Below are 57671 nucleotides of genomic sequence, written 5' to 3' on the forward strand. Positions count from 1 at the left end.
CCATGTTTTTGTTGCTTGTGACTGCAACCAGCATCTATTTCATCACAGGAGATTTTGGAAATGGAATTTTCATGGCTGTAGCTATACTAATCGTTTCTACTATTTCACTGTATCAGGAATCAAAAAGTAGAAACGCAATTGAAGCACTAAAAAAGTTATCACAACCCAAAAGCAAAGTCATTCGCAATAGCGAAATTATGGAAATTCCAAGTGAAGAAATTGTCTTGGGAGATTTGATTCAAACGGAAGAAGGCACCTTTATCCCTGCCGATGGAATCATTATACAATCCAATGATTTTTCTGTAAACGAATCCATCCTTACAGGTGAATCGCTTGCCGTTTTTAAAAATGAAACCTCAGAAAACAAACAAGTATTTCTGGGAACAATTGCCACTAGCGGTTTAGCAATTTGTAAAGTAACAGCTATTGGTAACCAAACTAAACTGGGTAAAATAGGCAAAAGCCTGGAAACAATTATAGAAGAAAAAACGCCTTTGCAATTGCAAATCGGGAACTTTGTAAAAAAAATGTCATTTATAGGATTAGTCATTTTTGGTATTGTTTGGGCGATTAATTATTATAACTCCAACGCTATTTTAGACAGCCTATTGAAAGCATTAACCTTAGCAATGAGCATTATTCCTGAAGAAATTCCAGTTGCTTTCACCACCTTTATGGCTCTGGGCGCCTGGCGGTTGATGAACATGGGTATTATAGCAAAACAGACAAAAACTGTGGAAACCTTGGGCAGTGCCACCGTAATTTGTACCGATAAAACAGGAACCATAACCGAAAACAAAATGAGTCTGGCGCAATGGTATACATTTTCATCGAATGAAATTTCAAATTCAAAAAAAGTTCTAAATAGTGAAGAGCAAGAATTATTAACGCTCTCGATGTGGGCCAGTGAGCCAATTCCGTTTGACGCAATGGAAATTGCATTGCATGAAGCGTATTCAAAATTAGAAATTCCCGATGACCGACCTAATTTCAAATTAATCCATGAATATCCATTGAGTGGAAAGCCTCCCATGATGACTCATGTTTTTGAAAATAAAAAAGGAACAAGAATTATTGCCTCCAAAGGTGCTCCGGAAGCATTGATTGCATGTGCTAATTTATCCGAAAAAGAAACACAACAAATTCTTACTGCCATGACAACTATGGCTAAAGAAGGATTCCGTGTTCTAGGAGTTGGCGTTGCTGAATTTACAGGAACAGACTATCCAAAAAAACAGCAGGATTTTTCATTTCATTTTAAAGGCTTAGTTGCTTTTTACGATCCTCCAAAAGAAAATATAAAAACGGTTTTTGAAACATTTTATAAAGCAGGCATTCAGGTAAAAATAGTTACGGGTGATAATGCAGAGACAACTGCCACAATTGCTAAACAAATTGGTTTTCAAAACGCAGAAAAAACATTGAATGGAGATGAATTAATGGCAATGGATGAAGCAATGCTAAAAGAAAAAGTAATGGAAACCACCGTTTTCACAAGAATGTTTCCTGAAGCTAAACTCAAAATTATAAAAGCACTGAAAGATAATAATCAAATTGTAGCCATGACAGGTGATGGAGTAAACGATGGCCCTGCTCTAAAATCAGCTCACATAGGAATTGCCATGGGTAAAAAAGGAACCGAAATTGCCAAACAAGCTGCCAATCTTATCCTCATTGATGATGACTTATCTAAAATGATTGACGCCATTGCAATGGGTAGAAAAATATATAGTAATCTAAAAAAAGCAATACAATACATTATTTCAATACACATTCCAATCATCATGATTGTCTTTATTCCTTTGGCATTGGGATGGATTTACCCAAATATTTTTTCGCCGGTTCATGTTATTTTTCTGGAGATAATTATGGGTCCAACCTGTTCTATCATTTATGAAAATGAACCAATGGAGCGCAATTTGATGTTACTCAAACCAAGACCTTTTACCACTACCTTTTTCAACCTTAAAGAGATTGCCATTAGTATTATTCAAGGTATAACAATCACTATTGGGCTTTTATTCGTCTATCAGTATTGTGCAACTGATAATTGCTCAGAAAGCGTGACAAGAACTACCGTTTTCTTAACTTTAATAGCTTCTAATATTTTCTTGACACTTACTAATCGTTCCTTTTATTATTCCATATTTACAACTTTAGGCTATAAAAACAATTTAGTTCTACTGATTATTGGTTTGACAATTCTAATCACTGCTTTATTGCTGTTTGTTCCCTTATTTGCCCATTTTTTCCAGTTCGAAAGTGTTTCTGGTTTACAAATGGGACTGAGTATTTTAGTGGGATTTGTTTCGGTACTTTGGATAGAAATTTACAAATGGTTTAAAAGAAGAAGCCATCAGTAATTATATATCAATAAGGCTCATTACTGTCTTTAAAAATAATGTTTAATCCAAATTGAAAAGAAATACTATTGGCTTTTGCCAAATCATGATATTCTAACAGGTTATCTGCAAGAACATATAAATTGAGCTTTCCAAACTGGCCAGACAATCCCAAACCTATATTTTTATAAGAATATGAATCTAATGTATACGTTGCTTTCATTTGCAAAGAATTTAAAATACGTCTTCTATAATAGGTGGTGAAAGCCATAAAAGGTGTCCTTGGAGTAGACATAATAAATAATTGAGCACCCACAGCATTTTTATATTCAGACTCAGTGCCGTCACAATTACAATCTTTACTTCTCGCATCATCAAATGAATATTGGACAGAAGAATTAAACTTCGCGGGACGCCAAGTAGTATATTTAGCATATAAAGTATCCAATGGAATTGCATCTTTAAATTCCTGGTATATATTTCCTGAAGAACTCCCATTAGCAAACTTAGGAGTTATTCCTTCGTATTTATAATATCCTTTATACGTGAAAGTTTCCACATCTTTAGAATGCTTTATAAATCCAACATCAACAATACTTGCCGTAAACTGAATATTTTTTTTAGGATAATACGTAAGTCCGGCATCGAAACCAAGCCCTAAATCACCTCCAAAAAAAGCTTTTTTAGTGATGTCTTTTACTATATCACCTGAATAATCTTTCTCAGTATATTTTGAAATTCCAGAGGTATTGAGTTCTAAATTAGAAGAAATAACTTGTTCATAAATCCCATTATTCGAAGGAATCGTATAAATATATCCTGAATTTTTAGTTGAAGTAGCATTAAAAGCACTGGAATAAATCTTTCCTCTTACCCCAACAATTAAATTCTCATTTATATTTTTATGAAATCCGACATGAAGAACCGAAAGCATTTCAGCCTTAACATTCAAATCGCCCAAATTAAAGGCTTTTCCTAAATAATTACTATTTCCGTCCAAAGCTAATATCGCTAAATCTTTAGGCATATAACTCAGAAAATCAAATTCCTGATACATTCCAAAGGAAATATAAGAGTTACTTTGCCAATCGCCTACTTTGAAACCTCCATTAAATAATTCTATCTGCTCATTGATTGTTGCTTTATCTTTTCTGGTGGTGGAAAATACAACATTCCGCAATTTGACATTAAAATCAACTCCATCATTGGCAAACAAATCATAGGCTGAGAATCCGCTGGAGCCTACATTAGCCGAAATTCCAGATAATAACGGAACTCCAAAATATCCTTTATATTTCACATCAGAACCCGGATTAGTCATCAAAGACTGAGGAATTGAAGTAAAATTATATAAAATTTGTTTGTTTTGGGAAATAGATTTAAATGATATAAATAGAACAAAAAGGAAGATTATTTTTCTCATTGTATAACTAAATAAGCAGTTACACTTGAACGTAATATTATGCTTCCTGTACTATTCTCAGTCAATAAAGGTCCTGGAGACATCCTGAGGATGAAAGCAATTTTAGTGGTTCTTTTCAATAAATCAAGTTTAGCATTTGCAAACACATCGGTTTTAGTTACCAAATTTTTAACTCCCGTGTAAGCAGGTATAACAAAATTAGTAAAATAAAGAGGCTGATCATTTTTGTCCAAATACACTAAGTCTAAAGTGTAAGCTCTATTTATAGTATTATTGATTTCAAAAAAGAAATCAACTCTTGCTAAATTATTTTTAAAAAAAGCATCATTAAAAACATCAACGGTAGGGGTATCAATAGTTACAGTTTGTTCCACTCCATTAGTTACAAATTTATTTGCAGGAACATCAAAATAAGCCAAATTAGCAACAACAACAGGTTCTAATTTCAAATCATTTGCCTGATTAAAATCAAGATTACTCGAACATGAAAAAGAAAATAACACCAAAATTAGTGTTCCTAAAATTCTATTGAAAGCCAGTAGTTTCATTCTATTTATTTATTAAAATCAACCTCATAATTACTAAACTATCAACGCACCAAAGTGCTACTTATTATTATTGTTATTCCTATTCTAAAAGCTATCTTTTTCTAATGAAATTCCCCAAACAACTTAGAAGCTTCATTATAAGCACTTTCAAAACTCATAGGACTTGTATTGGTATTTTCTTTTTGTGACGTAAAATAAGACAATAATTTCTCTGTGGGCATATTTCCTGTTAAGTCATCCGTTGCCATTGGACATCCACCAAAACCTTGGACTGCTCCATCAAAACGTCTACAACCTGCTTTATAAGCTGCATCAATTTTCTCAAACCATTTATCAGGCGTGGTATGAAGATGGGCCCCAAACTCTATTTTGGGATATTTAGGAATTAAATTCGAAAATAAATAGGAGATTACATCTGGCGTCGAACTTCCCACCGTATCCGAAAGTGAAAGGATTTTAACTCCCATATCAGATAATTTTTGGGTCCACTCCCCTACTATTTCAGTGTTCCAAGGATCTCCATACGGATTTCCAAAACCCATAGAAAGATAAGCCACCACTTCTTTATTGCTTTTGTCAGCAATATCAAGAATTTCTTGTAACGTGATTAAAGATTCTGCTATTGTTTTGTGCGTATTTCGCATTTGGAAATTCTCTGAAATCGAAAAAGGAAAACCTAAATAGTGGATTTCTGGATGAACAGAAGCTAGAGCTGCCCCTTGTGTATTGGCAATAATCGCAAGAAGTTTACTTCTGGTTTGAGACAAATCAAGTTGTGCCAAAACTGCTGCGGTATCCTGCATTTGCGGAATCGCTTTTGGTGAAACAAAACTCCCAAAATCTATGGAATCAAATCCTACACGCAATAACGATTGTATATAAGATACTTTTCGCTCAGTAGGAATAAATTGCTTAATGCCTTGCATGGCATCGCGTGGACATTCTATAATTTTTATTGGCTCCATAGAAATCCAAAGATAGAAAAACAATTATGAATTTTAAATTATGAATTTTAAATTTCACTAAATTGATAGTATTACGTCTTTTGGTAATAATTAAAAAAAGCACACAATTTGGCACTATTAAAAACCTATAATCGCTCTAAAATCTTTTTGTTTATTGCTTTTACTAATGCTGGACCTTCATAAATAAAACCAGTATATAATTGTACTAAACACGCTCCTGCTTCCAGTTTTTCTATGGCATCGTCAGCAGAATGGATTCCTCCAACTCCAATAATCGGGAAGGCTTTATTGCTTTTTTGAGATAAAAATCGGATTACTTCAGTAGAACGATTTGTCAATGGTTTCCCTGATAATCCACCCATTTCTGCTTTGTTTTCGGATTGTAATCCTTCTCTTGAAATCGTTGTATTAGTCGCAATAACTCCTGCGATTTTAGTTTCCTTGATAATATCTATAATATCCAACAATTGCTCATCGGTTAAATCAGGAGCAATTTTTAGGAGAATTGGCTTTTGCTTTGGCTTAGCCAAATTTTTATTTTGCAAAGTTTGTAATAATTGTGTCAACGGTTCCTTGTCTTGCAGAGCGCGAAGATTTGGTGTATTTGGAGAACTAACATTCACCACAAAATAGTCCACATAATCATACAACGCATCAAAACAAATTTCGTAATCTGAAGTTGCTTCTTCGTTTGGCGTTAGTTTATTTTTTCCAATATTTCCGCCTATTAAAACATCTTTATTGCTTTTTAATCGTTCTACCGCTTCCTGAACACCGCCATTATTAAATCCCATTCTGTTGATAATCGCGCTATCAGCTTTTAGACGAAACAAACGCTTTTTAGGGTTCCCTTCTTGTCCTTTTGGAGTAAGAGTTCCTATTTCGATAAAACCAAAACCAAAGTTGGACAATTCTTTATACAACTTGGCATCTTTATCAAAACCAGCAGCTAACCCTACCGGATTTTTAAATTTTAATCCAAAAACTTCAGTTTCTAATCTTGGGTCATTTACTTCGTAAAGCGATTTAAAAACAAATGAAAATCCTGGAACTTTAGACAAGAAACGAATCAATGAAAAAGTAAAATAATGAACCTTTTCTGGATCAAAACAAAAAAGTATCGGGCGAATAAGTAATTTATACATGGTTATTGTGTTGGTGGTGCAAAAATAGGACTATCTATTCGATAATTAAAAATTTGGAAAATAATTTTACAAATCATTTCAATTAACTTGAAACAAGGATTTATGTAGACTGATATGTTTTCAACTTTTACAAAAAAAAGTAATTTATATTTTTCTTGATTTAAATCCAATAGAATAACAATAATCATCAAATTTCATAGCATCTTAATTCCAAATTAAAACATTACTAACGATAAAATTTAAACAAAAAAAGAAACCGAAATTATAAAGATCTATTTTCGGTTTCTAAACTCAAAAAAAATAAATGCTTTTCTAAATACTTAGAACAACATTTATTTTTTTTCCATTTTCATTTTTTCCTTTTCCATTTTTTCTTTTTCCATTTTCATTTTATCCTTCATCATCATTCCATTCATATCCATCATGTCTCCATTTTTCAGCATCATCTTTTTACCATTTTTCATTTTAACTTTACCATTAGGATAAACAATAGAGCCATCAGACAAAGTCATTTCTTTAGACAAAAGCATTTTTTTATCATTTTTCATTACCATCATCTTACCATCTTTCATCATTAAATAGTCTTTTTCTTGTACTATTTTCAGATCATGCATCTTTAAATTATGCATTTTTGAATTCATAGCCATACTCCCCAAAGAGAATATAAGGACTGCTAACAAAACGAACGAATTTTTCATAATTATCTGATTTTTAAATGTTTATAACACTAAAATTACAAAAAAATTATTTACTTAAATAAACAATATCATAATTTATATTAAAAAAAAATCTATTAAATAGCTAATCTAATTGAAAAACATCCTAAAAAAGAGATAGCACCTCATCGTTTCATTCATTTAAAAAATTTATAAATCCCTTTTTTAATTGCTCAAAGTAAAAAAGATAATATTGTAAAATTTAAAGAATATGAAATTATACACTTTCTCCTATATATTGAACTATTTTTTGTAAGATGAATCACAATTTTAAAATATCTGATGATAATTGGGAAAGTGTGCTTACAAAAATTATCACTATAATTAATTCGTCCTTAAAATTCATAAATAAACGATAAGTTCCTAATATAAAAATATTAAAGTCTGTAAAATCATATATATTTACTCAGAATTAATTTCAATCAAATACTTTATAATGATAAGTAATTAATCTATAAAATATCAAAAATATATACTAAACTAAATTCATGAGTATGCTTAATCATAAAAACTGGCACGAAAAACACATTGAAACATTAGGCTTTGGAAGCCGTTTAGCAGATTCAGTTGCAAAAGGAATGGGGTCCTGGAAATTCATTATTATTCAAACCATTTTAGTTGTGCTTTGGATGGTATTAAATCTGATTGGATTCATGTATCACTGGGATGTATATCCATTTATTTTACTAAACCTTCTTTTTTCTACACAAGCAGCCTATGCAGCTCCTATTATTATGATGTCACAAAACAGACAAAATGATAGAGACAGAGTTCAAGCGCAAGCAGATTACCAAACTAATATAGATGCAAAACTGGAAATTGAAGCTTTGACTATAAAATTGAATAAACTAGAGGTCGAGAAATTAGATGTAATCATTACGATGTTGGAAGAAATGAAGAAAAATTCTATCCAATAAAATCTAAAATATAATAAAGTAATTTAAGCAAAAATATAGATTTTATAATCCTTAATAAACCATGTGATTTCTTCATTTATTATGTTAAGTATTCCATTAAATCTTCTGTTTTTAGCATATTAATTTCAGGTTTTTTTAATAGAAATAAAGAAAACACAAACTCTTATCAATAAAATGATTCTCTAAATAAGCAGTATATTTGTATCTCATTAAAAAACACTTTATGCAACATATTATTGACCGTTTCATTGGTTATGTAACTATAGATACTGAATCTGATCCCAACTCAGAAACTACGCCAAGCACTGAAAAACAATGGAATTTAGCCAATAAACTGGTTGAGGAATTGAAAGCTATTGGAATGCAAGACGTGGCAATTGATGACAAAGCCTATATCATGGCTACTTTGCCAAGTAATGTCGCACATGAAGTGCCTGTCATTGGGTTTATTTCTCACTTTGATACTTCTCCTGATTTTAGCGGTGCCAATGTAAAACCACAAATTGTTTCTAATTATGATGGTAAAGACGTTGTATTAAATGCCGATAAAAATATTGTATTATCGCCTAGTTATTTTAAAGATTTGTTGCTTTATAAAGGACAAACTTTAATTACTACTGACGGAACAACATTGCTGGGAGCTGATGACAAAGCCGGAATTACCGAGATCGTTACCGCAATGGAATTCCTTATCCAAAATCCAGATATCAAACACGGAAAAATTAGAATTGGTTTTACACCAGATGAAGAAATTGGCCGTGGTGCGCACCACTTTGACGTGGATAAATTTGGAGCAGATTGGGCATACACTATGGATGGCAGCCAAGTTGGCGAATTAGAATATGAAAATTTTAATGCGGCTGGTGCCAAAATCATTTTCAAAGGGAAAAGTGTTCATCCCGGTTACGCCAAAGGGAAAATGATAAACTCCATGTTGATCGCCAACGATTTTATAAATGAATTACCAAAAGATGAAACACCTCAAAAAACAAGAGGTTATGAAGGTTTTTTCCATGTGCATCATTTAACAGGAAGCATTGAAGAAACGGTTTTGGAACTTATCATTCGGGATCATAACAAGAAAAAATTTGAGAAACGCAAAGAATTAATTGAGAAAATTACTCGAAAAATCAACAAGAAATTTGCGAAACAATTTGGTGAAGACATAGTTATTGCTGAGATAAAAGACCAATATTACAATATGAAAGAAAAGGTTTTACCGGTAAAACATATTGTCGATATTGCAGAAAAAGCGATGAGAGAACTGGATATAAAACCACTTATAAAAGCGATTCGTGGCGGAACAGATGGTTCACAATTATCGTACAAAGGATTACCTTGTCCTAATATTTTTGCTGGCGGACATAATTTTCACGGAAAATACGAATATGTTCCTGTAGAAAGTATGCAAAAAGCAGTTAACGTAATTGTAAAAATTGCCGAATTGACTGCAGCAGGTGATTTTACTAAAACAGAAGAAATAGCTAAAAACAAAAAATAATTGGAACCACTAAAAACCAATACACACATTTGGGATAAAAACGATAATTGGTCAGAAGAATTGGAATTTCTGAAATCAATTATTGCTCAAACAGAACTAATCGAAACCACGAAATGGGGCGGTTGCGTTTATGTGCTGCATGGTAAGAATGTACTAGGAATTGGGGGATTCAAAAACTATTTTGCGATTTGGTTTTTTAATGGTGTTTTCCTGAAGGATGAAAAACAAGTTTTGGTTAATGCACAAGAAGGTGTTACCAAATCTTTGCGACAATGGCGGTTTTCATCCCAAGATGAAGTCGATAAAAAAGCAGTTTTACATTATATTCATGAAGCCATAGAAAATGAAAAACAAGGGAAGCAACTTAAACCTGAAAAAGGAAAAAGTATCGTTTCAGAACTTTTACAAAAGGAATTAGATGCTGATGTGAATTTAGCGGAAGCATTTTTAAAATTCTCTCCTTACAAACAAAAGGAATTTGTAGAATATATTGAAACCGCAAAACGAGAAGAAACTAAACGTTCCAGAATCGAAAAAATAAAACCAATGCTATTAGCAAACATTGGTTTAAATGATAAATACCGATAAAATTAAATCCCAATTCTGAAGTATCAGGTTGGGATTTTTTTATTCAACCTCATCAGAATCACTTCGTAATACCTCTATACGAGATTTGTTTCAGAACTGCTCTTTAAAGCTTTTGAAAAAGAAAACATACTAATTTAAACTTCCTTTCTTGAGTACTATTTGCTCAAAATTATTTATTTTTTTGCTAACTATACTGAAAAACTTAACATTAGCCAGTCTATTAAATCACTATATTTACTTACAGGCACTTTACAATTTATTAATACCAGAATAACTATTGGTTTAATTGCATAAAAATAATACTAACACTATAAATTATGACACAAAAGAAAGAAGCGGAAACTGCTCCAGTATCCCCAGCAAAACCTGAAATTGATAAGCCAGTTAGAGCTCGAAGAACAAAAGTCATTAAAACTGTAGCGGAACCCGTTGATATTACAGAACCGGTAATTGAAGAAATCATAACGGAAACTATAGAAATTTCGGCTATTAGTCTAGAGGATAATAGTGCCGTTTCAAATAAGAAAAAAAGTAAAAACGAGACTAAAAAGAAAGTAAAAATGAAAGATAAAGACAAGAAAAAAGCTAAAAAAGCTGAAGCGAAAGAAAAAGCAAAACAAAAAGCGAAAGCAAAAGCAAAAAAGGCAAAAAAAGCCAAAAAGGATAAAGCTAAGAAGGCAAAAGTCAAAGCAAAGATAAAAGCTAAAAAAGCCAAAGCAAAATCTAAAAAAGCAAAGAAAGCGAAGAAGAATAAAAAATAACCCTATTATTTTTCATAAAAAAAGTCCCAACACGAAAAAACGATTGGGACTTTTTTTACTTCATTAAAGCAAAATTATTTTTTGCTCAAAGCAGCACTCATTTCCATAGAAATAGAAGAACGCTCCATTTTTAGCTTTCCTGACATTGTTTCAATAACTACAGTAGTATCTGCTAACTCAGAAACTTTTCCGTGAAGACCACTTTTTGTTATGATTTTATCGCCTACTTTCAAAGTGCTTTCAAATTCTTTTTCGTTTTTAGCTCTTTTTTGTTGTGGTCTGATCATGAAGAAATAGATTACCACAAACATTAATAGAAACGGCGCAAATTGAGTTAATTGTCCCATAATTTTAATTCTCTTTTTTTTATTTATAAATATTACATTAAACCACGACCGGCTTTAATAATTTTTTTACTGGCCTCCAGTTCTTTTACTAAATTATCTAAAATTCCGTTGATAAAAATACTACTTTTTGGTGTAGAATATTCTTTGGCAACTTCTAAATATTCATTTAAAGTAACTTTTACAGGAATTGATGGAAATTTCAAAAATTCACAAATTGCCATTTTAAGAATAATGGTATCAATTTCGGCAATTCTATCACTATCCCAGTTTGGTGTTTTGTCAATATATTCTTTAGCTAATTCCGTTTCGTTTAAGACTGTTTTTCGGAACAAATCCTTAACAAAGTCTTTGTCCTCATTGTCTTTGTACAATTTTGGAACCCTGAAATTATCATCCTCACCAGATTTGATGGCTTTTAATTGTTTGATGATATGCGTATTCACTAATGGAATATCATCAACCCAAGTCAGCTTATCATCTTCTAAATATTCGTATAATTTTTCGTTCGGAACAATTACATCCATGAACAAATCAACAATAAATTGTCTGTCTTCTTCAAATGTATTAGTTGAGTCACTCATGTATTTAGCATACAATTTACTTGCCTTTATATCATTAAGAAGCAATAAAATATAATCGTCGTTTAAAGTCCAATTATTGATTTTACGATTTTCCAGTGCAATATTTAGTGAATTATTTTCGGAAAGAATTTGAAAAATTTGATTTTTGATGAATTTTTCGTTGGGCTTACGCTCCTCAGGAGTTGCAAGATGTTTCAGACTCGATTTATGTAAAAAGATAGTTTCTGTTTTACAAATTTCAATCAGTGAAGAAAGCATTATAAGGTATAAATCTTGAATATTGTCGATACTGTAAAAAAGGAATTTTTCTTCTTTCTCCAGATTATCTGAACCGCTTTGATGCATCGCATAAATGGACTGCATGACTTTAACGCGTATGTGTCTTCTATTTACCACCTTGTAAGAACTTTTATTAATTAGTCTGCAAAAATAAGAATTTCATTTTTTAAAATAAAATTAAAACGCTAAAAAAAGCTTTTGGTTCTAATTTAGATTATCCTATAAGAAAACAGTCGCAGAATTCAGTTATAATTTCCGGTTATACCCGAAGACTGTCACTGTAAACTGCGACTGTATATTAAAAACTAAAACTACTTCTTACTATTTTCTATCTTTCTTTGATCAATTCTATTTTGGGCAATCGTCAAAGCTGCATGGTGTGTCGTCATATTGTTTGCAATAGCAAAATCAATAATTTCTAATGTAGTATTGTAAATATTTTCTGTTTTACGCATGATTTCAGCTTTGTCATAATGAGCTAATTCCGCATACACATTGATAATTCCACCAGCATTAATCAAGAAATCCGGTGCATAAAGAATTCCTCGTTCCTGCAAAATTGCTCCGTGAATATTCTCATTTGCTAATTGGTTATTAGCCGCTCCGGCAATTACTTTTGCTTTAATTTTATGTACCGTTGCATCATTTATAGTTGCACCCATAGCACAAGGCGCATAAATATCAACATCGGCACTGTATAAATCATCACCAGTAAATATTTTTGCATTGTACTTCGCTCCTACTTCATACAATCTTTCTTCATTAATATCAGTTATTGTTACTAGCGCTCCTTCTTTGGTCAAATAATCCACCAAAGTTTCCCCAACATGACCTATTCCTTGCACCAATACTTTTTTACCATCTAAAACATCAGTGCCAAATTGATGCTTCGCCGCTGCTTTCATTCCTAAATATACGCCATAAGCCGTAACAGGAGATGGATTTCCAGATCCGCCTCTTTCTTCAGAAATCCCAGTAACATAAGGTGTAACATCTCTTACGATATCCATATCCCTAGTTTCCATTCCTACATCTTCGGCAGTAATATATCTTCCGCTTAGAGAATGAACGAATTCTCCAAACTTACGCATCAATTCAGGTGTCTTTTGGGTTTTGGCATCGCCAATGATAACAGCTTTACCTCCACCAATATTCAATCCTGTTATAGCCGCTTTATAAGTCATACCACGAGAAAGTCGCAATACATCGTTTAGTGCTTCCCATTCATTAGCATAATTATACATACGCGTACCACCTAAAGCAGGACCCATAACCGAATTATGAATACCAATAATTGCTTTTAAACCTGTATCTTTGTCGTTGCAAAATACAATTTGTTCATGATCGTCAAATGAAAGTTGACCAAAAACGGGATCCATTTTTTGAAGTTCCTTTCCAGTTGTGAAAGCTGCATTCATAAGCATTAATTTTTATAGTGATAAATTACGAATTCGTCAAAAAGACAAATCAAATTTACATAAAAAATAAACATATCCTAATATACACACGTTAAATTATCAATATCACAATTTCAAGAAGCAGGCGATTAATTTTCAGTAATATCAAAAATTGATTATTAATCAAAAAATAAATCTTTTTCAACACAGAATATCTTAAAAAAATGAAAGAATTACGTTATTTAAATAAATATTTCATTAAATATAAATACAGCTTTTCCCTTGGTATTTTATTTACAATTATTGCACAAATATTTTCTTTGTTTACGCCAAAATTGATTAGCAAATCATTTAAAGCAATTGAAGCATTCTCAAAAGACAAATCCGTTACAGCTGATGTCATCCAACAGGAATTAGTTTCAAACATTTTACTGATTATTGCGACCACCATTATCGCTGGTTTTCTTACCTTTTTGATGAGACAAACCCTTATTGTGATGTCAAGACATATTGAGTTTGACTTAAAAAACGAAGTTTTTAGACAATATGAAAACTTGTCACAAAATTTCTATAAGCAAAACCGAACCGGTGATTTGATGAACCGTATCAGTGAGGATGTATCCAAAGTAAGAATGTACGTGGGACCAGCCGTAATGTATACGATAAATACTTTTATCCGTTTTGCAATTGTAATTGGCTATATGTACAATGTATCACCACGATTGACATTGTATACTATTCTTCCTTTACCGGTTTTATCGTATTGCATCTTCAAATTAAGTTCGGAAATCAATAAAAGAAGTACTATTTTCCAGCAATATCTGTCGAAAGTTTCCAGTTTTTCACAAGAAATATTTTCTGGAATCCGAGTAATTAAGGCATATTCGTTAGAAGACCAACATCAAAACAACATGATCGATTTGGCAAACGAAAGTAAAAGCAAAAGTTTAGATTTAGCAAAAGTGCAGTCTTTATTCGGTCCTTTAATGTTGGCTCTAATAGGAATAAGCAACTTAGTTGTGATTTATTTTGGTGGTATAATGTATATAAATGGGACTATAAAAAGTATTGGAACCATCGCAGAATTCATTTTGTATGTCAATATGCTAACGTGGCCGGTTGCTTCATTAGGATGGGTTTCGTCAATGGTCCAAGAGGCCGAAGCTTCCCAAAAGCGTCTTAATGAATTCCTGAAAATCGAACCGGAAATAAAAAATAAAAACCCCAATAAATCTATTATTGAAGGTACTATTTCATTCGAAAATGTGAGCTATACGTATGAAGACACGAATATAGAAGCCTTAAAAAATGTTTCTTTTAAAGTAAAAAAAGGAGAAACGTTGGCGATTCTTGGAAAAACAGGATCTGGAAAATCGACTATTTCTTCTTTAATCTCTCGCTTGTATGAAGTTACAGACGGGCGAATATCAGTTGATGGAAATGAAATAAGTACTTTGAACCTATATGATTTAAGAAACAGCATTGGAATTGTTCCGCAAGATGCCTTCTTATTTTCGGATAGTATCAAGAACAACATCAAATTTGGGAAAGAAAATGCAACTGATGAGGAAGTTGAAACTGCTGCAAAAAATGCAGTGGTACATGACAATATCATTGGTTTCAACAAACAATACGACACTATTCTTGGTGAACGCGGAATCACTCTATCAGGTGGACAAAAACAACGCGTTTCTATAGCGCGAGCCATTATTAAAAACCCGGAAATTTTACTTTTTGATGATTGTTTATCAGCAGTTGATACCGAAACTGAAGAAGCTATTTTGAACAACTTGTATGAAATTTGTAAGGACAAAACCACGATTATTGTTAGCCATAGAGTCTCATCAGCTAAAAATGCTGATAATATTATCATCCTTGAAGACGGAAAAATTATTCAACAAGGTTCTCATAATCAATTGATAAATCAAGAAGGGTATTATGCATCACTTTATTTAAAACAACTTTCAGAAAAAGAATTACTATAATTGTTGTATAATAAATAAATTTTTATGATTTTTGATTGCTATTAAATAAAAAAATTGACAGAAAGGATTATGAGAGAAAATGACATGTTAGAAAAAGAAGAGATATTTTCTAAAGTTTTACGTGCTGGAAGAAGAACCTATTTCTTTGATGTGAGAGCTACAAAAGCTGATGATTATTACATAACGATTACCGAAAGTAAAAAATTCACCGAAGAAGACGGATCGTTTCATTTTAAGAAACACAAGATTTATTTATACAAAGAAGACTTTGCTGCTTTTGCAGAAATTCTTGGCGAAATGACTTCTTACGTTTTGAACCACAAAGGCGAAGAAGTAATCTCTGAAAGACACCAAAAAGATTTCAAAAAAGAATACGCATCGGACAAAACAGATGATGACGAAATTTTACCACAAACATCAACTTTTACCGATATAGAATTTGATGACATTTAATTCTTAGTTACCAATTTACAAAACTAAAAAGTCCAAAAGTCTTATGATTTTTGGACTTTTTTTGTACATTTAAAAAAATAAACGACCCTTAAAATTATTGAACCATATAACACATCAACAAAAAATGAAGAAAAAATTCACACTTTTTATGACTACTTTAATTGTAATGTCAAGCACTTTATATGCGCAAACACCTTTAAAAGAGTACGAAGCTGGACACGTTTTTCATATTGGTTTACCAGAATATATGGGAAAAACGATAGGATTGAATAACTCCGCAACAATCCAGTATAAAAGTGAAGTCAAAGATGTATATGGTTTCGTAATAGAAGATAATAAAGAAGAACTAAAATTAGCCGAACTAAACTACTCCTCTATCAACGAATTTTATGAAGGTTTTATAAAAGACTTTCTAACAGATGAAGACGACAGAATAATTTCACAACCATTATATAAAAAAAACGGGGATATTAATTTTGTTGAATCTGACGTGACTTACTACGATAAAGAAGCGAAAATTAACATTTATTATTTAGTGGGAATAGTTGAAACAAAATCTGCTTATTATAAAGTATTATCTTGGTCAGCAGCTGAAAACAAAGATAAATTTAAAGCAGACTTTCAAAAAATAGTATACAGCTTAAAAGACTAAAATAAGATTCAAAAAAAAATCAAAATGAAGAAAATTTTCCTTTCCCTTTTTATATTCCTATTTGGTATTACAGTTTCTGCCCAAAAACTAGAATACACTACAAAATCAAACATTCCATACTATAGCGATGCGATAAACAAAACAGATACCTACATTAACGAACGATGCCTTCTCGATATTTATTATCCAAAAAACAGCAGTGGTTTTGCAACTGTAGTTTGGTTTCATGGAGGCGGATTAACTTCGGGTAGCAAAGAACTTCCTGAAGGACTTAAAGACAAAGGTATTTGTGTAGTTTCCGTAAATTATCGTTTGTCCCCAAAAGTAAATTCTCCAAAATATATTGAAGATGCAGCAGCAGCGGTAGCATGGGTTTTTAAAAATATAAACACGTTTGGTGGTGATAATTCTTTGATTTTTATTTCCGGACATTCTGCTGGTGGATACCTTGCAAGTATGATTAGTTTAGACAAAAAATGGTTATTGGCTGATGGAATAGACGCCAACAAAATTGCAGGAATCATTCCATTAAGTGGTCAGGCCATTACCCATTTTGAAATAAGAAAAGAAAGAGGTATCCCTGAAACACAACCTGTAATAGACGAGCTTGCACCACTGTTTCATGTTCGTGCCGATGCTCCTCCTCTATTATTAATAACTGGTGACCGTGAATTAGAAATGTTAGGCCGTTATGAAGAAAACGCCTATTTAATGCGAATGATGAAAATTGCTGGCCATAAGGAGACAAAGCTCTACGAATTAGATGGTTTTGGTCACAACATGACAGAACCTGCTTTTCCTTTAGTTATAAAGGAAATACAAAGAATTGTCAATGAGAAAAAAAATACAAAAAAATAATTTTGAAACAACTAAGAGCAAAGTTTAAAAACCTAACGGTTCTTTGCTTTTTTTATCTTTTAAAAGCAGAAAATTTACCAAACCTCAACAAGGATATTCCCATGAGTATCAAAATTCAGTCCTAACGAATTTCTTTAAACTATTATTCTATTTCAGTTCCTTACTTTCAATATCGAAAATTATATCCATAAAATCATTAACTTTGAGAATCAATTGAAAATCAAAACTTTCAATTGATTATTTTTTTAAATAAACTATTCTCGTCCAAGTTTATCTCAATTATCCGCTATTACATTTAGCAAAAAAAGTCCGATTGCTTTTCTAATTTATAGTTTAAAAAATTAGTCTTTATGCAAACTTCTACAACAGATAATTTTTGGCAATATGACCCGAACTATTGGTTTCAAAAACTAAACAGTAGCGAAAAAGGTTTATCCAAAACAGTAGCTGATAAAATTCTGTTAGAATCCGGAGAACACAAAATAAACAAATCTATTTTAAAAAAGGATTTTTTCCTTTTCATAGGACAATTTAAAAGCCCTTTGATGTTACTGCTTATTGGAGCTGTCATACTATCAGCCTTTCTTGGTGACACCTCCGATGTTTTTATAATACTCTTTATCGTTTTGTCTACCGGTTTTCTTAGTTTTTTCCAAGAAAGAAATGCTGGTCGTTTTGTAGCTGCTTTACAATCAATGATTGCATTAAAAAGCAGTATTTTGAGAGATGGAAAACAACAGGAAATCCTTTCTTCTACCATTGTTCCCGGGGATATTATTTTCTTGAAAGCCGGGGATATGTTACCCGCCGATTGTCTAATTATTGAAGCCAATGAATTACATGCCAATGAAGCCAGCTTAACCGGAGAATCCTATCCAACAGCAAAAATAGCAGGAATAGTGGATGTAAAAACGGAACTAACCAAAAGAACAAACTGCCTCTGGGAAGGAACAAATATAGTCAGTGGTACAGCTAAAGCAGTAGTAATAAATACCGGAAGCAAAACCATTTTTGGCGCCATTGCAAAAAGTGCTTCCACTACAGTAGAAACTAAATTTGAAAAAGGCATCAAAGACTTTGGTTATTTTTTAATGAAAATAACATTAGTACTATCAATATTCATACTGATTGTCAATTTATTAAATCACAAAAGCGCTATTGAATCTGCTTTATTTGCTTTGGCTTTAGCCGTAGGAATGGCGCCTGAATTACTTCCTGCCATCACCACAATCGCAATGAGCGCAGGCGCTAAAAGAATGTTAGATAAGAAAGTAATCGTAAAAAAACTGGCTTCTATTCAAAACTTAGGAGAAGTCAATTTATTGTGTACTGATAAAACTGGCACCATTACAGAAGGTGCAATTATAGTAGCTGGAACCGTTGATGGTTTGGGTACCGAAAATGAATTTGTAAAAGAATTAGCCTATTGGAATGCTTATTTTGAAACAGGTTATGCCAATCCAATTGATGAAGCCATAAAAAAGCTTCAAATAGAAACAAAGGCTAATCCAACAAAATTAGGCGAGATTCCTTATGATTTTATACGCAAAAGATTAAGCATCGCTATTATTACCGACGCAAATAAACTATTGATTAGTAAAGGCGCGTTTAACAATATCATAAGTATTTGTACTACGGTGAGATTGAGCAATGGAATTGTTGAAGATATTGAAAAGCACAAAGCCGAAATTGAAAACAAATATGAAGAATTTGGAATCAAAGGATTGCGAAGCATCGGTATCTGTTACAAAAACATCAATTCCAATGCTATTGTAAAAGAAGATGAAACCTCCATGATTTTTGCTGGTTTTATTTTACTTGAAGATCCAGTTAAAATGGGTATTATAGAAACAATTGAGGAATTAAAAAAACTACAAGTACACCTGAAAATAATATCTGGAGATAATAAAAATGTAGCCCAATCCATCGCTTTAAAAATTGGAATCATTAACCCTATTGTAATGACAGGACAAGAACTTTTCAGTACAAGTCCGGAAGCATTAAAACATGTAGTAGGAAAAACACACATTTTTGCCGAAGTAGAGCCACAACAAAAAGAACATATTATTCAGGCTTTGAGAAAAACATATACACTTGCCTATGTGGGTGACGGAATTAATGATGTATCTGCTTTAACAGCTGCCGATATTGGAATATCTGTAGAAAATGCTGTTGATGTAGCCCGAGAAGCTGCCGATTTTGTATTAATGGAAAAAGATTTAGCGGTTATTATAGATGGCATTAAAGAAGGACGAAAAACTTTTGCCAATACTTTAAAATACATTTTTATAAACACAGGATCTACTTTTGGAAATATGTTCAGCGTTGCGATTGCCTCCCTTTTATTACCATTTCTACCTATGTTACCCAAACAAATTTTATTAACTAATTTCATAACTGATTTTCCTTATCTCACCATTGCATCTGATAATGTTGATCAAGAACAATTGAACAAACCCGGAAAATGGAATTTAAAATTCATTAGAAATTACATGATTATTTTTGGGATTCACAGTTCACTTTTTGATGTCATTACCTTTCTAATTCTTTTTTATGTTTTAAAAGTAAAAGAATCTGCCTTTCAAACTGCTTGGTTTGTAGAATCCATCCTTACTGAATTATTCATCCTGTTTATAATACGAACACATAAAAACTTCTTTAAAAGCAAACCAGGAAAATATCTTTTTATTTTGAGCATATTGGGGCTACTAATTACAATCATACTTCCTTACCTTCCTATCGCAACTACAATAGGATTATCGCCAATTCCTTTTCTCAATATGGGTATTATGTTACTAATAGTTTTAATCTATATCATTACAGCTGACCTTTTAAAAGTTTGGTTTTTCAAAAAGTACGTACGAACTTAATATTGAATATAGCCTTAAAGTAATTAATATTGCTATGAACAACTGATGTTCAACTTGCATTTTCCTAAACGAACTGTGATTTTTATTTCCAAAAAAGAATTTTTATTTCGATTAAATTGTATATTTTTATTCCAAAATAGTTGTTCTAAATACTTCATTTTTTTAGATGAACTTATATTAGTTATATATTCAGAATGGAAATAAAATTATTAGTAATCCCAGGCTTGGGTGATTCAGGAGAAAAACATTGGCAAAGCTACTGGCTCAAAAAATATAAAAATGCTACTAAGGTAATTCAAGACAATTGGGACGAACCTCAACGCGAAGATTGGCTTTCAAAACTAAACGAAGCGATACTAAAACTGGATAAGCCCACTATTTTGGTTGCACACAGTCTTGCCGTTTCTTTGGTAATGCATTGGGTTTCTTTAAATAATAATCCTAATATAATTGGTGCTTTACTGGTTGCACCTGCAGATGTCGATTCCCCTGAGCACACACCAGAGAAAATTTGGAATTTTTCACCAATACCATTGACTAAATTAGATTTCCCTTCCATAGTGGTAACTAGCGAAAATGATCCATATATAGCTGTACAAAGAGCGGAATATTTTGCTGAAATGTGGGGAAGTGATTTTATAAATATTGGTCAAAAAGGACATATCAATTCCGAATCAAATCTCGAATTTTGGGAAGAAGGACAAATGCTATTGCAACAATTAATTGATAAAATTAATAATTAATTTTATCACCCGATTCGCAATCCATTTTCAATTTTAAAATCAGGAGCTAATAAAATAACATCTCCTTCATCACCTACTGCTCCTAAGACCAAGCATTCGCTCATGAATTTCCCAATTTGTTTTTTAGGAAAATTGACCACAGCAATAATTTGTCGGTTTTTCAATTCTTCCTTTTGATAGCGTTTCGTTATTTGCGCCGATGTTTTTCTAATTCCGATTGCAGAACCAAAATCTATTGTTAACTGATAGGCGGGTTTCCTAGCTTCGGGAAAATCATTTACTTCTAGGATAGTTCCCACGCGCATTTCTACTCTTTCAAATTCAGACCAAGTTAATTCCATAAATTTATTTTCGTTTTAAAGTCAATTTTCAATGACACTATTTTACAAACGAAATTTACTATTTTCTGTTTAGAAACAATCCTTTTTTCATAACTTTAAAGTTTAAAATCTAAAAAAACTTCACAACTTTTAAAAAGAGCGCTTTTAAAACTTAAACTCCAGAAAACATAAATGTCTAAAACTGCTTCAAAAATGATTCCGCTTGGAACTGTTGCTCCTGAATTTCATTTGAAAGATACTAATTCTAATGAATGGTTTTCTTTTGCAGATTTAAAAGGCGAAAAAGGTACCTTAGTACTATTCATGTGTAATCACTGTCCGTTTGTACGCCATGTCATTGAAGAAATCGTAATGATTGCTAATGATTATCGTGTTCAGGGAATTGGGATAATCGCTATTTCAAGTAATGATATTTCACAATATCCTCAAGATGCACCGGAGTTGATGACTGAATTTGCTTTCGAAAACAAAATGGAATTTCCTTATTTATATGACGAGACACAAGAGGTTGCTAAAGTATACGATGCGGCATGCACTCCAGATTTTTTCTTGTTTGACAACCAAAATAAATTAGTATATCGCGGTCAATTGGATGACAGCCGACCTGGAAATGGAATTCCTCTTAGTGGCAATGATTTGCGAGGTGCGATTGATGGTGTGATTTACAATCGAATAATTAATCCGAATCAAAAACCAAGTATTGGTTGTAATATAAAATGGAAATAAATCTAATTTAAAAAAAGTATATTGACTTTCACCAACATACTTTTTTAAAAAAAAAATTGTAAAAACAAAAATATTACAATTGAGAAGATATATAATTTGAAATACTAGCCATTTTAACATCGTCAAGATGCGCTTTCACTTGCATTCTTGTTAAGATGGGCTGCCAATTTTCCTTACTATATGCAGTTGGAGCATATAATTGATGGCATCTGGCACAACTATTTTCATATAAATTTTTTCCTTCAACCAGTTCTGGCGAAAGTACGGTTGTTTTCGCTACTTCTGTTGGAGCAGTTTGTACCGCTACCGTTTTAGAAGCGCACGAAAATAAAACTACTGCAAGTGCTGCTGCTGCTACTATTTTTGATTTCATAATTAGTTCTTTAGAATAACAAATATAAAAAAAACCCAATAACAATAAAGTTTATTGGGTTTTAAATTTTATACTAGAATAAAGACTATTTTACGTCCATTAATTCTACGTCAAAAATCAACGTAGCATTTGGTGGAATTGCTCCTCCAGCACCACGAGATCCATAGCCTAAATGAGCAGGAATCACGAAACGTGCTTTGTCACCTACGCGCAACAAGGCAATTCCTTCATCCCAACCTTCAATAACGTTTCCTCTTCCTAATGGGAATTCGATTGGTTTTTTACGAGGGTATGAACTATCAAACACTTTACCATCTGGAAGTTGCCCTGTATAATGTACTGAAACCGTTTTTCCATTTTCTGCTTTTTTACCTTCTCCTCTTTGGATGAATTGGTAACGCAAGCCACTTTCTGTTTTTTCAAAACCAGCCGCTAACTTTTCCATTTCAGCTTCAGCCTCTGCTTTTAAAGCTGCGTCACGTTTGTTACGTGAACCTTTAAAAGTAATAAAAGCTTCAATTGCATTCCAATTTTTAGCTTCTTCCCCTTCTCTGATAATTTCCAAAGATTCCAAAACATCCCCTTGAGCAACTGCATCAACAACATCCTGTCCTTCTACTACATGTCCAAAAACAGTATGTTTGTTATCCAACCATTCTGTTGGAATGTGTGTAATGTAAAATTGAGAACCGTTTGTTCCAGGTCCTGAATTAGCCATAGCCAAAACTCCCGGACGGTTGTGTTTCAAACTTGGGTGAAATTCATCGTCAAATTTATATCCCGGATCTCCAGTTCCTGTCCCTTGTGGACAACCACCTTGAATCATGAAATCAGGAATTACTCTGTGAAATTTTAATCCATCATAAAATTTAACCCCTTGTGGTTTTACTTTATTTTCTAAGTTTCCCTCAGCCAATCCTACGAAGTTCCCCACTGTTCCTGGAGTCAAATCGTGTGTTAGTTTTACTAAAATAGCACCTCTAGTGGTGTTGAATTTAGCATATATTCCATTTTCCATTTTTGTATAATTTTTATTGAAGGGCAAATTTACGAAATTAATTTTAAAAAGGGAATTGAGGGATTCGTTGATTTGGTTATTTGAAAGTTTGCGGATTAAACAGGAATGCAATTTAGAAAATATTTCAAACTTAATAACTTCTTTAAAACCTCTTAATTCCAAAAAACCCTAGCCCAGATTGAAACGGCATCCTTTCCTTGCTTCCTTTAAGCAAGGAAAGATATAGTGAAAAGCTGGAAATAGCTCCTGAAAAAAAACTTTGTACCTTTGCGCTTTAAAACTAAGATTCAAAATTATGCGCATTGATATTGTAACTGTTCTCCCAGAATTATTGCGAAGTCCATTTGAGGCTTCGATTATGAAACGTGCCATCGATAAAGGATTGGTGGAAGTTTATTTTCATAATCTACGGGATTACACGACCAACAGACAGAAAAGTGTGGATGATTACCCTTATGGGGGTGGTGCAGGAATGGTGATGACGGTACAGCCTATTGATGCATGCATTACGCATTTGAAAAGTGAGAGAACCTACGACGAAATCATTTATATGTCGCCAGACGGGGAAACCCTAAACCAGAAAATGGCGAACACGATGTCGATGTATGAAAATATTATTATCCTTTGCGGTCATTATAAAGGTGTGGATCAACGGGTACGTGACCATTTCATTACAAAGGAAATCTCGATTGGTGATTATGTATTGTCTGGTGGAGAATTGGGTGCTTTGGTATTATCGGATGCTTTAATCCGATTGATTCCGGGTGTTTTGAGTGATGAAACCTCAGCATTAACTGATAGTTTTCAAGATGGATTATTGTCAGGACCTATTTACACAAGACCTGCTGATTATAACGGATGGAAAGTTCCTGATGTTTTGACCAGCGGAAATTTTGCCAAAATTGATAAATGGCGTGAAGATATGGCGTATGAACATACTAAGAATCGAAGACCGGATTTACTGGAGGAGTAAAAAATCAGTTTAAATTTTGAGGTTTAAAGTTGGTATTCAACAACTTCTAAACTTTAAACAAGAAAAACTTTAAATTTTAAACTTTTTTATTTACTTTTGCGCCCACATTAGGTTAACCTCTGGCGAGATCCGTGAATGTTGATTTAATAAAAACCATAATTAAAAAATTATCATGGCAGATTTAATGAAATTCGTTCAAGACGAATTAGTAGCTAGAAAAGATTTTCCTGTTTTTGGAGCTGGTGATACTATCACAGTTTACTACGAAATTAGAGAGGGTGAAAAAACTAGAACACAGTTTTTTAAAGGAGTTGTTATTCAAAGAAGAGGTTCTGCTAATACAGAAACTTTTACAATTCGTAAAATGTCAGGTGCTATTGGAGTTGAGCGTATCTTCCCAGTAAACTTACCAGCTTTACAAAAAATTGAAATCAACAAAAAAGGTGCAGTTCGTAGAGCTAGAATTTTCTACTTTAGAGAACTTACTGGTAAAAAAGCTAAAATTAAAGACAAAAGAAGATAGTCAACTATCTCTTTACTATAAAAAAGTCCCAACAATGTTGGGGCTTTTTTTTTGCTGATTTTTCCCCTCATAAATTCCTAATTTAGGATTATAGAACCTATAAAACTAACAAATTAAGAATAACAAGTTAGTAATCTAAAAATTCGCATTTTTCTATATAAAATGCGCCTGCTATTACATCTGATTTTCATATATTTGTCCGCCTTATTTCAAGTGAAAGACCTTACTTAAGCTACATTTAACCGTGATTCGATTATAAAAATACAAAAATGACACAGAAATCAAAAATTTTTTACACCCTTACTGATGAAGCGCCTTTGTTGGCAACCTATTCATTTCTACCTATTGTACAAGCATTTACATCAACTTCTGACATTGAAATTGAAACTAGAGATATCTCTTTAGCCGGAAGAATTTTAGCAAACTTTCCTGAATTTTTGAATGAAGATCAAAAAACGGGAGATGCTTTATTAGAACTTGGACAATTAGCTACAACTCCAGAAGCAAACATTATAAAATTACCAAATGTTTCGGCATCTGTCCCTCAATTAAAAGCGGCTATTGCTGAATTACAATCTCATGGTTATAATTTGCCAGACTTCCCTGAAGAACCACAAAACGAAGCGGAGAAAACAATCAAAGCTAAATATTCTAAAATTTTAGGTTCTGCCGTAAATCCTGTTTTACGTGAAGGAAACTCTGACCGTAGAGCTCCTAAAGCAGTTAAAAATTACGCTAAAGCAAACCCACATTCAATGGGAGCTTGGACATCTGACTCAAAAACACAAGTAGCTTCTATGGAAAGCGGTGATTTTTACGGAAGTGAAAAATCAATCACAGTTGCTGATGCTACTGATGTGAAAATAGAATTTGTTGGTAAAGATGGTTCAACTACTGTTTTGAAAGCAAGCACTCCATTAAAAGCAGGAGAAATAATCGATAGTTCTGTTATGAACTTGAATGCTTTGAAAAGTTTTGTTGCTAAAACAATCAAAGAAGCTAAAAAACAAAATGTTTTACTTTCAGTTCACCTGAAAGCTACGATGATGAAAGTTTCTGATCCAATTATTTTTGGAGCTATCGTAGAAGTTTATTTCGCCGCTGTTTTCGAAAAATACGCTGCTTTATTCAATGAATTGAATATTGACACTAGAAATGGTTTAGGTGATGTATATGCAAAAATTGCAGGACATCCTATGCAGGCTGAAGTGGAAGCTGCAATAAACCAAGCAATAGAAAACGGACCAGCATTGGCTATGGTAAATTCTGAAAAAGGGATTACCAATCTTCATGTTCCTTCGGATGTAATTGTTGATGCTTCAATGCCAGCAATGATTCGTACTTCGGGACAAATGTATAATAAGGACGGAAAACAACAAGATACTATTGCCATTATCCCAGACAGATGCTATTCTGGAATTTATACAGCAACAATTGATTTTTGTAAAAAACATGGTGCTTTTGACCCAACAACTATGGGAAGTGTGCCAAACGTAGGTTTGATGGCACAAAAAGCCGAAGAATACGGTTCTCATGACAAAACATTCCAAATGAATGCAGACGGTGTTGTACGTGTTGTAGATACTAATGGAAACATTCTAATGGAACAAGCAGTTGAAGCAAAAGACATTTTCAGAATGTGTCAGGCAAAAGATGCTCCGATTCAAGACTGGGTTAAATTAGCTGTTAATAGAGCTCGTTTATCAAATACTCCAGCTGTTTTTTGGTTAGACGAAAACAGAGCACATGATAGAGAGTTAATCGAAAAAGTAACAAAATATTTAAAAGATTACGATACAACAGCTTTAGACATCCGCATTCTTAATCCAATTGAAGCAACTGACTTCACATTAGAAAGAATTATTAAAGGACTAGATACAATTTCTGTAACAGGAAACGTATTGCGTGATTACTTAACTGACTTATTTCCTATTTTGGAAGTAGGAACATCAGCTAAAATGCTATCTATCGTTCCATTGATGAATGGTGGAGGTTTGTTTGAAACAGGTGCCGGTGGATCAGCTCCAAAACATGTCGAACAATTCATACAAGAAGGTTATTTACGTTGGGATTCTCTAGGTGAGTTTTTGGCTTTGGGTGCTTCATTAGAACACCTAGGACAAACATTAAACAATGCAAAAGCAATTATTTTAGCTGAAACTCTTGATGTAGCTACGGAGAAATTCTTGGCAAATGATAAATCTCCATCTCGTAAAATTGGTGAAATTGACAATCGTGGTTCTCATTTTTACTTGGCAATGTATTGGGCAGAAGCATTAGCGTCACAAGATAAAAATGCAGAATTGAAAGCTATCTTTACTCCTATTGCAACGGAATTTGCAGCAAATGAAGCAAAAATCAATGCAGAGTTAATTGGAGCACAAGGAAAACCTCAAGCCATTGGTGGTCATTACCAACCAAATCCTGAATTGACTGAAAAAGCAATGCGTCCTAGCGAAACATTCAATACTATTTTAGATAAAATTACAGCTTTGAAAACTGCTTAATTTATCTCAGTTTATATATTTAAAAGACAACTCGAAAGGGTTGTCTTTTTTTATGCTCGTTTGTGTATTTTATAGCTCTTAAACTCTTGGAGACGAACAAAAAATTAAGTCTCTTTTATTCAGTAATTGAGAAGTAAACTGGAGCAGCCGACAAATAAATCGTTATTTAAATAAGCAATTTGGACTTTCCCTAAAAGCTAATAGCTCGATTTTACGTTTTAGATTAAATTCTATTCGAATTAGGTTTCCGAATACTTACCATCATTCAGCAAGTTATTCAAAAATAAAACTGAAATGTCTACTTTGGAGTTTAGACAGTCATTCAATTGATTTGTAATGCTTTTTTTGCCAAATGACAAATTCTTTAAAAAAAACTTTGATTACCTTTCAACCATGAAAGCATTTATAGAATACCTACTGCAGTTTGGAAATTTAAACCAACAACAAATTGACCTAATTTCAAATAAAGCGACTGAATTAAGCCTTCAGAAAGATGAGTATTTTTCGGAAGCAGGAAAAATTTCTCGACAAGTTGGCTTTGTTTTAGAAGGCATAACCCGAGTTTGCTACTACAACAATAAAGGCGAAGAAATAACTAAATATTTCATCGAAGAGAACAATCTTGTTGTGGATTTTGAGAGTTTTGACAATGAGATTTGTTCATCAGCTTATGTCCAAGCTATTACTGATTGCAAGCTGATTGTTTTTTCAAAAAAAGATTGGCAAGAACTGCTAGATACGATCGTTGGTTGGGATACAGTTGTACATAAAATCATTTCAAAAGCATTGATGCAAAAAGTATCAAGAAGAAGCCCATTGGTTACTGAAGATGCGACAGAACGCTATTTGAAGTTTCTGGAAATATATCCCAATGTAGTCAACCGTGTTCCACTTTCTTATATCGGTTCTTATTTAGGCATCACCCAGTCTTCATTGAGCAGAATTAGAAAAAACATTCGATAAATTGCTTTTTGCCAAATGGCAAATGATTTCGTTTTTAAACGTTGCAATTTTGCTTCATTAATTTTAAAATGATAAAAATGAAGACCGTATTAATTACCGGAGCCAACAGAAGCATTGGTTTGGAAACAGCAAAACAACTTTCAAAAAAAGGTTTGTTTGTTTATTTAGGAACTCGTGACCTTGAAAAAGGTGAAGTAGTTGTAAAAGAATTAACCGAAAATGGATTTCAAAACATCAAGGCAATACAAATTGATGTTACTAATCTTGATTCTATTTTGTCTGCCAAAAAGACCATCGAAAAAGAGCAAGGCAAATTGGATATTTTAATCAATAATGCCGGAATTCTTGGAACAAATCCGCAACAAGCATCAGATACCTCGATTGAAGACATTCAAAAAGTATTTGACATTAATTTCTTTGGTGTAATACAAGTGACACAAACCTTTTTAGAATTGCTCAAAAAATCCGAAAGCCCTAGAATCAGCAATATTACTTCGGGATTGGGTTCGTTGACCTTACACAGCGACCCAAATTGGAAATACTATCCGTTTAAAACGGCAAGCTACGGAACCTCAAAGGCCGCTTTGAACGCCTATACTATTGTATTGGCTTACGAACTCAAAGAATTACCTTTTAAAGTAAATGTGATTGACCCAGGTTACACAGCAACCGATTTTAATCACCATAGCGGCCCAGGAACAGTAGAAAGTGCGGCTACTTTCATTATCAAGCATACGCTAACTGACGAGAATGGACCTACAGGAAAATTTTTTAGCAACGATATTGAAGACGAAACCGAAATAAGTCCTTGGTAAAAAAAGCAATATCAAATTGTATTGGCAATAAGACGAATTGATATTAAATGCTCAACATAATTTCTTTTGTTGAGCATTACTTATATTTAGCATGGTATTCCAAACTTATACTACTTTTTCATTTTTAGAATTTTGACCAGTGTTTAATTAATTCAGCACCTATATTTTTTTATTCATAAATAAGCGAACATTCATTTATAATTACTACTTTTGCTTCGTTAATAAAAAATGTTATGCGAACAAGAGATACAAACAAAGAAGAAATAGTAAAACAGAAAGCCATAGAAATGCTGGTAAAGCTTGGAATTGAAGGTTTTGGAATGAATCGATTGGCAAAAGAAAGTGGTGTATCAGTAGCTACTTTATACATTTATTACGCCGATAAAGACGACTTGATAAAAAAAATCGGGATAGAAATTGGGCAAAATTTCTTTAGTGAAATGGTTAAAGACTTTTCGGCAGCTATGCCTTTTAAAGAGGGTTTACGCAAACAATGGGAAAACAGAGCACGATTTGCATTAAAATATCCTTTGAATGTTGCTTGTTGGGAACTCCTGAGTCATTCCAGTTATAGAGACTATATTTTGGAAGAAAGCTTATCCGATTTCAAAATCATAATGGGTAACTTTTTTAAAAATGCTATTGCAAAAAAAGAATTACTTCCCATATCCGTAGAAGTATTTTGGAGTGTTGCCTATGGGCCACTTTATTCTTTATTACGTTTTGAAAACGAAGGGAAAAATTTTGGAGGAGGACCTTTTAAACTCACTCAAAAAACAACTGATGAAGCATTTGAATTGGTACTAAAAGCATTAACACCTTAAAACCAATATAACTATGAAAAACCATTTAGAGAACATATTGGTCTTTGCAACCAATATAAAAACCGAAAGCGATAAGCAAAAAATAAGGAGTGTATTAGATGAACATTCAGAGATTCACCAATGGAATATTGACCAAGAAGATATTGATTGTGTTTTACGAATCGTAAGCGAAACTTTATCAGAAAGGCAAATAATACAACTCATAGGCAACCAAAACTTCAAATGTACAGCATTAGAATAAGCAAAAGAAAATGAACGAAAAAGAACTACAATCAACATCATTAACTGGCTATCAAAAATTTGCAATTTTTATTTTAGCCATAACACAATTTACCGTAATACTTGATTTTATGGTAATGTCTCCATTGGGTGATATCTTAATGAAATCATTAAATCTAAAACCATCCCATTTTGGTTTAGTCGTATCTGCCTATGCTTTTAGTGCAGGAATTTCAGGGCTTCTTACTGCCGGTTTTGCAGATAAATTCGACCGTAAAAAACTACTATTATTCTTTTATGTTGGTTTTATTGCCGGAACCATTTTATGCGGTTTAGTTACTTCCTATGCACTACTTGTTGCAGCCAGAATCGTTACAGGTTTGTTTGGTGGAGTTATAGGTTCCATATCAATGGCCATTGTTGCTGATTTATTTACAACTCATCAGCGAGGCCGAGTAATGGGATTTATTCAAATGGGATTTGGAGCAAGTCAGATTTTAGGAATCCCTATTGGTTTATATCTTGCCAATACTTGGGGTTGGCACGCACCATTTTTATGGGTAGCGGGAATGGCTGCTATTGTGGCTCTTCTAATTGCAGTTAAACTAAAACCAATCAATAAACATCTTGGCATCAAACAAGAAAAATCCCCATTTACTCATTTAACACATACTATAGCAAAAAAAGATTATAGGATTGGTTTCACTTCTACTGCATTACTTTCAATAGGTGGCTTTATGATGATGCCTTTCGGTAGCGCTTTTGCAATCAATAATTTGCATATCACACAACATCAATTACCTATTATATTCATGATTGCTGGATTATCTACATTGGTTGCCATGCCATTAATTGGAAAATTAAGCGACAAAATTGATAAGTTCAAAATATTTGTATATGCCTCTATATGGTCAATAGTAATGATCGCAATTTATACTAATCTTGGAGTTACTCCGCTTTGGTTAGTCGCCATTTTAAATGTGCTTATGATGATGGGAATAATGAGCCGCATGGTACCTTCGACAGCTTTATCAACATCGATACCAGTAATGCAAGACAGAGGAGCATTTATGAGTATAAATTCATCTTTGCAGCAAATAGCTGGTGGTATTGCAGCTGCGTTTGCAGGAACTATTGTTGTCCAAAAAGATAAATTTAGCCCATTAGAACATTATAATACATTAGGAATTATAATTATTATCATTTCAATTCTTTCAATATTTTTTCTATTTCGAGTTGATAAACTTGTAAAAAAGAAAGCCGAAGAAAAACTACAAAGCATTCCTAATAGTGAGGAAATCTAGGTTTTATAGGGAAAATTGAAAAATAAAATTCTGAATGAACTAAAAATTGGATTGCCATTTAAAATTAAACAACTTAGTAAAATTAATTCCTTTTCGATTGGTATTACCTTTATAATTAATGTAATTTGTATTTCAAAACCCTAAAGATGATTTCAAAAAGAATTGGCACATTCCTGCTTTTATTTTTCATAGCCATAAATTCCTTTTCACAAGACACAGAACCGGCGAAACAAAAATTTACACTTAGCGGAACTATTATTGATGCCAATAGCAATGAAACATTAATTGGCGTAAACGTTGTTATCCCAGAATTAAAAACTGGTGTAACTACCAATGAATATGGCTTTTACTCTATTACTGTACCAAAAGGAAATTACAGTGTTCAAATCACCTATTTAGGATATCAAACTATTGAGGAATCAATAAATTTAGACTTAAACACAAAGAATAATTTTAAATTATCAAGTAATGAAACCGCTTTAAAAGAAGTAGTCATTATTGATACTAAAACTAAAACTGATATTCGGAAACCGGAAATGAGTGTCAATAAACTCTCTATTTCGGCTATTAAGAAAATGCCGGTAGTACTTGGCGAAGTGGATGTTCTCAAATCCATTTTATTACTTCCCGGAGTTACTAATGCCGGCGAAGGCGCGTCCGGATTTAATGTTCGCGGCGGCGGCGCTGACCAAAATTTAATTCTGTTGGACGAAGCAACCATATTTAACTCCTCTCATGTTTTTGGTTTTTTCTCCGTTTTCAATCCGGATGCTATAAAGGATTTAAAGTTATACAAAGGTGGAATCCCGGCTCGTTTTGGAGGAAGAGCTTCTTCGGTTTTGGATATTTATCAAAAGGACGGTAACAGTAAAGGATTTCATGTCAATGGAGGAATTGGATTAATCTCCAGTAGAATTTTGGCCGAAGGACCAATAGTAAAAGACAAAGGTTCTTTCCTCATTGGAGGACGAAGTTCGTATGCCCATTTATTCTTGAAACTATCCAAAGATCAAAAAGACAACTCCGCTTATTTTTATGACTTAAATACCAAGTTGAGTTATAAATTGACCCCAAATAACAACTTATATTTATCGGGATATTTTGGAAGAGATGTTTTTAGCCTAAGCAAAAGCTTTACTAATATTTACGGAAACTCCACTTTAAACTTACGATGGAATCATTTATTTTCAGATAAATTATTTTCGAATTTATCGTTAATCTATAGTGACTATTATTATGGATTGGATTTGGATTTTGTAGGTTTCAAATGGGATTCTGGCATCAAGAATTATAATATCAAATACGATTTCAAGAATTACATTTCCGATAAATTCAAATTGAATTACGGCGTAAGTGCTATTTATTATGATTTTAATCCGGGAACCATCAGACCTTCTGATTTAAATTCTGGAATTAATTTTGATCAATTGGATAAAAAATATGCATTCGAACCCGCTTTATATATGAATGCGGACCAGGAAATTTCGAAAAAAATCGCTCTTTCTTATGGGCTTCGTTACAGTATGTTTTACCGTTTAGGGCAATCTACCGTAAACATTTATGCTGATAATAATCCTGTCACCTTCAATCCGGATTTACAGATTTATGAAAAAGCCACTCCTATAGGCACAAAATTCTATGGAAAAAATAAAGCCATTCAGAGTTATAATAATCTGGAACCTCGTTTTTCTTTTGCCTATCAAATCAATGAAAATCAATCTGTAAAAGCAAGCTACAACCGAATGGTACAATATTTACAATTGATTTCCAATACGTCCTCTCCTACTCCACTTGACGTGTGGACGCCTAGTGATAATTTTATAAAACCCCAAATTGCAGATCAAGTGGCTTTAGGATACTTTAAAAACCTAAAAGATGGAATTTATTCTTTGGAAGTAGAAACCTATTATAAAAAAGTAAAAAATAGATTGGATTATATTGACGGTGCAAATCTAATTGCAAATAAAGCAATCGAACAAGTGATTTTAAATGGGGAATTAAGATCTTACGGCTTGGAAATCATGTTCCGTAAAAACGAAGGCAAATTAAACGGTTGGATTTCCTATACTTTATCTAAATCTGAACAACAAACACCAGGAAGAACGTCAATTGAAACAGGAATCAACAATGGGAATTGGTACAATTCTGTTTATGATAAATTGCATAATATTGCGATTACCAGTTCTTATAATTTAAACGAAAAATGGTCTTTTGGAGCTAACTTTGCGTTACAAACCGGACAGCCTGTAACCTATCCGAATGGGCAATATGAATACTTAGGAATAACCGTTCCCAGTTATGGATTGAGAAACGAAAACCGACTACCGGCTTATCATCATCTGGATATTGCTGCAACATTGACGCCACGCAAAAATAGCGACCGAAACTGGAAAGGAGAATGGGTTTTTAGCATTTACAATTTGTATAACCGAAAAAATGCCGCTTCAATCAATTTTAGACAAAATACAGATACCGGTATTAATGAGGCTGTAAAAACGTCCATTTTTGGAGTAGTTCCTGCAGTTAGTTATAACTTCAAATTTTAAAGATTATGAGAAAAATAATATATTTTTTAGGGATTACAGTTGCACTTTTTTTAAATAGTTGCCAAGATGTTGTTCCAATAGATTTAAATACCGCACCGCCGAAACTGGTTATTGAGGCATCCATAAATTGGAAAAAAGGAACCGATGGAAATCAACAAAAAATAAAATTAACCACAACCACTGATTATTACAGCAGTGTGATTCCTAAAGTTTCTGGAGCCACTGTCACTATTAAAAACAGTTCAAATATCATTTTTAGTTTTATCGAATCGGCAAATAAAGGAGAATACTTTTGCAATAATTTCATTCCTGTCCTAAATGAATCGTACACATTAACGGTTATTAATGACGGTGCAACGTACACAGCTACTGAAACATTAAAATCAGTAGCGCCAATAACTGAAATCATTCAAAATAACGAAGGAGGTTTTACAGGTAAGGATATAGAAATCAAATCCTATTATACGGATCCGGCTAACGAACCTAATTATTATTTGTACAAATACATTTATTCCAATCAGATTAAATCTAATTTTTACGTAGACCTAGATGAGTTTTTTGATGGAAATAAATTCTTCAGTATTTCCCAAAATGAAGATTTAAAAGCCGGTGATTTAATCCAAATCAGCCATTACGGAATTTCAAAATCCTACTACAATTACCTCAACGTTTTAGTAAGTATCGCAGGGAATAACGGCGGAAGTCCGTTTCAATCCCCACCCGCAACGGTAAGAGGAAATATAATCAACACCACAAATCCAACAAATTATCCTTTGGGTTATTTTTCACTTAGCGAGGTTGACATTAAAAACTATACCATTGAATAATTAGGAGCCAATCCAGCTATCCATTACAAACAAAACAGGTTCTAAACAGTTTTCTAGCCAGTATAAGGAGCTTCCTTTGGTCGCTCTTCTACTGACACAAAACTAAAGTTTAGAACCTGTTTTGTTTTTCATTCTTATCTGGGCTATTTCCGTAAGGGGCAAAATGATAACTTTTAGTTACTTTTACATCATAAATTTTAAATAAGCAATCCTAAATATAAAATCTTCATGTCCTCACATCACATCGTTCGCGACGACCAAGAACCGGCTTTAATAATTGCCAATGGCGCAGCTTGTAATTCAGAATTATTAGGACAATTGTTAGAATGGTCTCCTTTAGTAATTGTATTGGATTCAGCCATGGAAAGAGTCATGGAATTAGACATAAAAGTGGATGTTCTTTTAGGGGATTTTGATAGAGGATTTAATCCGGAACAATACCAAACTTCACAATATCCTATTGAAATAATCCACACCCCAGACCAAAATAAAACCGATTTAGAAAAAGCTTTTGATTATTTAATTCATCGTAAAATCCCGGCTGTAAATGTCGTTTGGGCAACAGGAAAAAGAGCCGATCATACCATTACCAATCTTACGAATATTGTTCGATATAGAAATTTATTGAAAATTGTAATTTTAGACGACCATTCGAAAATATTTTTATTACCAAACAAATTCGAAAAATGGTACACTGCAAATACTCCCATTTCGTTAATACCCATTGGGCATGTTACTGGAATACATTCTGACAATTTATTTTATCCATTAAAAGACGACAGCCTAACTATTGGATATAGAACCGGAAGCAGCAATCATGTCATAAAAGATGGCATCGTCACAATTGAACACAGTGCAGGTGATTTATTAATGATGGAATGTATGGATTGATGATAAAAAAACGTTCTACACCATTTACTCTAATTTGACAAGAAAAGATTGACTATCTTTGCGCCGAAATGGAAAAAATAAAACAAACAGCGATTACCGAAAAAACGAATTTACATCCTAGAAATCTAGATCGATTTGGATACGATTTTGAACAATTAATCAAAAATTGTCCTGAATTAAAGGCTTTTGTTTCTGTCAATGAGCACAATATAGAAACCATTGATTTTAGTAATCCCGAAGCCGTAAAGTCGCTAAACAAAGCCTTACTGGTAACTCATTACGGGATCCAAGATTGGGATATTCCTAAAAATTACCTTTGCCCACCCATTCCCGGTAGAGCAGATTACATTCATTATATCGCTGATTTATTAGCTTCAAGCAATAACGCAATTATCCCTGAAGGAGAAACGGTTCAAGGTTTAGATATTGGTATAGGCGCCAACTGTATTTATCCAATAATAGGAAATTCGACTTACGGATGGAGCTTTGTAGGAACCGATATTGATGAAAAAGCAATCCAAAATTGCAAAAAAATCATCCAGGACAATCCAAATCTTATGGATGCCATAAGCCTGCAATTACAAACTGAAAGTCGCTTTATTTTTAAAAACATAATTACACCCGAGGATAAATTTACTTTTACTATTTGTAATCCTCCCTTTCATAATTCAAAAGAAGAGGCTACAAAATCTTCCATAAGAAAAATCAACAATCTAGAAAATACCAGAACTAAAAATCCTGTATTGAATTTTGGTGGTCAAAATACTGAATTATGGTGTGAAGGCGGCGAAATAGGTTTCCTGACTCAAATGATTTACGAAAGTGCCAAATATCCTATGAACTGTTTGTGGTTTACTACTTTGGTTTCCAAAAAAGAGAATTTATCCAGTATTTATAAAACATTAAACAAAGTTAGCGCAGTTGAAGTAAAAACAATTGATATGGCTCAAGGCCAAAAAACAAGCCGAATTGTAGCCTGGACTTTTTTGAGCGAAGCACAACAGAAAGCCTGGAAATTTTAGAATTAAAAAGCACTTTTAAATACTTTTAAATCATTCCAAACGATAATACTCATTACTTATTGGCATGTTGTTTTTCGTTATTCACAAAATTGTTTATTTAAATGGAGCATCAATAAAAAGCTTCTATTATTAAATCAATAATTAAACTTCTAAAAAAAATATTTCCAGAAAAAAATATATAAATATTTGCGAAAAATCGAATTTCTTTATATTTTCAAGCCTACAAATGAATTTTTGCATATTTTTACGTAAGTTTGCTAAGAAAATCATAGATAATCAATAGGATACTCTTTTACGATTCATCAAATTATTAGCAAAAAAACATTCATTTTTAAATAGAAAAACATTCAAAAGGAAGAAAAAAGAACCTCTTTATTATCCTTTTTTATAGCAATTCAAATGTTATTTAGCATTAAAAAAATGAACTAATCCAAACTAAATTGTGAAAAGGCAACTACTACATACCGAAACACAAGATGACTCCATACTTTGGAGCAATCTAAAAAAAGGGGATGAAAAAGCTTTTTCAATACTTTTTAAAAAGCATTATTCCCATTTAGTTCGTTATGGAAATTCATTTATTCCATTTCCTGAAAAGGTGCAGGATTGCGTACAAGATGTTTTTACAGATATTTGGGTTTATAGAAATAAACTAAATGATTCAGTGGTAGTAAAAGCATACTTACTAGCAAGTGTTCGTAAACGAATCACACGATTACAAGAACGTGATCGTATTTTTCGTGTAAGTACTTCCATAGATTCCATTAAATTTTTATTTGATTTTTCTATAGAACATCATCTCATTGCAGACGAGATAACTGCTGACAAAGTTTCACGTCTCAATCAACTAATCAATAATTTGCCTTCTCGCCAAAAAGAAGCCTTATATCTTCGCTACAACCAGGAACTTACTGTAGATCAAATAGCACATACGCTTGATATTAATTATCAATCAGCAAACAATCTTTTACATCGTGCTTTATTATGCCTGCGCAAAGATTGGAAAGGAAGTATTTCCCTTATTTTCCTGCTATTATCAACTGTCTTTTAGGTTTCAAAAAATAAAATCAAAAAAAATTAGAATTTAGTGAGTATCCAGTAAAAAAACTGTCCTCTATATAATTGTAACCTTTTTTTTTGATGCAACACCGTAACAATTATACTGAAATAGAAGACTTTTTAGCCGATGAATCATTCCATCTATGGGTGTGTTTCAAAGACGACCAACAAAACTGGGAAGAATGGACTTTAGAAAACTCCAGTCGTGCTAAATTGGTAGAAGAAGCCCGTTTATGGCTGTTAGCAATGAAAACTCCTGATACTGACTTATCTTCTGAGGCCGTTCAAAACGCATTAGAAGCTACTTGGATGAAAATTGAAACAAAAGAAGAAAATAAAAATGCAGTAGCACAACCAGTTCTTAAACTTTGGAAAAACCAATGGTTTAGAAAAGTAGCTGCTATTTTAGTTATAGGTCTTTTATCCGGCTGGTTTTACAACCAACATTTTGGTGCTAAAAATTCGACACTTACCTACAATGAACTGATCAATGAAAATGATGAGGGTCTGGTTGAGCAAACTAATAATTCAGACAAACCCCAAATAATAACATTATCAGATGGTAGTTCTGTATTATTACAACCCAATAGTAAGTTGAGTTATCCAAAAATATTTGTGGGTAATGAGAGAAAGGTTTACTTATCTGGTGAAGGTTTTTTTGAAATCAGTAAAAATCCTCAGAAACCATTTTTTGTCTTTGCTAATGAAATTGTCACTAAAGTAGTTGGAACTAGTTTTAAAATAAAAGCATACGCTAATCAGCCAAATATAGAAGTGGTAGTTCGTACCGGTAAAGTTAAGGTAAGATCAAACCAGTTAATCGCAAACGCAAAAGACGAATTGATTGTATTATTACCCAATCAAGCCTTACGATTCGTGCGTAAAAATTTAATTTTTAATAAAATTACAGATATAACGCAAGATGAATCTTTAAGTCATTCTACGAGCAATATTGAACAATTGCGATTTGAATTTACAGATATTCCTGTTGCCCAAATTTTCAAAACTATTGAGCAAGCTTATTTGGTGAAAATTGATTTTCCTCAGGAAAAATTAAAAGACTGTTATCTTACCACATCGTTGGGAGACCAACCTTTACCAGAAAAACTCAAAATTATCTGTAAAAGTCTTGGGAACAATAGCAGTTATGAAATGAATGGAAACCAAATAATTATTATATCAGATGGATGCAACTAACCCTAATTAGCCTATGAATTAAAGTACTTAAACAAAAAAGCGCCGAAAATGCTGTAACATTCCCGACGCCTTGAATTAAATCAATTACCTCTCTGTAAAGAGTAATTGTTGCGTTCTCAATAACCAAACAAAAGAATATTAACAAACACAAACCAAAATTATGAAAAAAACCGTCCTTAAACAACGATTACTCTTTCGAATCATGAAAATAACCTTATTTCAATTTGTTTTAGCCCTTGTTTTTTCAAGCGTTACAATAGCGAATAATATCAGAGGACAAAGAAAATTGGATACAAAGGTAACTATTACCCTAACCGATTTAAACTTAGATACCGCGTTAACTAAACTTGAAAAATTGGCAAATGTGAAATTTTCGTATAATTCGAGAATGACACAATTTAATCAAAAAGTGAGTGTTTCTGCTAATAATGAAGCGTTATCAAGTGTACTTACCCGTATTTTAAAACCACTTAAAATTAATTATACTGAAGTAAGCAATCAAATTGTTTTACAAAAGGAAGGAATTCTAAAAGTGGGCATGAATGGAGACCTTATGTCGACACTAAATGAAAATATAGCTGCTGAAATTATTAAAGGCCGTGTAGTTGATGATGGTGGTCAACCTTTACCAGGTGTAACAATTCTTGTAAAAGGAACTACAAAAGGAACTACGACTGATGCAGATGGAAATTATACTATCACTGCTCAAATGGGTGATGTTTTACAATTTTCTTATGTAGGTTTAGAAACTAAATCAGTAACTGTAACTGGAAACATTGTAAATGTAACTTTAACAGGAAGCGGTGAAACATTGCAAGATGTTGTTGTAATAGGTTCCCGTAATCCTACCAGAACGGTAACAGAATCTGCTGTGCCAATTGATGTAATCAGCATGAAAGAGATTGCTTCACAAGGTCCTCAAGTTAACTTAAATCAAATTTTGAACATGGTTGCACCATCGTTTACATCAAACACTACTACTGTAGCTGATGGAACGGATCACATTGACCCTGCACAATTAAGAGGTTTAGGACCAGATCAAGTATTGGTATTGGTTAACGGAAAAAGAAGACATACTTCTTCTTTAGTAAATATTAATGGATCCCCAGGACGAGGATCTGTAGGAACGGATTTAAATGCAATTCCTGCTTTTGCTATCGAAAAAATCGAAGTATTAAGAGACGGAGCTTCCGCACAATATGGTTCTGATGCTATTGCAGGTGTAATCAATATTAATGTAAAGAAAAACACCAATAAATTAGATGTTGCCCTTTTTGGAGGAGGAAATCTTTCAAAAGGCGCTAATGACCACGATGGCGGTATTGATGGTGGTAATTACCAATTAGACTTAAACTACGGAACAGGTCTTGGTAAAGAGAAAAGTTTTATTAATGCAACAGCCAGTTTTCAACTTAGAGATGCTACAAGCAGAGCAAAAGATGTGACTGGTAATTTATTCAATGCCTATAACGCAGTTGAACAAAGAGCTGCAGAAGCTGGAACAAATATTAATGCTCTTTTTGGAAACATTAATAATACTCCAAATACGGCACAAATACTTTCAAGTATTAAAACGTACGCTCCACAAGTAGGTTATTTTACAACGGCACAACAAACTGCTATAACTGGAGCTACGACTATTTCTCAAATGCAAACAGCATTAAATTTTGATGCCACTGCAGGAGAATTAGCTTATAGAAGTCTTGAAAGAAAAGATTTCAATATGAGAGTGGGACAATCTTCTTTGAAAAGCGCACAATTCTTTTTGAACGCTGCTTATCCAATCAATGATAAATTAGAAGTGTATGCTTTTGGCGGAACTAGTTATAGAACCGGGGAAGCTGCCGGTTTTTACAGAAAACCAAATCAAGCTAGATCATATACCGGTTTATATCCAAATGGATTTTTGCCAGAAATTCATTCTACAATCGGCGATGTATCTGTAGCTGCTGGTCTTAGAGGTCTTTTATTCGAAAATTGGAATTTTGATTTAAGTAATACTTTTGGGAAAAACACTTTTGACTATAATATCGAAAACACAGTTAATGCTTCCTTAAGAGAAAAATCTGCTACTCAATTTGATGCCGGTGGCTTAGGTTTCTCTCAAAACACAACCAATTTTGATATCAACAGAAAATTTGATGTATTAAAAGGATTAAACGTTGCATTTGGTGCAGAATACAGACATGAAAACTTCACTATCAATGCAGGTGAGCCAGATTCATATAACCTATATGATATCAATGGAGCTGTAGTTACCGGGACAACTCCTGCTAACATTAAAGTTACTGACTTTTATGGGGCTACAAGACCAGGTGGAGCACAAGTATTCCCAGGTTTCAGACCAGCAAATGCTATTGACAAAGGACGTAACAGTTATGCCGTTTATACTGATTTAGAATTAGATCTTACTGACAAATGGTTAGTTAACGGAGCAGTTCGTTTTGAGAATTATTCTGATTTTGGAAACACGACTAATTTCAAAGTTGCATCTCGTTATAAATTAACAGATAACATCAATTTACGTGGTGCTGTTTCAACTGGATTTAGAGCGCCATCATTACACCAAATCTATTTTAATTCAACAGCTACACAATTCGTAGGTGGTGTACCATTTGAAGTTGGAACATTCAGTAATGACTCTCCAGTAGCAAAAGCTTTGGGAATTCCAACATTAAAACAAGAAGAATCTAAAAGTGCCAGTATTGGATTTACTGCAAAAATACCTGCTGCCAATCTTACTTTAACTGCCGATGCTTATATTGTAAAAATTAATGACAGAGTAGTTCTTACCGATCAATTTACTTCTAATGCTGTTACAAAACCTTACTTTGATGCCGCTGGAGCAACTGCTGCAACTTTCTTTGCTAATGCAATTGACACGGAATCAAAAGGAATTGATGTTGTAATTAGCCATAAAATAAGTTTAGGTGAAGGTCTATCTTTAAAAACTGATTTGTCTGGTACCATTTCTAATACCCAAAAAGTAGGCGACATCCATGCATCACCTATATTAGAAGCAGCAGGTCAGATAAACAGATACTATTCTGAATCTTCAAGAATTTATCTTCAAGAAGCAGTGCCAAGAGTAAAAGCTAATTTAACGAATTCACTTTCTTACAAAAAATTCGATTTCTTCTTGAGAAACGTTTATTTTGGTAAAGTAACTGACCCGAACATTGCTGATGCAAATAATGATGGAACTATCAATGCTATTGTTGTAAATAATCAAGCAGTTGAAAACGAACACCCAGTATGGGCGGCGAAAATCATTACTGATTTGTCTGTAGGATTTAAAATTACTAGTGCAACAAAAATTGTTATAGGAGCTAATAACATTTTTGATATTTATCCAACTTTCAATTTAGGACCTCAAACAATTGCAAAAAGAGCTTCAGGAGTTGATGCTAATGGAGCTGTTATTTATTCAACAACTACATCTTCAAACAATTCAATCGATTTGTCTAATGCAAATCAATTTGTATATTCAAGAAACACATCTCAATTTGGTCAAAACGGTCGTTTTGTTTTTGCCAGATTAAGCTTCAGCTTCTAGAAAAACATTTTATATTATGGGAAAGCCATCAACAAATAGTTGATGGCTTTTTTTTGGCTAAAACTTTGGTAAAAAAAGAATCCAAACTTTGTACCTTTGTTCCTCTTAACCTTTGTCCGTGTTTTAAATGAATTTCCAAGTAGTATCTGATTACCAGCCTAAGGGCGACCAACCTCAAGCGATTGAAAAATTGACTCAGGGGATTATTGATGGTGATAAATTCCAAACTTTATTAGGAGTTACCGGATCTGGAAAAACATTTACCGTAGCCAATGTGATTCAGGAAGTACAAAGACCAACATTAGTTTTGGCACACAATAAAACTTTGGCAGCTCAATTGTATTCGGAATTCAAACAATTCTTCCCGAATAATGCCGTGGAATATTTCGTTTCTTATTACGATTATTACCAGCCCGAAGCTTTCATGCCCGTAACCGGCGTTTTCATTGAAAAAGATTTATCTATCAATGAAGAACTGGAAAAAATGCGAATGTCAACCACTGCTTCGTTACTTTCAGGACGAAGAGATATTTTAGTAGTGGCATCGGTTTCTTGTTTGTATGGTATTGGAAATCCGATAGAATTTCAGAAAAACTTGATTCCAATTGAGAAAGGACAAATCATCTCCCGAACCAAATTATTGCATCAACTGGTGCAAAGTTTATATTCCAGAACTGAAGCCGATTTTAATCCCGGAAGTTTCAGAATAAAAGGTGATACAGTAGATGTTTATCCTAGTTATGCGGATGAGGCGTATCGAGTTCATTTCTTTGGTGATGAAATCGAAGAAATTGAAAGTTTCGACACAAAGAATTCTAAAGTCCTTGAAAAATTTGACAAACTGACGATTTATCCTGCTAATATGTTTGTGACTTCGCCAGATGTTTTGCAAGGTGCAATCTGGGAAATCCAACAGGATTTGGTAAAACAGGTCGATTATTTCAAGGAAATAGGAAAACATTTGGAAGCAAAACGACTGGAAGAACGCACCAATTTTGATTTGGAAATGATTCGCGAACTCGGTTATTGCTCCGGAATTGAAAATTATTCCCGTTATCTTGACGGTCGTTTACCCGGAACTAGACCATTTTGTTTATTAGATTATTTCCCTAAAGATTATTTGATGGTGGTGGACGAAAGTCACGTAACGCTTTCTCAAGTTAGTGCCATGTATGGAGGAGACAGAAGTCGAAAAGAAAATTTAGTGGAATATGGTTTCCGACTTCCGGCAGCGATGGACAATCGTCCTTTGAAGTTTGAAGAATTCGAAGCGATGCAAAACCAAGTGATTTATGTTTCGGCAACGCCAGCCGATTATGAATTGCAAAAAACCGAAGGTGTCGTTGTGGAACAGGTAATTCGTCCTACAGGATTATTGGATCCCATTATTGAAATCCGACCAAGTTTAAACCAAATTGATGATTTAATTGAAGAAATTCAGGTTCGAGCCGAAATTGATGAACGTGTATTAGTGACTACTTTAACCAAAAGAATGGCGGAAGAATTAGCTAAATATTTAACCAAAGTCAATATTCGTTGCCGTTATATTCACTCTGAAGTAGACACATTGGAACGAATCGAAATCATGCAAGATTTACGAAAAGGAATTTTTGATGTGCTAATTGGTGTGAATTTACTTCGTGAAGGTTTGGATTTACCCGAAGTTTCATTGGTGGCAATTTTAGATGCAGACAAAGAAGGTTTTTTACGAAGTCATCGTTCGCTTACGCAAACAATTGGTCGTGCAGCAAGAAACCTGAACGGAAAAGCAATTATGTACGCTGATAAAATTACGGCAAGCATGCAAAAAACCATTGACGAAACTAATTATCGCAGAACAAAACAAATTAATTACAATACTCTAAATAATTTGGTTCCTCAAGCCTTAAATAAAAAGATAGAAAGTGCTTTTACAAAAAATCCTTTGGCAGATTATGAATTAGGCTATACTCTTTCAACTGCAGCCGAACCCGTTACAGAATATTTATCAAAACCAGATATTGAAAAACGCATACGCGAAAAACGTAAATCAATGGAAAAAGCGGCAAAAGAATTAGACTTTATGCAGGCCGCAAAATTACGTGATGAAATAAAAGTATTGCAAGGACAATTAACTTAATTCTGTTGTTCCTGAAAAACATTCAATAAAACTTCACCTTTAATAATTGCATTTGGCGCTTCCTTCATTAACTTAAGAATGCGTTTAGTTGCCTCTGGATTAAGTCCCATGTCAATTGCTATCTGTTGGATAGCGACAGTTTCTTTTTTGTGCAAAATGCCATCGCAATGCATTAACAAAGCCAGTCTGTAAAATTGTTGGATGCGTTGAAACTCCGATTTAATGGGCAGTTTTGGTAATTCTTGATGAAACAAATCATTGAATCCTCCTTTTTCTATATTTAGTTCATTGGCAACAATAAACAAAAAATCGTATTCTCTCTTATGCAATTGTCCGTCAACAGTAGAAAAAGCAATCATCTCTAAAAGTAAGCTTCTTTTTTCCTCGTAAGTATCCATGAAATTATTATTTTTAGCTAAAATATTGATTTTTTTAAATAAAAACACAAAATACCAATAATGATTCAACAGCTTAAGTTAATTCTTATTATACTACTTTTTGCGACAGTAAAAAATTTCGCTCAACAAAGCACCGCATCAAAACAAGTTTCTACTTTTACTATAGAGGCCCCACAACTTAAAACGTCAAAGAAAATCTGGGTATATCTCCCTAAAAATTACTTAAATTCCAAAAAGAAATATTCCGTGATATACATGCACGATGCACAAAATCTATTTGATGCTAAAACATCCTATAGCGGTGAATGGAATATCGATGAAAAACTGGACAGTCTTAATGCACAAGTTATCGTTATAGGAATCGAACATGGAAACGACAAACGTTTAGAAGAATTAACTCCTTTTAAAAACGAAAAATATGGTGGTGGAAAAGCAACTGATTATTTAGAATTCATTGTAAAAACGTTGAAGCCTAAAATTGACGAAACCTATAGAACCAAACGGGAGAAGAGAAATACCATAATTATGGGAAGTTCTTTGGGTGGTTTGACTTCCTTTTACGCTACTTTAAAATATCCTGAAGTGTTTGGTAAAGCAGGTATTTTTTCGCCCGCTTTTTGGATTAACCGCAAAGAAATTTTCGAATTAGAAGAGAAAAACAAAAAACAAAAAACGAAATATTATTTCCTTTGCGGAGATAAAGAAGGTGACGATGATTCTATGATTGTTGACCTCAATAAAATGGAATACCTAATTAACACTAAACGGTGTTATTGCCTCAATTTGAATGAAAAGAAAATCGTAAAAGGAGGACAACACAATGAAAAGTTATGGCGCGATGGTTTTGTGAAAGCAGTTTTATGGCTCGGTTATTAATTTAAAAAATAAATACATTAATTTTAAGTACTAAATCAGATTCAAATGGAACTAATCTTAAGAGAATACAACCTTAAATTAAAACATACCTTCACGATTTCAAGAGAATCGATTGACTTTCAACCTTCATTGATTGTAGAATTAAAGAGCGAGGGATTTTCAGGTTTTGGAGAAGCAACATCTAATCCATATTATAAGACAACCGTTCCAATGATGATACAGGATTTAGAAAAAATTCGTTCTGTAATTGAAACTACAACAAATGAAACACCGGAAGAATTTTGGGCAAAAATTCATCGGTATTTAAAAGATGATATGTTTGCTTTGTGCGCTTTGGATATGGCGTATACTGATTTGTATGCTCGTAAAAAAGGAAAGAAATTGTACGAGTTATGGAATTACAACATCGATAAAAATCCATTGACCGATTATACCATTGGTATAGCTTCCATAGAAAAAATGGTGGAAAAAATGAAGGAATTGCCTTGGCCGATTTATAAAATAAAACTGGGCACCAAAGAAGATATTGCCATTGTTACTGAACTTCGAAAACATACGAATGCCATTTTTAGAATTGATGCCAATTGTGGTTGGGGCGTGGAAGAAACCATAAATAATGCAGTCGAGTTAAAAAAACTAGGCGTAGAATTTTTGGAACAACCCATGAAAGCAGACAATTGGGAAGGACACAAGGAAGTTTTCAAACATTCTGTTTTACCAATAATTGCTGACGAAAGTTGCATTATAGAAGAAGATGTGGCTAAATGTCACCATCATTTTCATGGCGTAAATGTCAAATTAGTGAAATGTGGCGGACTAACTCCCGGTAGACGAATGATTGAGGAAGCCAAGAAATTAGGTTTAAAAACGATGGTGGGCTGCATGACAGAATCAACTGTAGGGATTTCTGCAATTGCTCATTTATTGCCACAATTGGATTATGTGGATATGGATGGGGCTTTGCTTTTGGCAGAAGATATTGCAACTGGTGTAACAATAGATTTTGGAAAAATAAGCTATTCAGACTTAAATGGTACGGGTGTAACTTTAATTTAATTTTAAATGAAAGTCAACCAATTTCCAGATCGAATAATAGAAATCAACAATGAAGACTATTTGTATTTTGGCGGAACAGCCTATTTAGGTTTACCAACGCATCCTGAATTCCAAAAGCTTCTCATCAAAAATATTTCACAATGGGGAACGGCTTACGGAAGTTCCAGAAGTGCCAACATTCAACTGACTGCTTACGAAAATGGAGAACGTTTTTTAGCTAATTATATCAAGGCAGATGCTGTTCTTACCGTTTCCTCCGGTATGTTGGCGGGAAAATTAGTAATAGAGTCATTAATACCTCAAACCGATTACTTTTTTCATTTTCCAGATACGCATACTGCTATCAAAGCGGCAAACAGTCTTCCTTTTTTTATTGGAGAAAAATTAAATCCTCGTTTACTGGATACCGTAACTGAAAAATTTACGATTCTGACCGATGCGGTTCCTTCTTTTCATATAGAACCAATCGATCTTTCAGTTCTAAATTTAATTCCGTCCCATAAAGAAATTACTTTGGTTGTAGATGAATCCCATTCGCTTGGAATTATGGGTACGAATGGTTGCGGGATTTTTTCGAATATTGATCTTCCCAATATTAAAAGAAAAATCATGCTATCCTCTTTAGGTAAAGCCTTTGGATTGACAGGAGGTGTAATTGCTAGCGATTCTGAATTTATTAATCAGATGGCAGCTCACGATACTTTTGTTTCCAGTGCCGGAATGAACGCTGCATTTGTACAAACTATGGCTGACGCATCAGCAATTTATTTGCAACAGCATCAAAAATTAAAAGACAATTTAAACTATATAGATACTCATTTAATTAAAAATAAAGTAGTTCATTTTGATCCAAATTACCCCTTAATTTATCCGGAAATCGAAGGAATAAATGAAATTTTCACTTCGAATAACATTATTGTAACTAATTTTAAATACCCAACAGACACCAGAGATTTAAATCGAATTGTAATTACTGCCAATCACAAAAAAGAAGATTTGGATAAAGTAATTCACATTCTGAACCAAAACCAATTCTAAATCTAAAATTGTGGTGCAATTGCTTTTTAACCGTACCTTTGTAAAAAATTAGAATATGATGACAAACAACGATATCTTTAAAAAACTTCGCGTAGCTTTAATGTTGCGTGACGATCAAATAGTTGAAATATTAGAATTAGTAGATTTTAGAATCACTAAATCAGAATTGGGTGCTTTTTTCCGTGATGAAAAACATGAGAATTATATGGAATGTGGTGACCAAGTGTTACGCAATTTCTTAAACGCTTTAGTAATTCACTTGCGTGGAACTAAAGAAAATCCAAAAAATCCAAACGATGTTTTAGCTAAACACAAAGCTCAAATTCCTGTAAAAGAAGGAGCTTCAGAAAGAGCTGAATTTAAAGCGAAGCCAAGAGACGAAGAAAAATCAAGAGGTGACGAAAGTCCTTCAAAATCAAAACCTGCTGCTAAGAAACCATTCAAAAAACAATTTTCAAAAGGGAATCCAAAAATTCAAGTAGTCGAGAAAGTGAAATTTAATTTCGGTAAGAATAAAAAATCATAAGTAGTGCAATCTGTGCACTTCTACTAAATTAAACTAAAAAATCCTGAACGAGAGTTCAGGATTTTTTTTATATCTTTAAAAATGTCTCATCAAAAAAACTTTAAGAACTACAGCTTAACATAGAACATCCCACTTTATCTCTAGCCCAATCAGGTCTTTTAGCAAACCATTTTTGAAAATTTGGTTGTTCATCATAGGGATTTTTAAGCATTTCAAATAGTTCATTTAGTAAAGAATAATTTCCCTTATCTGCATCTTCAATACACAATTGTGCCATATAATTTCGCAATACATATTTCGGATTTACTCTATTCATTTGCTCTTTTCTTTCGGTATCCAACAGCGTTTCTTCATTGATTCGAATACTATAATTTTCAAACCAGTCGTGCCAATCTTTCAAGATAGTTTCATTCAAATCCTTTTCGTTATAGAAGGCATCTTTTATTTTATTGAAAGCTGTTATTGCTGTATCCTCTTTAGTAACAGTACTTAGATTTCTAAAGAAAATCGTCATATCAGTTTCTACCAATTGAAGCAGTTGTGTTAAACTTTCAATTAAGATTGCATCAGTTTCTTTTTTGATTTGGAAACCGAGTTTATTTTGCATCATATTCAAATACTTCTTTTCGTAATCAAGACTAAAAGCATCCAAAATAGTTTCAAGAGGTTTAGCATCCTGAATCAAAGGATACAAAGCGTTAGCCAATTGATACAAATTCCACAGCGCAATTTCAGGCTGATTACCAAAACGGTATCTTTTATGCTGTCTATCGGTTGTATTGGGTGTCCAGTTGGGATCGTAATCTTCCAACCAACCGTACGGCCCGTAATCAATAGTGATACCATGAATGGACATGTTGTCGGTATTCATAACACCATGAACAAAACCTATACGTTGCCAGTGCACAATCATATTCAGTGTAGTCTGGGCAACTTCATGAAAAAAGTCCAGATATTTCCCAACACCTTCTCCTTGAATATGAGGAAAATGATGTTTGATGGTGAAATCAGCTAATAATTTGAGATTAACATAGTCTTTTCGAGAAGAAAACAATTCAAAGCTACCAAAACGGATAAAAGAAGGAGCTACTCTACAAACAATTGCTCCTTTTTCGTAGGCAGGATTTCCATTATACAATACATCCCGTAGTACTTGATCGCCAGAAAGCATTAGCGAAAGCGAACGTGTTGTAGGAACACCTAAATAATGCATCGCTTCGGCACACAAATGCTCTCGAATGGAAGAACGCAAAACCGCAAAACCATCTGCTGTTCGGGAATATGGTGTAGGCCCTGCTCCTTTCAGTTGCAAAGTGTACGTCTTATTGTCGTCATGAATAACTTCGGTTAAATTGATGGCACGGCCGTCTCCTAATTGCCCAGCCCAATTCCCAAATTGATGTCCGGCATAACACAATGCAAAGGGCTTAGTTTCCGGATAAACGGTGCTTCCTGAAAAAGTATTTAAAAAATCAGTTGAAAGTATATCTTCATGAGAAAGACCAATAGCATTTGCTACTTCATTTGAAGCATGAATTAGTGAAGGATTTGAAGGTTTTTTAGGTAGTACAAACGAATAACAAGCTTGCTGTACCTGTCTCGGCGTATTGCTTTCACTTGGGTCAGCAGGTAACTCGGCAGTAAAATTATTTTGTATATGAAGTTTCATTTCGTAACAGATTAATATAAACTAGAAATAATTAAGACTAGCACAATGTAAAGGTATTCGATACCGTACATATAATTGAATTCTTATGATAACTTTATTTTATAACCAAAGTAATTTTATTTATAAACACTAAAAGCGCAATTTATAGTATCATCAACAGTATAAATTTATTACATAAAAAAAATCCTGAGCTTTCACTCAGGATTTTTTAATATATAATAATTTTCTAATTAAGAAAGTGCTGCTTTTACTTGATCCGCTGCTTCTTGAAATTCAACAGCAGATAAAATTGGCATTCCTGAATTATCAATTAATTCTTTTGCGATAGCTGCATTTGTACCTTGTAAACGAACAATGATTGGCACTTTAATTGCATCACCCATATTTTTGTAAGCATCAACAACTCCTTGCGCCACACGGTCACAACGAACGATTCCTCCAAAAATATTAATCAAAATTGCTTTTACGTTTTGATCTTTTAAGATAATACGGAAAGCCGTTTCAACACGTTTTGCATCAGCAGTTCCACCTACGTCAAGGAAGTTAGCAGGCTCAAAACCAGCATACTTAATTAAATCCATAGTTGCCATAGCTAAACCAGCTCCGTTCACCATACATCCTACTGTACCGTCAAGATCAACATAGTTTAAACCTACTTCTTTTGCTTCAACTTCGATTGGATTTTCCTCACGAACGTCACGCATATCAGCATATTTCTTTTGTCTGTATAAAGCATTATCATCGATATTTACTTTAGCATCTACAGCCATAATTTTATTATCAGATGTTTTCAAAACCGGGTTGATTTCAAACATCGAAGCATCAGAACCAATATATGCATTGTATAAAGAATCGATGAATTTCACCATTTCTTTAAAAGCATTACCTGAAAGACCTAAGTTAAAAGCAATTCTTCTTGCTTGAAAACCTTGTAATCCAACAGAAGGATCAACTTCTTCGGTAAAAATTAAATGTGGTGTGTGTTCTGCAACTTCTTCAATATCCATTCCACCTTCAGTAGAATACATAATCATGTTACGACCTGTTGCTCTATTCAATAAAACAGAAACATAAAACTCAGAAGTTTCACTTTCGCCAGGATAATAAACATCTTCAGCAATTAAAACTTTATGTACTTTTTTACCTTCTGCAGAAGTTTGAGGTGTTACCAATTGCATTCCAATGATTTGTTCTGCAATTTCTTCTACTTGTTGTAAATTTTTGGCAAGCTTAACTCCACCACCTTTTCCACGTCCACCTGCATGAACTTGGGCTTTTACTACATACCAACTTGTACCAGTTTCTGTAGTTAATTGTTTTGCAGCAGCAACAGCTTCTACTGGACTATTAGCAACGATTCCGCGTTGAATGCGAACCCCGTAGCTAGCTAAAATCTCTTTTCCTTGATATTCGTGTATGTTCATAATATAGAATTTGTCTGGATTCTGAATTTATTTCAGAATAAAAGTGGCACAAAAATAGCAAAATTAAACTTAACTACTATTTTTTTTTATTAAATGTAGCCCCTAAATTTGTACATTTCAAGGTATTCATTGAGCGAAGCAAAAAATATAAAAAATAACAAACATTTTGTTATAATTCTAAAACAAAAATCATCAGTAAAACAATTCTCTCAAAATTATTGCCTTATGACCTTTTAATCCGTTTTCTTTTTATCGAAAAATCAATTCAAATGTATTTAAATACAATTATTGTGATTTATCGCACCTTTTTCTACTATTACTGTAAAAATACGCTCATTTTGGCTTTTGTATTCATTATATGTTACTAAATCTTTAATTTTGTAAAAAAAATATTAAGCATGAAAGTTAAAGAACAAGGCCTTTATTTGCCCGAATTTGAACATGATAATTGTGGCGCAGGATTTATTTGTAATTTGAATGGAATTAAGTCTAATGATATTATTCATAAAGCACTTGATATCTTAATAAAGCTAGAGCATCGTGGAGCTGTAAGTGCAGATGGAAGAACAGGAGATGGAGCTGGAATATTATTTGATATCCCACATATCTTTTTTAAAAAAGTATGTGATTTTGAAATCCCAGAAGCAAGACAATATGCAGTAGGAATGGTTTTTATGCCAAAAAGCATAAACCAAGTAGCTTTTTGTAAAACAACTTTTGAGGATTCTATACGCAATCAAAATTTAGAAATTCTAGGATGGAGAGATGTTCCTGTAGATGTTTCTAATTTAGGACAAATTGCAGCTGAAAAAGAACCAACCGTAAAACAAGTATTTGTTGGTAAAAACGGATTGGACCTTACAGAACAACAATTTAACGCCAAAATGTTTGCTGCAAGAAAAATTGCAGAACATACAATAAGAAATTCAAGAACTTCAGAAAGTCATATGTTCTATTTTTCTAGTTTTTCAACAACTACCATTATATATAAAGGTTTGTTGATGCCAGAAGACATTAGCCGTTATTACACAGATTTATCTGATACTGATTTAGTTACCAGATTAGCTTTGGTTCACCAACGTTTTTCAACAAATACATTTCCTTCATGGGAATTAGCACAACCATTTAGATACATGTGTCATAATGGAGAAATCAATACCCTTCGTGGTAACATTAGCAGAATGCGTGCTCGTGAAGAATTGATGCAAAGTGATGTATTTGGCGATGATTTGAAAAAATTATTCCCTATTATATTAGAAGGAAAATCGGATTCAGCTTCTATGGATATGGTTGTCGAGTTGTTATTAATGACTGGACGTTCTTTACCAGAAGCAATGATGATGGTTGTTCCTGAAGCTTGGGAAAAACACCAGACCATGTCGGAAGACAAAAAAGCATTTTACGAGTATAATGCTTGTATCATGGAGCCTTGGGATGGTCCAGCTTCTATACCTTTTACAGATGGTAACGTTATTGGAGCCTTATTAGATAGAAATGGTTTGAGACCATCTCGTTATACACTTACAAAAAGTGGTTTCGTAATTATGTCTTCAGAAATTGGTGTTCTTGACATCAAACCGGAAGATGTAGTGCAACATGGTCGTTTAGAGCCAGGAAAAATGTTTTTGGTTGACATGAACGAAGGTAGAATCATTGAAGATGATGAGATCAAAAATTCAGTAGTTACCAAACGTCCATACAAAAAATGGTTAGATGAGAATTTATTGCAATTAGCTCAAATTCCTTATACTAATAATCCAATACCAACCGAAAAAATAGACTTTGCTACTAGACAACGTTTATTTGGTTATACAATTGAGGATTTAAAAACAATCATAAACCCTATGGGAGCTCAAGGTAACGAAGCCTTAAGTTCTATGGGTAACGATACTCCATTAGCGGTTTTATCAGATCAACCACAATTATTATACAACTACTTCAAACAATTATTTGCTCAGGTTACCAACCCACCATTGGATGGTATTCGTGAAGAAATCATTACTGATATCAGCTTGGCAATTGGAGGAGATTTTAATATTTTTGATATTGAGCCTAAACATTGTAAGAAATTAAAAATCCAAAATCCAGTTATTTCAAATGAGGATTTAGATAAAATAAGAAATATTGATCATGCTGATTTCAAATCGGTGACTATTTCTACTTTATACGATATCGAAAAAGGAGTAAATGGATTAGAACGCGCTTTGGAAAGAGCAGTTCAAGCTACTTTTAAAGCAGTTTCAGAAGGTTGTAATATTGTAATCATTTCTGATAGAGGTGTGAGCGAAAAAATGGCTCCAATACCTATGTTATTGGCTTGTTCTTATATTCATCATTCACTAAATATTCTAAAAGTTCGTTCGAAATTTGGAATCATAATTGAATCTGCTGAACCACGTGAACCACATCATTTTGCATTATTATTTGGTTATGGCGCAAGTGCAATAAATCCTTATATGGTAAATGAGATTATTCATGACCAAGTTAATGAAGGTTTTATTACTGGTGTAAAAGCAGATTATGCGATTAAAAATTATAATAAAGCGATTGCAAAAGGAATCCTTAAAATCATGAATAAGATTGGTATCTCAACTTTACATTCGTATAGAGCTGCTCAAATTTTTGAAATTTTAGGATTAAATAAAACATTCACTTCTAAATATTTCCCTTATACCCCTTCTAGAATTGAAGGAATTGGTCTAATGGAAGTAGAAAAAGAAATCAAAAAAAGATATCAAAAAGCTTTCCCAAATTCAAAAGTGGCCAATTTATTGTCACTTGAAATTGGAGGAATCTACAGATGGAGAAGAACCGGGGAAAAACACATGTTCAACCCAACAACTATTTCTAAGTTACAACAGGCAGTTAGATTAAATAGCCCAGAAAGTTATAAGGAATACTCCAATATGGTCAATGACCAAAGTAAAAACCTAATGACTATTAGAGGTTTATTTGAATTCAATAATTTAGATCCAATTTCTATTGACGAAGTAGAACCTTGGACAGAAATTGTGAAAAAATTCAAAACTGGAGCCATGTCTTATGGATCTATTAGTCAGGAAGCCCACGAAAACTTGGCAATTGCCATGAATAGAATTGGTGGAAAAAGTAATTCTGGAGAAGGTGGAGAAGATCCTAAACGTTTCCAAAAAGACTTAAATGGTGATTCTAGAAATAGTGCAATTAAACAAGTTGCTTCTGGAAGATTTGGAGTGTCTATCAACTATTTGACAAATGCCAGAGAGATTCAAATAAAAATGGCTCAAGGTGCAAAACCTGGAGAAGGTGGACAATTACCAGGAGAGAAAGTAGTGCCTTGGATTGCTGCTGTAAGAAATTCAACTCCTTATGTTGGACTAATTTCGCCTCCGCCACATCACGATATTTACTCTATTGAAGATTTATCACAATTGATTTTCGATTTAAAAAATGCCAATCGTGAAGCACGTATTAACGTTAAGTTAGTTTCTGAAGTTGGTGTTGGAACAATCGCTGCCGGTGTTGCTAAAGCAAAAGCTGATGTGATCTTGATTTCAGGATACGATGGAGGTACTGGTGCTGCACCATTAACTTCACTACAACATACAGGTATTCCTTGGGAACTTGGACTTGCCGAAGCACAACAAACTTTAATCTTAAATGATTTAAGAAGTCGTGTAGTTTTAGAATGTGACGGACAATTAAAAACAGGACGTGATGTAGCTATCGCTGCTTTACTTGGAGCTGAAGAATTTGGTTTTGCAACAGCACCGTTAGTAGCGTCTGGTTGTATCATGATGAGAGCTTGCCACTTGAACACCTGTCCAGTTGGTATCGCTACTCAAGATCCAGAATTGAGAAAAAATTTCAAAGGGACTCCAGAGCATATCATCAACTTCATGTATTTTATTGCTGAGGAGTTAAGAGAAATCATGGCGCAATTAGGATTTAGAACACTAAAAGAAATGGTGGGACAATCTCAAAAATTGAATGTCAACAAAGCTATTAAACATTATAAAGCAAGTGGATTAGATTTATCTACCATTTTATATAAACCAGAAAAAGCTAAAGTTGTTCCAAATCATAATACAACAACACAAGATCATGCTTTAGATAATGTACTTGATTTTGAAATTATAAAAGCAGCTATTCCTTCTATTTATAGAAAAGAAAAAACAAGAGTTACTTTTGATATCAAAAACACGGATCGTTCTGTTGGTGCAATATTAAGTAATGAAATTTCAAAAATATATGGTGCACAAGGTTTACCGGAAGACACGATATTAGTAGATTTTGAAGGTTCTGCCGGACAAAGTTTTGGTGCTTTTGCAACAAACGGTCTGTCATTCAAAATTCATGGAAACTGTAATGATTATTTAGGAAAAGGACTTTCAGGTGGTAAATTAATTATCAAAGTCCCTCCTACTGCAACATTCAAACCAGAAGAAAATATTATCATTGGTAACGTTGCACTTTATGGAGCAATTACTGGTGAAGCTTATATCAATGGTATGGCTGGAGAACGTTTCTGTGTTAGAAATTCTGGAGCAACAGCAGTTGTTGAAGGAATTGGAGATCATGGATGCGAATATATGACTGGAGGTACTGTTGTAGTTCTGGGGAAAACTGGAAGAAATTTTGCTGCTGGTATGAGTGGTGGTATTGCTTATGTTTTTGATCCAAATAAAAAATTCGATGCTACTGTGTGTAATATGGAAATGGTTGCTTTTGAAACATTAGAAGAAGAGGATATAACTAAACTGAGACGTTTAATTAAAAATCATTCTATGTATACAAATAGTCCATTGGCAAAAAGAATTTTGGCTGATTGGGAAAATCAACAAAAACACTTTATAAAAGTAATGCCAACTGATTACAAAAAAGCATTGAAAAGATTAGCAGAAGAAAAGAAAATTGAAGAACTAATAGCATAGTCATGGGTAAGATAGGTGGATTTAAAGAATATAGTAGAACTGACGAAAATAATATAGCTGTTGTAGAACGTGTATCAAACTATAATGAGTTTACAATTCCGTTAGCAAAAGATAAAATAAAAGAACAAGGATCAAGATGTATGGATTGTGGTATTCCTTTTTGCCACAGTGCTTGTCCGTTAGGAAATTTAATTCCTGATTTTAATGACATGGTACATCAAGAGGAATGGGAAAGTGCATTGGAGATTTTGCAATCAACAAACAATTTCCCTGAATTCACAGGAAGATTATGTCCTGCTCCATGTGAAAAATCATGTGTATTAGGTATAATCAGTGAACCAGTAGCTATTGAAAATATTGAAAAAAATATTATCGAAAGAGGTTTCGCAGAAGGATGGATAAAACCACAAATTCCAGCGACAAGAACAGGCAAAAAGGTAGCTGTCATAGGCTCTGGTCCTGCTGGTTTAGCGGCTGCACAACAATTAAATCGTGCAGGACATACCGTTACCGTTTTTGAAAGAGACAATGCAATTGGTGGATTATTACGTTATGGAATTCCTAATTTTAAATTAGAAAAAGGAATTATCGATAGACGTGTTGCTGTTTTAGAAGCAGAAGGGATTGTATTTAAAACCAATGTAAACGTTGGTGTAAATTTCAGTATTGAAGAATTAAATTCTTTTGATTCAATCGTATTATGTGGCGGTGCAACTGAAAGAAGAAGCTTACCTACAAAAGGAATTGAAAGCAAAGGAGTTGTTCAGGCAATGGACTTTTTAACCCAACAAACTAAAGTATTATACGGAGAATCAATTCAGGATCAAATCAAAGCAACCGGTAAAGATGTTATCGTTATTGGTGGTGGAGATACTGGATCGGATTGTGTTGGAACTT

Annotated in this window: 48 protein-coding genes (2 of these 48 running past the window's edge); 34 read left to right on the forward strand and 14 right to left on the reverse strand. The window is 33.3% G+C overall.

Features of this window, described 5'->3' with window-relative positions; genetic code table 11:
- Window positions 1-2363, forward strand: partial view of a cation-translocating P-type ATPase gene (locus OA85_RS16585; RefSeq protein WP_039110952.1) — the 3' portion only. Its footprint begins 139 nt before the window's first position; 2363 of the gene's 2502 nt are visible here — the last part of the coding sequence; its start codon lies beyond the left edge, outside the window; it ends in the stop codon at window positions 2361-2363.
- Between the two features lie 7 nt (window positions 2364-2370).
- Here the strand turns inward: OA85_RS16585 and OA85_RS16590 are convergent, their stop codons facing one another.
- From OA85_RS16590 to OA85_RS17135, 5 genes are all read right to left on the reverse strand, one after another.
- Window positions 2371-3765 carry a DUF5723 family protein gene (locus OA85_RS16590; RefSeq protein ID WP_039110953.1) on the reverse strand — a complete coding sequence of 465 codons (1395 nt, stop codon included), beginning with the start codon at window positions 3763-3765 and terminating at the stop codon, window positions 2371-2373.
- A complete protein-coding gene (locus OA85_RS16595) occupies window positions 3762-4313 on the reverse strand; it encodes a hypothetical protein (protein ID WP_039110954.1) in 552 nt (183 codons plus the stop codon). Before OA85_RS16595 ends, OA85_RS16590 begins: the two co-directional genes overlap by 4 nt.
- Before the next feature lie 101 nt (window positions 4314-4414).
- Complete coding sequence (locus tag OA85_RS16600; protein WP_039110955.1) at window positions 4415-5278, reverse strand: hydroxymethylglutaryl-CoA lyase; 864 nt, start codon at window positions 5276-5278, stop codon at window positions 4415-4417.
- 125 nt (window positions 5279-5403) lie between these two features.
- Complete coding sequence (locus tag OA85_RS16605) at window positions 5404-6423, reverse strand: quinone-dependent dihydroorotate dehydrogenase (protein ID WP_039110956.1); 1020 nt, start codon at window positions 6421-6423, stop codon at window positions 5404-5406.
- Window positions 6424-6755: 332 nt separating this feature from the next.
- The gene (locus OA85_RS17135; RefSeq protein ID WP_156129492.1) at window positions 6756-7121 is read right to left on the reverse strand and encodes a DUF6799 domain-containing protein; all 366 of its coding nucleotides are present in this window, start codon (window positions 7119-7121) and stop codon (window positions 6756-6758) included.
- Between the two features lie 512 nt (window positions 7122-7633).
- Between OA85_RS17135 and OA85_RS16620 the strand changes: the two genes are divergently transcribed.
- From OA85_RS16620 to OA85_RS17440, 4 genes are all read left to right on the forward strand, one after another.
- The gene (locus OA85_RS16620) at window positions 7634-8056 is read left to right on the forward strand and encodes a DUF1003 domain-containing protein (protein WP_039111012.1); all 423 of its coding nucleotides are present in this window, start codon (window positions 7634-7636) and stop codon (window positions 8054-8056) included.
- A 223-nt stretch (window positions 8057-8279) separates the two neighbouring features.
- On the forward strand, window positions 8280-9557 hold the full coding sequence (gene pepT / locus OA85_RS16625) for a peptidase T (RefSeq protein ID WP_039110958.1): 1278 nt from the start codon (window positions 8280-8282) through the stop codon (window positions 9555-9557).
- Window positions 9558-10145, forward strand: coding sequence for a YdeI family protein (locus tag OA85_RS16630; protein WP_039110959.1), 588 nt, complete (start codon window positions 9558-9560; stop codon window positions 10143-10145). It abuts the gene before it with no gap.
- Between the two features lie 317 nt (window positions 10146-10462).
- On the forward strand, window positions 10463-10906 hold the full coding sequence (locus tag OA85_RS17440) for a hypothetical protein (RefSeq protein ID WP_052257295.1): 444 nt from the start codon (window positions 10463-10465) through the stop codon (window positions 10904-10906).
- Between the two features lie 74 nt (window positions 10907-10980).
- Here OA85_RS17440 and yajC read toward each other — a convergent pair whose 3' ends face one another.
- The 3 genes from yajC to OA85_RS16650 form a co-directional block, all read right to left on the reverse strand.
- Window positions 10981-11253, reverse strand: coding sequence for a preprotein translocase subunit YajC (yajC, locus tag OA85_RS16640; protein WP_039110960.1), 273 nt, complete (start codon window positions 11251-11253; stop codon window positions 10981-10983).
- 32 nt (window positions 11254-11285) lie between these two features.
- Window positions 11286-12197 carry a transcription antitermination factor NusB gene (gene nusB, locus OA85_RS16645; RefSeq protein ID WP_039110961.1) on the reverse strand — a complete coding sequence of 304 codons (912 nt, stop codon included), beginning with the start codon at window positions 12195-12197 and terminating at the stop codon, window positions 11286-11288.
- Window positions 12198-12424: 227 nt separating this feature from the next.
- Window positions 12425-13531 carry a Glu/Leu/Phe/Val dehydrogenase gene (locus OA85_RS16650; RefSeq protein ID WP_039111014.1) on the reverse strand — a complete coding sequence of 369 codons (1107 nt, stop codon included), beginning with the start codon at window positions 13529-13531 and terminating at the stop codon, window positions 12425-12427.
- Window positions 13532-13734: 203 nt separating this feature from the next.
- On the opposite strand from OA85_RS16650, the gene OA85_RS16655 reads away from it, so the two are divergent.
- The 6 genes from OA85_RS16655 to OA85_RS16680 all read left to right on the forward strand — a co-directional run bounded on the left by OA85_RS16655 (window position 13735) and on the right by OA85_RS16680 (window position 21071).
- Window positions 13735-15495 (forward strand): ABC transporter ATP-binding protein, encoded by a 1761-nt coding sequence (locus OA85_RS16655; RefSeq protein ID WP_039110962.1) that lies wholly within the window; start codon window positions 13735-13737, stop codon window positions 15493-15495.
- A 69-nt stretch (window positions 15496-15564) separates the two neighbouring features.
- Window positions 15565-15948, forward strand: a complete 384-nt coding sequence (locus OA85_RS16660) for a PUR family DNA/RNA-binding protein (protein ID WP_039110963.1) — start codon at window positions 15565-15567, stop codon at window positions 15946-15948.
- A gap of 124 nt (window positions 15949-16072) precedes the next feature.
- Window positions 16073-16600 carry a hypothetical protein gene (locus OA85_RS16665; RefSeq protein ID WP_039110964.1) on the forward strand — a complete coding sequence of 176 codons (528 nt, stop codon included), beginning with the start codon at window positions 16073-16075 and terminating at the stop codon, window positions 16598-16600.
- A 24-nt stretch (window positions 16601-16624) separates the two neighbouring features.
- Window positions 16625-17458: an alpha/beta hydrolase gene (locus tag OA85_RS16670; RefSeq protein WP_039110965.1), complete on the forward strand. Its 834-nt coding sequence runs from the start codon at window positions 16625-16627 to the stop codon at window positions 17456-17458.
- 350 nt (window positions 17459-17808) lie between these two features.
- Window positions 17809-20328 (forward strand): magnesium-translocating P-type ATPase, encoded by a 2520-nt coding sequence (gene mgtA, locus OA85_RS16675; protein WP_039110966.1) that lies wholly within the window; start codon window positions 17809-17811, stop codon window positions 20326-20328.
- Between the two features lie 194 nt (window positions 20329-20522).
- Window positions 20523-21071: an alpha/beta hydrolase gene (locus OA85_RS16680; RefSeq protein ID WP_039110967.1), complete on the forward strand. Its 549-nt coding sequence runs from the start codon at window positions 20523-20525 to the stop codon at window positions 21069-21071.
- A 5-nt stretch (window positions 21072-21076) separates the two neighbouring features.
- Here OA85_RS16680 and OA85_RS16685 read toward each other — a convergent pair whose 3' ends face one another.
- The gene (locus tag OA85_RS16685; RefSeq protein WP_039110968.1) at window positions 21077-21412 is read right to left on the reverse strand and encodes a tRNA-binding protein; all 336 of its coding nucleotides are present in this window, start codon (window positions 21410-21412) and stop codon (window positions 21077-21079) included.
- A 171-nt stretch (window positions 21413-21583) separates the two neighbouring features.
- Here OA85_RS16685 and OA85_RS16690 point away from each other — a divergent pair, with 171 nt between their 5' ends.
- Complete coding sequence (locus OA85_RS16690) at window positions 21584-22138, forward strand: thioredoxin family protein (RefSeq protein ID WP_039110969.1); 555 nt, start codon at window positions 21584-21586, stop codon at window positions 22136-22138.
- Window positions 22139-22211: 73 nt separating this feature from the next.
- Here the strand turns inward: OA85_RS16690 and OA85_RS16695 are convergent, their stop codons facing one another.
- Both OA85_RS16695 and OA85_RS16700 read right to left on the reverse strand, forming a co-directional pair.
- Complete coding sequence (locus OA85_RS16695; protein WP_039110970.1) at window positions 22212-22511, reverse strand: cytochrome c; 300 nt, start codon at window positions 22509-22511, stop codon at window positions 22212-22214.
- Window positions 22512-22596: 85 nt separating this feature from the next.
- Complete coding sequence (locus tag OA85_RS16700) at window positions 22597-23529, reverse strand: peptidylprolyl isomerase (RefSeq protein ID WP_039111015.1); 933 nt, start codon at window positions 23527-23529, stop codon at window positions 22597-22599.
- A 295-nt stretch (window positions 23530-23824) separates the two neighbouring features.
- Between OA85_RS16700 and trmD the strand changes: the two genes are divergently transcribed.
- The 16 genes from trmD (at window position 23825) to uvrB (ending at window position 44874) form a co-directional block, all read left to right on the forward strand.
- The gene (trmD, locus tag OA85_RS16705) at window positions 23825-24502 is read left to right on the forward strand and encodes a tRNA (guanosine(37)-N1)-methyltransferase TrmD (RefSeq protein WP_039110971.1); all 678 of its coding nucleotides are present in this window, start codon (window positions 23825-23827) and stop codon (window positions 24500-24502) included.
- Between the two features lie 172 nt (window positions 24503-24674).
- Complete coding sequence (gene rplS / locus OA85_RS16710; RefSeq protein ID WP_035673785.1) at window positions 24675-25025, forward strand: 50S ribosomal protein L19; 351 nt, start codon at window positions 24675-24677, stop codon at window positions 25023-25025.
- Window positions 25026-25294: 269 nt separating this feature from the next.
- Window positions 25295-27532 carry an NADP-dependent isocitrate dehydrogenase gene (locus tag OA85_RS16715; protein WP_039110972.1) on the forward strand — a complete coding sequence of 746 codons (2238 nt, stop codon included), beginning with the start codon at window positions 25295-25297 and terminating at the stop codon, window positions 27530-27532.
- Between the two features lie 393 nt (window positions 27533-27925).
- Window positions 27926-28495, forward strand: a complete 570-nt coding sequence (locus OA85_RS16720; protein ID WP_039111016.1) for a Crp/Fnr family transcriptional regulator — start codon at window positions 27926-27928, stop codon at window positions 28493-28495.
- A 77-nt stretch (window positions 28496-28572) separates the two neighbouring features.
- Window positions 28573-29310 (forward strand): SDR family oxidoreductase, encoded by a 738-nt coding sequence (locus OA85_RS16725; RefSeq protein ID WP_039111017.1) that lies wholly within the window; start codon window positions 28573-28575, stop codon window positions 29308-29310.
- Between the two features lie 233 nt (window positions 29311-29543).
- Window positions 29544-30134 carry a TetR/AcrR family transcriptional regulator gene (locus OA85_RS16730; RefSeq protein ID WP_039110973.1) on the forward strand — a complete coding sequence of 197 codons (591 nt, stop codon included), beginning with the start codon at window positions 29544-29546 and terminating at the stop codon, window positions 30132-30134.
- A gap of 13 nt (window positions 30135-30147) precedes the next feature.
- On the forward strand, window positions 30148-30375 hold the full coding sequence (locus tag OA85_RS16735) for a hypothetical protein (RefSeq protein WP_039110974.1): 228 nt from the start codon (window positions 30148-30150) through the stop codon (window positions 30373-30375).
- Window positions 30376-30385: 10 nt separating this feature from the next.
- Complete coding sequence (locus OA85_RS16740) at window positions 30386-31657, forward strand: MFS transporter (protein WP_039110975.1); 1272 nt, start codon at window positions 30386-30388, stop codon at window positions 31655-31657.
- A 146-nt stretch (window positions 31658-31803) separates the two neighbouring features.
- Window positions 31804-34203: a TonB-dependent receptor gene (locus OA85_RS16745; protein WP_039110976.1), complete on the forward strand. Its 2400-nt coding sequence runs from the start codon at window positions 31804-31806 to the stop codon at window positions 34201-34203.
- 5 nt (window positions 34204-34208) lie between these two features.
- Complete coding sequence (locus OA85_RS16750; RefSeq protein WP_039110977.1) at window positions 34209-35030, forward strand: DUF4249 domain-containing protein; 822 nt, start codon at window positions 34209-34211, stop codon at window positions 35028-35030.
- 228 nt (window positions 35031-35258) lie between these two features.
- Window positions 35259-35921, forward strand: coding sequence for a thiamine diphosphokinase (locus OA85_RS16755; RefSeq protein ID WP_039110978.1), 663 nt, complete (start codon window positions 35259-35261; stop codon window positions 35919-35921).
- 68 nt (window positions 35922-35989) lie between these two features.
- Window positions 35990-36943: a 23S rRNA (adenine(1618)-N(6))-methyltransferase RlmF gene (rlmF, locus tag OA85_RS16760; protein WP_039110979.1), complete on the forward strand. Its 954-nt coding sequence runs from the start codon at window positions 35990-35992 to the stop codon at window positions 36941-36943.
- Between the two features lie 442 nt (window positions 36944-37385).
- Entirely contained in the window at window positions 37386-37994 is a 609-nt protein-coding gene (locus OA85_RS16765) for an RNA polymerase sigma factor (protein ID WP_039110980.1), read from the forward strand.
- 89 nt (window positions 37995-38083) lie between these two features.
- Complete coding sequence (locus OA85_RS16770) at window positions 38084-39199, forward strand: FecR family protein (protein ID WP_039110981.1); 1116 nt, start codon at window positions 38084-38086, stop codon at window positions 39197-39199.
- A 160-nt stretch (window positions 39200-39359) separates the two neighbouring features.
- Window positions 39360-42755: a TonB-dependent receptor domain-containing protein gene (locus tag OA85_RS16775; protein ID WP_369699896.1), complete on the forward strand. Its 3396-nt coding sequence runs from the start codon at window positions 39360-39362 to the stop codon at window positions 42753-42755.
- A gap of 127 nt (window positions 42756-42882) precedes the next feature.
- The gene (uvrB, locus tag OA85_RS16780; RefSeq protein WP_039110982.1) at window positions 42883-44874 is read left to right on the forward strand and encodes an excinuclease ABC subunit UvrB; all 1992 of its coding nucleotides are present in this window, start codon (window positions 42883-42885) and stop codon (window positions 44872-44874) included.
- Here uvrB and OA85_RS16785 read toward each other — a convergent pair.
- Entirely contained in the window at window positions 44871-45272 is a 402-nt protein-coding gene (locus tag OA85_RS16785; protein ID WP_039111019.1) for a hypothetical protein, read from the reverse strand. The genes uvrB and OA85_RS16785 overlap by 4 nt on opposite strands.
- A gap of 60 nt (window positions 45273-45332) precedes the next feature.
- On the opposite strand from OA85_RS16785, the gene OA85_RS16790 reads away from it, so the two are divergent.
- From OA85_RS16790 to OA85_RS16805, 4 genes are read left to right on the forward strand one after another with little or no spacing between them, the layout of a single operon-like run.
- Window positions 45333-46148: an alpha/beta hydrolase gene (locus tag OA85_RS16790; protein WP_039110983.1), complete on the forward strand. Its 816-nt coding sequence runs from the start codon at window positions 45333-45335 to the stop codon at window positions 46146-46148.
- 45 nt (window positions 46149-46193) lie between these two features.
- Entirely contained in the window at window positions 46194-47204 is a 1011-nt protein-coding gene (locus OA85_RS16795; RefSeq protein WP_039110984.1) for a dipeptide epimerase, read from the forward strand.
- Between the two features lie 6 nt (window positions 47205-47210).
- Window positions 47211-48242, forward strand: a complete 1032-nt coding sequence (locus OA85_RS16800; RefSeq protein WP_039110985.1) for an aminotransferase class I/II-fold pyridoxal phosphate-dependent enzyme — start codon at window positions 47211-47213, stop codon at window positions 48240-48242.
- A gap of 58 nt (window positions 48243-48300) precedes the next feature.
- The gene (locus OA85_RS16805; protein WP_039110986.1) at window positions 48301-48768 is read left to right on the forward strand and encodes a DUF1456 family protein; all 468 of its coding nucleotides are present in this window, start codon (window positions 48301-48303) and stop codon (window positions 48766-48768) included.
- 100 nt (window positions 48769-48868) lie between these two features.
- Here OA85_RS16805 and OA85_RS16810 read toward each other — a convergent pair whose 3' ends face one another.
- Together OA85_RS16810 and sucC are read right to left on the reverse strand one after the other, a co-directional pair.
- A complete protein-coding gene (locus OA85_RS16810; RefSeq protein ID WP_039110987.1) occupies window positions 48869-50437 on the reverse strand; it encodes a YdiU family protein in 1569 nt (522 codons plus the stop codon).
- A gap of 230 nt (window positions 50438-50667) precedes the next feature.
- Window positions 50668-51861, reverse strand: coding sequence for an ADP-forming succinate--CoA ligase subunit beta (gene sucC, locus OA85_RS16815; protein ID WP_039110988.1), 1194 nt, complete (start codon window positions 51859-51861; stop codon window positions 50668-50670).
- A gap of 398 nt (window positions 51862-52259) precedes the next feature.
- Between sucC and gltB the strand changes: the two genes are divergently transcribed.
- Both gltB and OA85_RS16825 read left to right on the forward strand, forming a co-directional pair.
- Complete coding sequence (gltB, locus tag OA85_RS16820) at window positions 52260-56774, forward strand: glutamate synthase large subunit (RefSeq protein WP_039110989.1); 4515 nt, start codon at window positions 52260-52262, stop codon at window positions 56772-56774.
- Between the two features lie 2 nt (window positions 56775-56776).
- Window positions 56777-57671 carry the 5' portion of a glutamate synthase subunit beta gene (locus tag OA85_RS16825; RefSeq protein WP_039110990.1) on the forward strand. 560 nt of this gene lie beyond the right edge of the window, so only the first 895 of its 1455 coding nucleotides appear in the window; its start codon is at window positions 56777-56779; its stop codon lies off the right edge, out of view.

Source organism: Flavobacterium sp. AED (genome assembly GCF_000812945.1).
In the GTDB taxonomy this organism is placed as follows: domain Bacteria; phylum Bacteroidota; class Bacteroidia; order Flavobacteriales; family Flavobacteriaceae; genus Flavobacterium.

Coding starts and splice junctions, on each gene's coding strand:
- OA85_RS16600 (WP_039110955.1), bottom strand. CDS start 5,278: ATGGAGCCAATAAAAATTATAGAATGTCCACGCGATGCCATGCAAGGC.
- OA85_RS16670 (WP_039110965.1), top strand. CDS start 16,625: ATGAAGAAAATTTTCCTTTCCCTTTTTATATTCCTATTTGGTATTACA.
- OA85_RS16595 (WP_039110954.1), bottom strand. CDS start 4,313: ATGAAACTACTGGCTTTCAATAGAATTTTAGGAACACTAATTTTGGTG.
- OA85_RS16735 (WP_039110974.1), top strand. CDS start 30,148: ATGAAAAACCATTTAGAGAACATATTGGTCTTTGCAACCAATATAAAA.
- OA85_RS16695 (WP_039110970.1), bottom strand. CDS start 22,511: ATGAAATCAAAAATAGTAGCAGCAGCAGCACTTGCAGTAGTTTTATTT.
- yajC (WP_039110960.1), bottom strand. CDS start 11,253: ATGGGACAATTAACTCAATTTGCGCCGTTTCTATTAATGTTTGTGGTA.
- OA85_RS16700 (WP_039111015.1), bottom strand. CDS start 23,529: ATGGAAAATGGAATATATGCTAAATTCAACACCACTAGAGGTGCTATT.
- sucC (WP_039110988.1), bottom strand. CDS start 51,861: ATGAACATACACGAATATCAAGGAAAAGAGATTTTAGCTAGCTACGGG.
- OA85_RS16715 (WP_039110972.1), top strand. CDS start 25,295: ATGACACAGAAATCAAAAATTTTTTACACCCTTACTGATGAAGCGCCT.
- trmD (WP_039110971.1), top strand. CDS start 23,825: ATGCGCATTGATATTGTAACTGTTCTCCCAGAATTATTGCGAAGTCCA.
- OA85_RS16800 (WP_039110985.1), top strand. CDS start 47,211: ATGAAAGTCAACCAATTTCCAGATCGAATAATAGAAATCAACAATGAA.
- OA85_RS16755 (WP_039110978.1), top strand. CDS start 35,259: ATGTCCTCACATCACATCGTTCGCGACGACCAAGAACCGGCTTTAATA.
- OA85_RS16775 (WP_369699896.1), top strand. CDS start 39,360: ATGAAAAAAACCGTCCTTAAACAACGATTACTCTTTCGAATCATGAAA.
- OA85_RS16810 (WP_039110987.1), bottom strand. CDS start 50,437: ATGAAACTTCATATACAAAATAATTTTACTGCCGAGTTACCTGCTGAC.
- OA85_RS16770 (WP_039110981.1), top strand. CDS start 38,084: ATGCAACACCGTAACAATTATACTGAAATAGAAGACTTTTTAGCCGAT.
- OA85_RS16725 (WP_039111017.1), top strand. CDS start 28,573: ATGAAGACCGTATTAATTACCGGAGCCAACAGAAGCATTGGTTTGGAA.
- OA85_RS16795 (WP_039110984.1), top strand. CDS start 46,194: ATGGAACTAATCTTAAGAGAATACAACCTTAAATTAAAACATACCTTC.
- OA85_RS16680 (WP_039110967.1), top strand. CDS start 20,523: ATGGAAATAAAATTATTAGTAATCCCAGGCTTGGGTGATTCAGGAGAA.
- OA85_RS17440 (WP_052257295.1), top strand. CDS start 10,463: ATGACACAAAAGAAAGAAGCGGAAACTGCTCCAGTATCCCCAGCAAAA.
- OA85_RS16805 (WP_039110986.1), top strand. CDS start 48,301: ATGACAAACAACGATATCTTTAAAAAACTTCGCGTAGCTTTAATGTTG.
- OA85_RS16620 (WP_039111012.1), top strand. CDS start 7,634: ATGCTTAATCATAAAAACTGGCACGAAAAACACATTGAAACATTAGGC.
- OA85_RS16590 (WP_039110953.1), bottom strand. CDS start 3,765: ATGAGAAAAATAATCTTCCTTTTTGTTCTATTTATATCATTTAAATCT.
- mgtA (WP_039110966.1), top strand. CDS start 17,809: ATGCAAACTTCTACAACAGATAATTTTTGGCAATATGACCCGAACTAT.
- rlmF (WP_039110979.1), top strand. CDS start 35,990: ATGGAAAAAATAAAACAAACAGCGATTACCGAAAAAACGAATTTACAT.
- OA85_RS16655 (WP_039110962.1), top strand. CDS start 13,735: ATGAAAGAATTACGTTATTTAAATAAATATTTCATTAAATATAAATAC.
- uvrB (WP_039110982.1), top strand. CDS start 42,883: ATGAATTTCCAAGTAGTATCTGATTACCAGCCTAAGGGCGACCAACCT.
- OA85_RS16730 (WP_039110973.1), top strand. CDS start 29,544: ATGCGAACAAGAGATACAAACAAAGAAGAAATAGTAAAACAGAAAGCC.
- OA85_RS17135 (WP_156129492.1), bottom strand. CDS start 7,121: ATGAAAAATTCGTTCGTTTTGTTAGCAGTCCTTATATTCTCTTTGGGG.
- pepT (WP_039110958.1), top strand. CDS start 8,280: ATGCAACATATTATTGACCGTTTCATTGGTTATGTAACTATAGATACT.
- OA85_RS16650 (WP_039111014.1), bottom strand. CDS start 13,531: ATGAATGCAGCTTTCACAACTGGAAAGGAACTTCAAAAAATGGATCCC.
- OA85_RS16745 (WP_039110976.1), top strand. CDS start 31,804: ATGATTTCAAAAAGAATTGGCACATTCCTGCTTTTATTTTTCATAGCC.
- gltB (WP_039110989.1), top strand. CDS start 52,260: ATGAAAGTTAAAGAACAAGGCCTTTATTTGCCCGAATTTGAACATGAT.
- OA85_RS16665 (WP_039110964.1), top strand. CDS start 16,073: ATGAAGAAAAAATTCACACTTTTTATGACTACTTTAATTGTAATGTCA.
- OA85_RS16660 (WP_039110963.1), top strand. CDS start 15,565: ATGAGAGAAAATGACATGTTAGAAAAAGAAGAGATATTTTCTAAAGTT.
- OA85_RS16605 (WP_039110956.1), bottom strand. CDS start 6,423: ATGTATAAATTACTTATTCGCCCGATACTTTTTTGTTTTGATCCAGAA.
- OA85_RS16790 (WP_039110983.1), top strand. CDS start 45,333: ATGATTCAACAGCTTAAGTTAATTCTTATTATACTACTTTTTGCGACA.
- nusB (WP_039110961.1), bottom strand. CDS start 12,197: ATGCAGTCCATTTATGCGATGCATCAAAGCGGTTCAGATAATCTGGAG.
- OA85_RS16685 (WP_039110968.1), bottom strand. CDS start 21,412: ATGGAATTAACTTGGTCTGAATTTGAAAGAGTAGAAATGCGCGTGGGA.
- OA85_RS16690 (WP_039110969.1), top strand. CDS start 21,584: ATGTCTAAAACTGCTTCAAAAATGATTCCGCTTGGAACTGTTGCTCCT.
- OA85_RS16750 (WP_039110977.1), top strand. CDS start 34,209: ATGAGAAAAATAATATATTTTTTAGGGATTACAGTTGCACTTTTTTTA.
- OA85_RS16785 (WP_039111019.1), bottom strand. CDS start 45,272: ATGGATACTTACGAGGAAAAAAGAAGCTTACTTTTAGAGATGATTGCT.
- OA85_RS16740 (WP_039110975.1), top strand. CDS start 30,386: ATGAACGAAAAAGAACTACAATCAACATCATTAACTGGCTATCAAAAA.
- OA85_RS16720 (WP_039111016.1), top strand. CDS start 27,926: ATGAAAGCATTTATAGAATACCTACTGCAGTTTGGAAATTTAAACCAA.
- rplS (WP_035673785.1), top strand. CDS start 24,675: ATGGCAGATTTAATGAAATTCGTTCAAGACGAATTAGTAGCTAGAAAA.